This is a genomic window from Ruegeria sp. AD2(2025) (assembly GCF_056542385.1).
In genome coordinates this window covers 1-57671 of the sequence record NZ_JBQFZS010000014.1, presented here as the reverse complement: position 1 = coordinate 57671, position 57671 = coordinate 1, and the positions used below count along the sequence as shown (strand labels likewise).

Below are 57671 nucleotides of genomic sequence, written 5' to 3'. Positions count from 1 at the left end.
ACACGGGTCGACCGCGGGCTAACGGAACCAATAGTCCCAGCCGTCTAGATAATACCCGATCAGAGCATGTGATTGCAGCGTGTTCGGGTCCGCCGAGACCCGATCCGTATCCGCGCCGAACACTTGCACGGCCCGCCAGACCTCCGGGCTCAGATATTGCAGCCCATCGGGCAGCGCGATGTCCCGGTTCCTGAGTGGCTCGACCGAGGCCAGAACAAACCCCCACTCGCCAAAGCTGGGCACATAGCTGTGATAGGGCCGCGCATGAAGCCCCTGCCCCGGCTGCTGCGGATTGCGGCTGGCCTCGATCGTTTCAACCACTGACCAGAAGGCCTGTCGTGCAAAGAACGGTGATCCGGCTTGAGTCACGAACACCCCCTGCCCGCTTAGCCGTTCCGCCAGCAAACCGTAGAACTGCCGCGTATAGAGCCGCGACAGCGCAACCGATTTCGGATCTGGCAGGTCGATGATCGCAACGTCGTAGATTTGGCGGTTCCGTTCGAGGAATTTCCACGCATCCTCGTTGACAATCGTCACCTTTGGGTCCCGCAGCGCCCCATCGTTCAAAGCAGCCAGGTCGGCGCGATCGCGAAACAGCTGGGTCACGCGCGGGTCCAGATCAACCAACGTCACGGTTTCGACCTCGGGGTATTTCAGCACCTCGCGTGCGGCCATACCATCGCCGCCGCCGAGGATCAGGATAGTGGCGCGACGCGGGGCCAGCGCCATTGCCGGATGCACCAGAGGTTCGTGATAGCGGTGTTCATCCAGCGTGTCGAACTGGATGGAATGGTCCAGAAACAGGCGCACCCGGTCGCGATAGCGGGTCACGGTGATCTGCTGATAAGGCGTTGCCTCGGTCAGGATGATGTCATCTTCGAATAGCTCTGCCTCGGCGACCGAGACCAGACGCTCGGACTGCCACAACGCGCCAAGGGTCAGAACAAAGGCCAGCGCCCAGACCGCCACCTGCACCCGGGTCGCCCATTCGCGAAACACCACCAGCGAGAACCCGGCCACCGCAAGGTTCAACGCCCCGAAGGTAAGGCTGGCCGACATCAGGCCCAGATGCGGGATCACCAGCAGCGGAAAGGCCAGCGAGGCGACCAGAGCGCCCACATAATCGACGCTCAGCACGTTTTCGAACCGGAATTTCAGCGCACCGATCTGTTCCAGAACGCGGGCGATCAGCGGAATTTCCATGCCCGACAGAATGCCGATGGCAATCAGCGCCGCATAAAGCGGCAAGGCCACCTGCCCCATCCACGCATAGTTCAGAAACAACACCGGGGCCATGAACCCACCGACGATCCCCAGCAGGATCTGCGCCCAGACAAAGCCGGAAAACGCATCGCCCACAAAACGCGACAGCCAGGCCCCTACCCCCATCGCCGACAGGAAGATCCCGATCACCAGCGAGAACTGACGCACGGAATCCCCCAGCAGATAGCTGGACAGCGTGGCGGCGATCAACTCATAGATCAGACCTGCAACAGCGACCAGAAACGTCGCGGTCAGCAGCCACGCAGCGCGGGCTTCGACCGCACGGGCTTGGGTCATGACAGGATGACAGCCGCGATGATGATCGACACCGCCACAAACAGCAGCCCGATCAGGATCGCCAGGGCGACGTTCTGGTCCTTCTCGATCTCGCGCACGACCGAGAACGGTGTCATCCAGTCGATCACCTTCCAGACCACCCACATCAGGGTGACGCCCAGAAAGGTGTAGAAGATGGTGCTTATGATCTCTGCAATTTGAATTGCTGCTATGTAATCCATTGATTTCTCTTTATTTTACTCGATTTGACTGATAGTATCCGCCGCCGCCGCTGCCGACCCGGACAGAGGTATCCAGATCGCGGCTTTCAGCCCCATATCCCTGCCACGAGACATAGCCGGTTGCCGCGATCGCTGCGGTCGAGATGACAATGAAAACAACCCTGAACAGCGTCATGTCAGTCCTCGTCCACCCAATCCGTGCCCGACCACCGGGCCTTGTGATGCAGCCACTTACGCCCGAATTGATACAGGAACAACAACCCGAACAGCCCGCCCAACATCAAGGCCCAGATCCCGCTGGACAGATGCGAACGGACATTGACCGTCAGCCTGTTGAACGGTCGGTTCGGGACATGCCCGACCCCTGCTCCTCTCCAGAGGCCCTGTTCCGGGATCTCCAGCGCCAGCGTATAGTCTCCGGTCTTCTCGGGTCGGAAGCGCAGGCTTGCGCGGCCGTTTCCCTCGCGCCACGTCCCGTCGGCATCGCGGCCCGAATACGCCTCGATCGTGCGACCTGCCAGAAAAACCGGTTCACCTTCGGGATCAAGCAGTTCGAGGTCCAGATAGGCCCAGCTGTTTGTAACATCCCCATCGAAGGATATCTGTGTCAGCTGGCTGTCCGCCACCAAGGGTATGGTCATCTCGACCGGCAGGTCATCTGCCCGGATGATTTCGCCGTAAATGACGGAATGACCGGATCGCAGGCTCAGCGCAGACGCCATCAGCAGACAGGCAATCGAAAAGACCAGCGACGCAAACAGCAGGAAGTTGAAATTGGGACCGGCTACAAATGGCTGCAGCGGATGGACACGATAGGGTTTCAAACTCAGCGAGACACCAAAGGCCGCCTCCGCCTGCTCTGTCGGGACATAGACCGAGCGATAGGTTTCACGCTCGGACCCGTTGGTGGAAAACCCGAGCATCGCCGTATCCGACATCGCCGAAACCGTGGTGGTTCGCGCGCCAAGCTCCGGGTGCCAGGGGAACTCACCCTCGACATAGGTGATCGAACCGGTTGTGGTCTCGTAGTATTTAAATCTGCCATCCTCGGTGGTGACGGACGGAGGGGTCTCGGCGGTTTCGACCCAGAGCTCGGATATCCAACCCCTGCCGCGATAGCGCCGCGAGAACGTCAGATGCCCCGCCTCGAGCGTCAGCCAGGCATAACCATGGGTCGGAGAATAAAGCTGATGATCGATCCAGGTGTAAAACCGCCCACCCCAACGCTCGGAATGCTCGATCAGACCAATGACGGTGAACCGAACATCAAACAAAGAGCCGGTCATCCCGATCGAGAACGGTGTATGCGGGCGCTTTTGATCCTTGAACTGACGCAGCATTCGGTAATTGTCCTGCGCATCCAGCTCGGCCCCGCAATAGGGGCAGATCTGCACAACCACCCTGCCCCCGCCCAGCACATCAAGGCCCGCACCGCAGCTGGCGCAATTGATCGACAGAAGTTCAGGATTTCGGGTCATGTCCGGTGTGCGACCTTCACGTTAAACGGGTCGTACCAGCGGCCAAAGAACCAAAGTGCATTTCCGTCCCAGAATTCGCCGGACAACAGGGCGTCGTCTCCTGCCGACGCGTTCATGAAGGTATGCGTCTCGCCAACCTGCAGCACTTCGTCGAACTGACCGCGCAACGCGACACATTGGGCGGTTTCAACCTCGGTGACCGTAAAGTCCGACGCGTCGAATGGCAGGGTCTGGCCTATTTCGAACGGGGGTGCAAACCCGGGCACCGTATCGCCCCGCAACCGCACCTGCCGCACAACATCGCCCTCATCCACGGAGATCCAGCAGGTCTGACCGGCATCATCCATGCCGCAGAACTCGTCCCAAAATCCACGCCCATAGGAATAGCGCGCGTGACCCAGAATGGTGGTCGAAGTTCGGCCAAGCACGACCTGATCGCCCAGCCCGAACAAAAGCGGCGCGTCGTGCATTTCGCCCTGCTGGCCCGCCGATTCAAGCCGGGCATCACGCAGCATCAGCGTTGTCCCGCAAGATCGGCAGGTCGCCACCTTGATGTGCTTGGACAAAAGCGGGCATTTGGTACCGCAATTCGGGCAGTTCATGTCTGTCATGCGGCCAACTTGCCAAACGGTTCGGAAAGCACAAGCCGCGATTGCCACGGGCGATGTTGACAGCTGTCAACTGTGCTGTGGGCGCACTGGGCTCGGCTGATGTTGACAGCTGTCAACTCAGGCAGCCGCACGGTTGGCCCCGTTCAGCAGCGCCATCACCATCGGCCCCGGAGAGAACGCACCCATAGCCGCCTTGCCCGCAAGCGTCCGAAGATAGCCACCGGGGCTGTTGATCTCGGTGAACCGTTGCAAGATGCAGGCCACCGTTACCGCAGCAACTTCCGGCCCCATCAAATCTCTGGCTTCCTGCCAGGCTGGCAGGCTAATCCCCATCATTCCGCGCACATAACCTGCAGCAACGATCAGATCGTGCCAGTCTTCGGGTTCCCGCTCGCAGTAAGGCAGGATATCGGGACATGCCTTCAGGATCAGCGCCAATGGCACCCGAGGCAGGGGCCGATCAGGATCGGGTTCGACAGAGCCCTCGGTTTCGCCCTTGTCCATTCTTGGGCAAAGTTCAGATTCAAGTGTATCTGGTTTTGAATTCTGAAACTGCCGCTCGGAATCGCTGTCATTGCCGCTCATTTCTTCTGTATCCAACGACAACAGAGACTGGATATCCCCAAGGATATGCACTGTCTCAGATTCAAGAACCGACAGATCCTCTAGGGTCAGCTTGCGGCGCATCCGCTTGTGAACGGTCATCAACGCGGCCAGAAGGGCATCCCAGTCGCCGGGCAGGGCGGTTTCCTGACCATAGAGCGCCAGTTTCAACGCATCGCGCTTAAGCAGCGACAGCCGCTCGCGCGCGGCGGCCAGAAGGGCCTGATCGGCGCGGGCTTGCTTTGCGGCTTCCGCGATCTGTGCAGCGTTGTGCAGCAACGGGCGCAGGTCAAAGCCGAACGCCCGAGCAATCTCTCCGTCGGTGCCACGGCGGGCATAACGCTTGCCATTGGGGCTGTCATGGCGCGCGATCAGCCCCGCATGTACCAGGGCCGCCAGATGCCGGCGCAAGGTGCTTTCCGCCATACCATGGGCACGCTCAGACAGCGCCACGTTCGAGGGGAAGACGATCAGGTTGTCATTGTCCGAAAGCGCCGCGTTGGGATGGAAAGAGGCCAGCGCATTCAGCACCGCCAGATCCCGGTCCGTCACCTCGAAGGCGCGCCGTGCGGTGCACAGATCGCGCAACAGCTCCCATTTGTCGATATGCGTGACCTCGGGTGCGGTCTGCATCGCCACAACCTGTTCAATCAGGCCAGCCGTCACCGGCCGCCGCCCGAAAGGCGTCGTTGTAATGTGTTCCATATGCTGTCACGAGACAAAACTTTTTCACCCGCCGGACTCGACGCCAGTTGACAACCGTCAACTCAAAGCCATAGAATCGGAGGTGCTAAATCACCAATTCAGGCCTCTTGGAACTTCGGTTCTGAGGGGTCTTTTCTTTCCGTCCTGCCTGTTTCGTGCCTCCTTGTCGCTGCTCCACGATTATCCCGCCTGCGCGGGGTTACTCATCCCGACCGGTTTTCCAGCGGTGATGAAGATCTGCGATATTTTCGGCCAGCCAGTCCTCGAACCCTTTGGCCGTTTTGGTGTTCAGCGTCAGCACGGCCTTGGTGCCGCTGCGCCGCATCTGACCCAGCGCCGTCCCATCCGCACCCCGCAGCGGCACATCAGCGCGCGGGGCAGGGGGTTTGCGGGGGGTGAGTGCGATCAGAACTGCCTCGAACCTTGCATCTGACGTTTCACCCTGCGCCGCTTCGATCGCGCGCTGCACCTGACTTTTAGGCAGCAAATCGGCCAGTTTCAGCCAGCGGTCACGCCCAACCGATGGCGCGGCCCCGATGGCCTGTATCAGCGCCTCGGGTATGCGGTCGGATACGGAAATCATGCGCGATATCAAAGTCTTATCTACATGCAGTGCATCGCCGATCACCTTGCGGTCATAGCCCATATCCTGCATCTGGCGGGCGAAATTAACCTTCTCGATAAAGCTCAGGTCGCGCCGGGCCGAGTTCTCCTGCCCCTGCGCCAGGATCACCGCGCGGTCATCCAGCACCCGGATCAAGGCCTTGACCGGCAGGCCAAGCTCGCGCAGCGCAGCCACCCGGCGACGGCCATAGACCACCTGAAAACGTTCGGCGTCATTGGGGTTCGGGCGCAGCAAGACCGGCACCTGTTGGCCGTATTCACGGATCGATGTGACCAGCTCTGCCAGCCCAGCATTTTCCTCTAGCCGGTCCTGCAAGCCACCCTGATCGATCATACGCGGATCAATCTCTTGCACCGCCCGCGATTTCAGATCGGAAATCGACTGGCTGACCGCCCCGATCGCACCCGACCCATAGCGCGGCTTGGCCACGTCAACGCGGGCGGGGGCCTCATCAGCCGGCGGGGCAGGGGGGGCGTCCATCAACCCCTTGAGCAGGTTCTTACGCGCCATTCGTCCGCCCCCAAGCTGCTTGCACCAGTCCTTCAATCTCGCCATTCACCGCGTTCAGGCTTTCCATCGCGCGCTCGTAGGTGGCGCGGGTGAACTGGCCCTTTTCCACCTCGTATAGAGTCTGTTTGGTGATGCCGGCATCGGAAATCGCCGTGGATTTCAGCACCGGATGGTTCAGCACGTGATCGCCGAACATCGAGCGCATGAAGCTGACCATCTGGTTCTGCGGCCCATCGCCGGGTTCATACCGCGTCACCACATAGCGCAGCCAGTCATAGGACATATTGCCCCCGGCTTCGCTGACCACGCCCAGCAGGTTCGAGGTCATCAGCAGGAACTGACACATCGACATCACATCCAGCATCTGCGGATGAACCGTCACCAGCACGGCGGTGGCCGCAGACAGGGCCGACATGGTCAGAAACCCCAGCTGCGGCGGGCAATCGACGACAACCACATCATACTCCTGTTCGACCGAGGCCAGCGCGTCGCCGATCCTTGTGAAAAACAGGTTACCGTCTCGTTGCGTGAGCGCACGGGGGGTGTCGTGTTCGAATTCCATCAGGTCCAGATTGCCGGGAATCAGGTCCAGATTGGTGAAATAAGTCTGCTGAATCACCTCGCGCAGTGGCACCGGATCATCATAGCGGATCGCGTCATAGAGCGTGCCGCCATCCAGCAGGTCGAATTCCGGCTGAAATCCGTGCAGCGCCGACAAGCTGGCCTGCGGGTCCAGATCGATGGCCAGCACCTTATAGCCATCCAGCGCCATCTTCTGCGCCAAATGCGCGGCCGTGGTGGTCTTGCCCGAGCCGCCCTTGAAGTTGATGACGGTGATCACCTGCAGATGGTCCCCGTCGCGCCGCCCCGGCAGATAGGTTCCGGGCGCTTTGGCCCCGGCCTCGAGCAGTTCCCGCAGGGCCTGAATATCTTCGGGCGAGTAATAGCGGCGGCCTCCGGCACGAGTCTCGGGCGAGGGGCCCCGCCCATCCAGATGCAGTTTGCGCAAATAGGCATCCTTGACGCCCAGCAGATCTGCGGCCTCTCCTGAGGTGAACTTGCGCAGCGACCGTTTCGCGTCGGGCGGAAACAGCTGCGCGCGATGCGCCTGCAGCCGTTCGGACAGCCGCCGGGCGTGATCACCCACCAGCAAGTCAATCCGTTCCTGCCTATGGCCTGCCTGTTGCGCCCCTGATAGGGTGGCGCTGGCGGTTGCATGGTCCATGTCTGCCCTCATTCGGCGCCGCATTGTTACGCTTGCTGCCGTTTTATTCACTACTTTCCGTAATTAATGGGCCAATAACCCCGATTCTTGCAAGTGTTTTTTCCATATCCTGTGGCAGGGGCGGGCTGTACCACAAGGCTCAAGGGCTTGACTTGGCCTGTCAGTATGACCAAGTATGACCAAGGAGGCCCGCTATGACCATCAAGACAACACTCAGCTTTACCGACAGGCACCACCGGTTCCTCAAGGAAAAGGTAGGCGAGGGCGTTTATGCTTCGGCATCTGCCGCCGTCGCCGCAGCGGTCGAGCGGATGATCGAAGACGAGCAGGCCCGTGAGGTCGCTCTGGACGCCATGGCCGAGGAGCTGCGCCGCCGCGCGGCCACACCGCGTTCGGAATTTGTCGACCATGAGGATGTCTTCCGGCCCGCCTTGCGCCGATTGGACCGCGAGGGGTGAGCTATCGCCTGCGCTACCACCCTTCGGTGGCTGACGACCTGCTGACCATTGCCGAACTGATCGAGGACTATGCCGGTCCGCAGGTTGCCCGCCGCAAGCTGGCCGAAATCGCCGAAGCCGCACAAAGCCTGCGCGCGCTGCCTCATCGCGGCACCAAGCGCGATCACATTCTGCCCGGCCTGCGCGCGATTCCCGCCGCCCGCCGCGCCGTCATCGCCTTTACCGTGGATGACACCGCGCAAGAGGTCTACGTCATGGCGATCACCTATGGCGGGGCTGATTGGATCGGCCGCGCGAGCCTGCGGCAGAGTTGATACATCACCCGAGCAGGTCTGCCGCCGGGTTTTCGGCGATATCGACGTCGTCGTAATACTTCTGCGCCTGTGCGAGAGAGCGATGCAGCGACAGGCGCATGGCGGCCTGAATCGGAGCACCGTCCAGCGCGGCCTGGGTCAGAAAGCCCGAGCGCAGCCCGTGGGGCGAGGCAAAATCTGGCGGCAACCCGGCCAGTTTCAGGCGGTGTTTGACGATCTGCGCAATCGCATCCGGGGAGAGGGAGCGTTTCAATACGCGATCCGCCTTGGAGATCGGACGGAATAGCGCACCGTCGGTGATCTTCGCCACCTCGATCCAATGCACCAGCGCCTGCGCCGCGCGGCCCTTGAGCACCAAACGAGGCGTCTCGCCCTTGCTCGTGGTCTTGGTCTCCAGCAGCGACAGCCAGACGACGCCGCTTTTGTCGAACTCTTTCAGCGAGACATCTTCGCGCCGCAGCCCGGTGATCTCGGACCGGCGGCGGCCCCCGCTGGCCCAGCCCAGCATCAGGATAGCCCGGTCGCGGCAATCCCGGTGCGAGCCACGACATGTCGCCAGCAGCTGCTCGAGAATGTCGCGCGTGATCGGATGGGCGGATTTCGGGGCAGGGGTCCGGGCCGCGGCCCGACGGGCCTTGGATCGGGCCTGTTTCACCTGAGGCGCATCAAACGGGCTGGGCAGGTTTTTCATCCGATGAAACGCCAGCCAGGACGCAATACGCCGGTCGAGTGTCGAGGGCGCAGGGCAAGCCAGCGACTTGCGCAGCCCCTTGACGATCAGTCTCTCCGCCGCCTTTCGGGCCACGTCCTCGGGTGGCGCACCACCCAGATCGCGGGTATGATCGAGAATGAACGCCAGCGCTGTGGTTTCCGTCTCGGGCCAGTCCAGCACCGCGCCAAAGCGCGCTGTTTTCCAGGCCGAAATATAGAGCAGGTCCCGCTCATAGGCGCGCAGCGTATTCGCCGGGGTTCCGCGGATGTAGAGATCGGTCAGCGCCTCCTGATCCTCGGCGGAGAGGGCAGGGAAGGGACCGGGAAGATATGGCGCAGGAGGCTTCATAGGGGTCATTCTGACCGCATTTTGTGGTGAAATCAATCATACATGATAAGGGATACTTATCGAGAATAAAGGGAAAAACAAGATCTCGACTCAATAGTGCGCAAAATGAATATATTGTGCGCAATATTATGACTACACCCCCGAATACATTTAAAAGATACATGCCAGACTGCATGACAAGCCTTCGCGAACCAGACTCGCCCTAGCCGCACTAATGCAAATCGTCAAAACTCTACGACAGATCCCATCGCTTCAACTTGGCGCGCCGCCGAAAAGAACCGACCGCTATTGGCCGCGATGACACCTGCACCCCTGAATGTTATCATCGGCAATCAGTATAGTGCGTCGATGACTCTCGCCAATGCGCGGTTGATGGCTCCGCGTTAGATGTGCGAGCGCGCCACGCATTGTATCTGGATTTGATCTTGTGTGCTGTTGGCTTCAGCCATCTTATTCAGACAGAGTGCCGTCCCCTCGGCCAGCGGAGCATTCAGAAGCCCAATGCTGTCCTTGCAGGGGATACCTATTTGCGGATGGGTAAAGGTGTCCGTGAATCCAGCGACCTCGTCTACTTTCGGAAGCAAATTGGCGACGCGGATATAGAGTGAGTTGGTGCCTAGCTTAAAGCTCACGCATAAAAATCCAAAACCTCAAAGAAATTAGGCGAATGAAATAGCGTCGCGTTTTCTATGGTCAGGATATCCATACCGAGGTGGGAAAATTCAGCTATGTGCCTTGATTTTGACAAAGTAAGTCGATGACAAAGATACCGCGTTGGTTGAAAACCAAGTCAAAACACTACTGTAGAATGCAGATTTTATGAGGGAATAATGGCTAAGAAGAGCGAGTCTAAGGCTTCAGAGAAGACAACTAATCCCAATGGAGAAAACCCAGAAATAATGAAGCAGATCGCCGAGGTTAGAACACGAATCCGCGAGACCTTTGGCAAAGTGGTCATGGCTATGATGGGCCTGCCTCGATATCGAAACCAAACGATCGCTGATCTACAGCACCTTGTGCTGGAACCTCTCATTCGTGACCGTGTTTCGATTGCGTATCCAGCTGAACAAAAAGAAAACCCCCTGACAGATGTCGCTGGCATGGCAATCTGGGCGAGTGTTTCTGAAGAAGTTGACGCCAAAATTCGCGAACAGATCAAAGCGGGAGTATTCCCGGTTCGTCTGAGTGCAGATGAATGGAACAGCGGTGACATCAACTGGTTGCTCGACGTGATTGCTCCGGATCAAATGACCACAGCGAAAGTCATCGCCAACTTCAAGCAAGTGGTTAAAGATGGAGATCTTCGCCTGCATCCGATCGTTGCACGTCTCTTAGACAAGGAGACCCTTGCCAAACTGGGTGCATCGCCGCAGACAACAGAAGAAGCGGCGGCGGAAAACGTCGAGTGAAACTGCTCACCCTCATTCTGGCGATCGTGGCTTTTGCCCTGAGCGGTTGCGCCAAAAAGGCGGACTGGCATCAGAAAATGGTGCTGTACTTTGACACGCCCGACGGCCCAATGACCGCGTCGAGCGTCATCCGAGTGGATTTCACCGGCGCGATTGAGTGGGCCGGCGATCTTGACCATGATCATACAGAGTTGACAGGTGAAGCGGTAGTTGCCGATCTCGGTGGCAGGTTTTTGTTCGCGTTGCTCGACGAAGGCGCAGGCAGGATGATTGTACGCATTCTGCCTCCTGACCAAAAGGGACGGTCATTCAAAAGCTCTATTCGCTGGATCAAAAGACAGACCGAGCCCTTGGAGGTGCCAAAGAAGCTTTGGCCGCGAATGGTTACGTTTAAAGACATCAATGATCCGACATCTATACAATTGGTGAATCCTGAAAACCTCAATGAGAGTTTCGGCCCAGGGTATCGACTTCGCCAAGTTACAATTCAGACCACGAAAGAACCGATCACCAGCGGACGAATTGAGGCCGTATTTAGTTGGTGGAACGACTTAGAGACGCCGATCGGGGGGCCGCGTAGGCCATTTGCAGATCCTCTGTATGCGATTGGGAAATGGGATTTTATTAAAGGTTAAGTTATGGCGATTTCAGACGATCTCTTTCTCTCAATACTAGCAATGGATGCCTATAACCAAGGTTACGATGAAGGAATTCAGCATGGAAAAGACCAGATTGGCAGCGCTAGCGTTGACTTCGATTCGCTCGCACTGAACACCGATCCCAACAACCCTGACCGCGTTGATGAAGCTTCGAGTTTCTATGCGATCAAGTACGATATAGATTCAGGAGGTTCTTCTGAACTTGCTGGCGAAATGGTTATTTCGTACAGGGGAACCGATAGACTTGCCGTTGATGCATTCAACGGATGGTGGTTTGGAACGGGAGCTACGCTCGATACACAAGTTACTCTTGGTCAACAGTTTTACCGACTGGTTACGGGCAACGATCCGTTTCTAGTACGAGATAACAAGCAAAACGCAGCAGCGCCAGATGTTCCGAGCTATCCCATCCTGACAGGGCATTCTCTAGGAGGGGGCTTGGCCGGCCATCTTTCGGCGCTGACCGGTGATGAAGCCGTCGTTTTTGACAACGAACCATTCGGCGCATCTGCTCTTTTAGAAGTGATCAGACAGATCGGTGAACGCGGCTATTCCCTGGCTGATGCGGAAAAAATGATCAGTGGTGAATTGGCGCTACCGGATGGCTTGACTCTTCCTGACGCTGACAACGTAAAGAACATTTGGGTTGATGGAGAACTTCTCGAAGTAGTTCGAGACATTGCCGTTGCTGGGCCCTATGCTTTTGCCGGTTCAATTGTCGAGACTCTCAAGGCGAGTTTTGCGGATTGGGGTTTTGCGGATGATCCGCTTGCTTCTGATAAGATCATCTTGGCTCTAAGCCGAGAAGCGGCGGAAGTAGATTCCTCACTTCCAGCTGAGAATTCAGTGGAGTTGCCGGGCTTTGAAACTGGTACCCTGTTGCACCGCATTAGCCTGCACACGGGGCGCTTGCCTCCGATTTTTTTGTTCGCAAGAGACAACTACGGTCTTGATGGCGAATGGACGCTTGTATTCGATTCTTTTTCCCGGGCTTTGTTCGATGATGCAATAGGCGGCGCTGTTGGGTTCACAAATTCGGAGTCTGGCGGTACATCATCTGAAAGCGGGAAAATGGCGACTGCCATCGCATATTCTGCGCTTGACGGAAGCGACGGTCTTGTATTCGGAAATACTGGTATACGCGCGCTGTTTGATGATGCCGATGAGCTGGGCAGGATAGTTGATTCGACGGGGTTGACCCGGTTTCAAGAGTTCCTTGATCCAGGGACAGACGATCTGATCCCGCATTTGGCCGAGGCAATTGTCCAGTTTGCCGGTCAGATGGCTTTGCAAGAGGTCGACTATACTCAGATTGCATTTCAATACCCTGAGCAGGGAATCTTGTCATTCTCTGGGGGTGGCGAGCTAAACTCTCATCTTAGAATGGACGATGAAACGGCGGGCGCCGATCTTATGATCGTCGATTTGTCTTCGGCCCTTTGGGACATCAACAACGAGAAAGACCCTGACACAAACGAACCCCGTGGTTCTGGGCCTGAAGGTTTGACCAATTGGATCGAAGCGGCAATTCAGGCAACACGCGAAGCCGATCAACCCCAAACGCCGATTGCTCCAGGTGATGGATTGTTTATTGCATCCGGGCTTCCCGAGCTTTTCCAGTCAGTTTACGGAGATGGGGATAGTGATCGCCTATGGGGCAATCTTGGCTTCGCTGAAAAGTACATTCGGGATCTGCATCTCGCACTCGATAACACGCAATCTGAATACAAACTCTCTGAGGCGGAGCGCGCTGACGGAACTGCGCAGCGCGATACGAATTTGCGTTTTGACCAGACCGCCAGTCTTTTTGTATCTGCGGCGGTGGCGCAGACGGTCTATGGGAACAACGCGAATACCGTCTTTTTGCTGAGTGATGAAGCCGACGAAGTCCATCTCACTATGCGCGACGGAGCGGATGGGCCGGTATTCGAAGGCGGTGGTCAGGACATCGTATTCGGGCGCGAAGGCGAAGACACTGTCTACGATTACTTTGTCGGCGACACCAATCGAAACACTGAAAGTCAAGGAGGCTTTGACGATGTGTTTCTTGGCGGTGATCGGGAGCTGACCCCCATTGATTGGTTTCTTTCGCTGTTTTCAGAGCAAGAGCAGGAAATCGATACGATAAAGTACTCAGCTCTGCTTGATCCGGAGAATGAGAATAGCCTAGCTGAAAAAGGTCTGACGCTGCGTGAAGTAGGAACTGAGGAAATTGGTGGCAGAAATTACGTCGTCATTGGCCTCTCGGATCAAAACTCTGATAACACGCCAGTCCTTCGTGACCTGCTTAACAATGTCGAAAGGGTCGTCCTGTCACGTCGCAGTGACACGGCTCTCGTTTCTGATGAATGGCTAGCCACTCCTCAGTTGATTGACTTCGGCGGGTTTGCACCTGGAGCGATTTCGAAAGACGACTATGACGAATTGTCATTCCGCAGTCTCACAACGGGCATTGATCTTGTAAATGGCAGCGTCAGACCAAATGACGACACGCCTGAGGTCTATAGACCCGGTGACTTCGAGTCCGTGTTGCAACTGTTCTTTGGTACTGAAATTGCTGGCATGCTGCCTGATTTCAAGCCTTTGGATCAGGAAACACCGATCACTTTTACCAATGCTGAAAAGATCGAAGGCACAGATTTTGGAGATACGATCATCCAAAGTCCAGTTGGCATACTTGAACGTAATTTTGGGGAATGGATTGAAGAAAACACGCCCAGCCAGCTCGCCGAGATTCTTGGCCTTGGTGGAGATGATAACCTTGGGATATACGAGCCGATCTTTATTGAGCAAGGGGCTGCAATTCCGCGTGAGTTTGGCGGTAGTGAAAGTGGTCTAAGCATTGCAAAGACAGACTTGTTCTCGACGGTTGATGGTGGTGCTGGAAATGATTGGGTTATGGCGCGGGGTGGCGAACGTGCCGTTACAATCGGCGGTAACGGTCGAGACTGGATATTCAATACTTCTTATGATGGTGTGATCCATGGCGATACGTCCGACGGTCGCAGCCCGGATGGAAGTGACCTAGAAGGCTCAAAAAACAGCGACAATATTTGGTTCTGGCCGAACACTACCATGAAGGACCCGGCACCAAATGATGTGCTGAAGTTCTTTGGATTTCCGCTTGTGGGTGGGACAAATGACCTGGCGCTTGTAAGCGGGCCGGCCGCAATACTGGATGCCGTAACGGGTGCAAGCGGATTGGCGAACTTCCAAAGTTCCATATATTTTGACTACTTTCTTCCCTTTATTACTTACAGGTTCGAACGCAGCGAACGCGGCGATGGCACGTTATACGTGATCAATGAGCTAAGTGCGCTGAATTCATTGTTTTCTGACAAGGAACCGGTTCATTCCTTGTCAGATGGCACGCCGCTTCCGGGCGCCATGAAGTTCGAGAACTATCAAGATCGAGCGACGTTTTGGAGCGCGGGCTTTCGGAAAGGTGCGGAAGAGGACTTTCAGAACGCAGATAGCTTGGTTGATCTCGTTTTTGCCGGGGAAGGTTTTAATCCTGATGCGGCAGGCGACTTGGGCATGTTGTTTAAGAATGCCAACCCGCATCTTTCGAAAAACGCCCTGATTCCAGGTTTCCCCGGTGGCATCAATCGCTTCCTGCCGATGATCGACAACCTACTAACCTACGTGGGGGCTCTGAACCTCGCTGTCAAAGCCGCACGTTGGTCGACAGGCGAGGACCCGTTGATTCTCGACCTTGACGGTGATGGAAGCGAAACCATCGCACGCGAAGAATCCGGGGTATTCTTTGACACTGACGGCGACTTCTTCGCAGAGCAAGTCGGTTGGGTCGCGCCCGATGACGGGTTCCTGGTGCTGGATCTGAACGGCAACGGTCAGATCGACGACATATCGGAAATGTTCGGCGGCGTTGGTTTGTCGGGCTTTGAAGAGCTCTCCCAACACGACGAAAACAATGATGGCGTCATTGATGCGAATGACGGCGTCTATTCGGAACTTCAGGTCTGGCAGGATCTGAACCAGGATGCACAAACTACCGCAGATGAGCTTTCCAGCCTGGATGATCTGGGCATCCAGTCGATCTCGCTGGCAACGACCGAACTGGGTATCACCACGCCGCAAAACAACGAGTTGCTGCGTGAAGGCACTTTCACGCGCACGGATGGCAGCACAGGAAATCTTTTCGATGCGGCACTGGCTGCCGATCAGGTGAACACGATTTTCCGCGGTGAGCGTGGCGCTGCATCCTGGATACAGGATGATGCGATCTATTCAAGAGGCTTTGGACAAGTTGTCAATTTCGACATCGTCATGTCGAACGACTTCCGTGTTGGAGAACTGGCGCTTGCCGCCAGCGCGGCCATGGATACGCCCAACCTGAACGCGTTGGTTGAAGCCGCAGGCGAAACCTTGGGCCAATGGGCGCTCTCTCAGCCTCTGACGCGCGAACTCACGCCAGTGCTCGTCGACGATATGGGCGCGCTTGTTGATCGCGCCGTTTGGAATGAAGATGTGGATGGCGGCTTTTGGCAACTGGCCAGCGGCACTCCTGTGCAGGCAGCTGACGGCTCGACGATTGACCGTCCACAATTGTCCGACATCATGGCGCAGACCGTGAGCGCCGGAACACACTGGCAAATCGAACAGGTCTTCTCGCCCTCGGATCGATCAGAGCCGCTGAGACACCGTGATGAGACCGCCTATCTGGTCGAGGTTGTCGATGGGCGTGCGGTTGTTCTGGATTATGCCGTCAAAGAAAACGACATTTGGTCACTTGCGAGCGGCGCCGATGTAACCGCGCCGGATGGGTCGATCATCGCAGAACCAAGTATCGACGACATTGTGGCGATGTCTCCCGGCTCTGGCCGTGAATGGCGCATGGAAGAATTCGGGCATCAACCGCTTGCCGACCTGCCGGTTCCAACCATTGGGATCAATTTCATTGGTGGTGAAGCAGTCGACTACACCATTCTCGTGACTGACGAAGACGGCAGCTTCTATGTCTGGGCCCGCAACCTGGACCGGGCGCTGGAACTGCAATCGAAATACGGATCGGCGCAGGACTTTAACCTGCGCAATTATGAGATCGATTTCGACACGCTGGACGAGGTTGGCTCGGATGATAACAGCCAGTTCCGTGTAGAACTGCTAACGCCCGCGCAATTCCATTTGGCCATGCTTCTGGCCGGGTTGGAATTCCAGCCAGAGATGCTGACGGCTTCAATCGATGATGCTTCGGGTGTTCTGAGCTATACTGTCAGCCCGGAATTCGACACCGGCGTTGCGGGCCCGGACGGCTATGTCTCCGGCATTGAAATGATGTTGGACCTGCTGGGACCGGTTGCGGATCAATATGTATCTTTCAGCCGCGCCTTTGCGGTGCGTATGGCGTTCCAGGGTGGTCTGTCCGAGTTCGCGCAAGGGATCGAATATCAGCCGGATATCGACCGCTACACGGCAACAACAGATCACGAGTTGCAGCCGGTATTCGAGGCGATCTTCCAGAGTATCCCAAGCGGGTATGACGCGGCGCGGGATTATCTGAGTGATTGGAACGAGATTCTGCTGCAGGTCTATCCCGACTATGTGCCGTCGGGCGAGGGCAATGTCGCGGGCAGTTCTATCAGCGTGGACCAGGCCTTCATCATGCAGATGATGCTGCCTGCATTTGAGACGATCCCGACTGATCTGGATTTGCGGAGCGTGATGTACGCGTTGTCGCTGAACGAAAACCGCCTGCGTGATCATGATGCTGATGCTACGGAGGTTCTGGGCACGACGGGTGTCGACTACTTCCACATGACGGAAGGAGATCAAGTTTACAAAGGGGGTCGCGGCGCAGACTTCTACTTCCTCGGTCAGAACTCTGGGTCGGATGTCATTGATGACGTGGATACCGGGCAGCAGGATAGCCTGCGCTTGGCGGGTGTACTGTCCTCGGATGTGATAGCTGTGCGCGATGGAGAAGATCTGGTTCTGACCATTGCCGGACGCGATGATGTCATTCGGATCAAGGATCAGTTCCTGGGCGAGTTGAACCCGCTTCTGTCCAACGGATCCCGGTTGGATTCTGGCGTGGATACGATTGCTTTTGGTGACGGTGTGCTTTGGAATCGTTTCCAGATGGCCATTGAAGTCAGCAATCCGCAGGACAGCAACGATGTTGTGGTTGGGTCTGGCTCAGGAGATGTCCTGCGCGGAGGCAAAGGTAATGACGTTCTGCGCGGTGGTGCGGGGGGTGACTATTATTTCTACAATATCGGCGATGGTCAGGATGTCATTGGTGAACAACTGGCGGGTGTATCGGCCCTTTCTCAAGCAAGCTTTGGACCGATTCAAGCGGGGCTCGATTTCCTGTTCTTTGGAGAGGGTATCACGTCAGATTCCATCCGATTGCAAAGAGACGGGGATTCCGACGATCTTCAAATCTATCTGCTCGATGCGGACGGGATTGAAACTGGCGATAGCCTGTTTGTCGAGGATCAGTTCAATGGTGTATCGCTGAACCTTGGCGCAATCGGCGCAGCGGCTGGCTTTGACGGAGAATACATCTCTCCATATTTGATCGAACGGTTCGTGTTCGACAATGGCGAAACACTTGATTTCGAACAGATTGCGGCGCGGGTCATTGATGAAGCTGGCACATCGGGTGACGATGCAATCTATGGCCTGGTCAATGACAACACGCTCGATGGTCGCGGCGGTGATGACTACCTAACCGGTCTTGAAGGCTCTGACACTTATGTGTTTGGCCGGGGATATGGCCACGATGTAGTTCAAGACAATGATCTGAGCGTCAAAATCTTTGGAGAACCGACAGACCGCCTGCAGTTCAAGGACGATCTGCGGTGGAGTGATTTTGACTTTGAACGTGATGGTGGCGGCGACACGCTGACCTTCCGGATTTCAGGCACGCAGGAGAGAATTACTCTAACGGACTTTCTCGAGATCGTAGGTCCATTTGTCGGTTTCATAAACAAAATTGAGGAGATTGAGTTTGGGGACGGAACCATCTGGTCCTGGACTAAACTCCTCCAACATTACGTCGATATCGCCAAGACAGACGGTGACGATGTCATCTATGGCTTCAGCATATCAGACCGTATCGATGGCGGAGCCGGGAACGACACCCTGATGGGGCAGGGTGGCAACGACACTTATGTGTTTGAAAGAGGCTACGGGGAAGACACCATTGTTTCGCAGGGAGGTTTTGACCGGGTTGAGTTCAATGGTGTGAATGTTGCTGATGTGACATTTAGCCGAACCGATCTGGATTTGATCATTACCATCAACGATACGGGCGATCGTCTGATCCTACGCGATCAATATGTGCGCGATGAGCAACAGATTCATGCGGTAGAAGAATTCCACTTCGATGATCGGATCATGGTGTTCACGGATGTGAACGCGGAAGACATTGATCTGGTTGGAACCTCTGCCGATGAAACCATCACCGGGTCAAATCTGACGGAAACGCTGGACGGTCGCGGGGGGGACGATATTCTCATCGGCCGCGATGGTGGGGATACCTACAAGTTCGACGCAGGTTACGGCCAGGATGTGATCGTCGATGCGCAGGAGCGCGCATCGTGGCAAGATCGGCGTTTTGTGCCGAATATCACCCCAGATACCGTCGAGTTTGGTGGAGATATCACGCGCGACAATGTGATCTTTACAAAAGATGGCGATGATCTCGTCGTCTCTATCGAAAACCGCCCGGATACATTGCGTATTCGTGACCAGTTTGCTTCGCTGACCAAAGGCGTCGAGCTGTTCAGGTTCTATGACCGGACCGTGATGTCGATTTCCGATATCGAAGAACTGCTGCAGATTGCTGGTGGCAATCAGGGCGACAATATCATCGAGGGACTTCCCGATCAGGTCAACGAGTTGGATGGACGACAGGGTGACGATATCCTGCGGGGCGGGGATCTGGGCGATCTTTATGCCTTTGGTGCTGGATACGATCTGGACCAGATTGAAGAGTATGAGGATAAAGCGGGCTCTGTTGATCGCGTCATTTTTGGCGAGACAGTGCGCGCAGACAGTCTGGTTGTTCGGCGCAACGGGGACGATCTGCTCATCGATTTGGGCAATGGTGAGGATGTTCTGACCATCGTTGGCGGTTTGACGACTACGACGATTGAAGAATTTCTTTTTGCTGACAATACCACACTGACAACGGATGATTTCCGGGATCGTCTTCTTGTGGGAGATGACAGTGATAATCTGCTGGTCGGGTTTGACGGCCGAGATGATACTCTGGCGGGTGGTGCTGGTTCCGATGCTCTGGAAGGCGGGACCGGCGGTGACACCTATCGCTTCGGCTATGGCGATGGCGCGGATTCTGCACGCGATACCGGCGGAACCGACCGTATTGAGTTTGGCATTGGTATCGGGCAAAACGACGTGTCGTTCGCTCAGGTAGGTGAGGATTTTCTGATCACCCTGGAGCGGACCGGTGAAACTCTGGTCATCCTGAAAGGCGCATCTTCCAACAGCTCTGACTGGATCGAGTCGTTTGGTTTTGCCGATGGCAGCGAATTGACCTTGCAAGACGCCCGGGTGCTGGCGCTGCAAGCGCGCCAGAACAGCGGCATGGACAATATTGATGCACGTGATCTGCCAAGCGATATAGCGATCACGCCGGGTACCGGATTTGATAGCGTGATCATGGACGCGGATACGCAGTTGGTCTTTCGCCCCGGCGATGGCATCGACCGGGTGGTTGTGCCGACCAGTGCAGGTGACGCACGTATTGCGTTGGATGATTTGACAGTCGCTGACATCGAAGTGCGGGTAACCCGCATTGGCGGAGACGACCTGACGTTGTCTTTCCCGCAAACCGGAGATCAGATCGTTCTTGTTGGTGCCCGGAGCGCGGCCGTCGTGCCGGTGATTGCCTTTGCGGACGGAACTCAATGGAGCAAAGCTGATCTTCTGCGTGCTTTGATTGAGGGACAGCAGACTGACGGCGACGATGTTATCTTCGGGACTGGTCAAGCTGATTTGATCGAAGGTGGTTCCGGCAATGATGACATCCGCGGCGAGGCGTCGGATGATCGGTTTATTTTCAAGCGTGGGGATGGCCAGGACGTTATTGCCGACCTGTCCGGCACGGATACGTTGGAAATTCGCGGTTATGACCCTGATCTCTTGCGGGTCAGTTTGCCTGTCAACGGCTCATCAGCGTACGGCGTCGATAACCGTTTGGAGCTTGTACTGCGATTTGACGGTACCGGGGACGAAATTGTCCTGCGCTACGACTCGGATCTGAACGGGGTCGACGTTGTTAGATTTGACGATGGCACCGAATTCACGCGCGATACACTGATCAATATGGTGATCGGGCAGGGGAGTGAATTTGACGACGTCATAACCGGGACAGATGCAGACGATACTATCGAAGCCGGAGGCGGAGACGACTTTATCGAAGGAGAAGGTGGAGACGATACCTATATTTTCCGCGCCGGGGACGGGCGTGATGTCATCCTCGAAGGCGGTTCACGCTACGATATAAATACCTTGCGGCTTCCGGATCATTCTGTTGCTGATCTTACTGCGATCGCGATTGAAGGTGGTACCGATGTGATTCTGCGCCTGCCGGAGGGTGACGAGGTCTATTTGCCATCTGCGCTTAGTACCTATGGCCGGAAGGTGAATCGGATCGAGTTCGGCGATGGTACGGTATGGCAAACCAGTGACATTCAACTCGCGACCGAAAGGTCGATCGTGCCGGGACTCCCGCGCACGATAGTCGGGTCTAGCGGTTCGGAAACTTTGGAAAGCACCGCGCTGTCCGAAACGCTGAAAGGGCTGGGCGGCAGTGATACCTATGTTTTCAGCCGGGGCGGTGGAATAGATGTCATCGAGTCACAGCCTGCGACCGGAACAGTGAACACTCTGAATTTACAAGGTTATGACTATTCCGATGCAATTTTTGAGCGTTCTCCGACAAGGCCGATTGATCTGGTTATCCGGTTCGAAGGATCGGAGGATAGGGTGGTCATCCGCGATGCGTGGTATGATGGCAGTTCCTCCTCTTCTTATGTGGGCGGAGTTTGGATCACGACGTATTGGCGTCCCATCCAGACATTCACATTCGACGACGAAACAATTTCTCTTGAAGATCTTGGGGAACGGCTGCTTACGCCGCAGCTTACGGTCGGCGATGATGTCGTAGAAGCGACCGGGCTGAAAGAGACGATCGAAGCCGGAGCCGGTGATGACGTCATCGGGGGCGACATCGCGGGTGACACGATCATATTTAGCCGAGGCGATGGGCAGGATACGATACAACCAAGCGCCACCGGCGGTCGCGCAACATTGGAAATCCGAGGCTATCTGGCATCGGAAGTAACGGTTAGCCGTGATCTATATGCCCAAAAGGGATATGTTCTGACATTCGACGGGACAGACGACCAGATTGCGCTTCTTGGCGATGGTCGAACTACGCTGGGTGGGGTGTTCGCCGTCGAGTTCGAAGACGGAACCTATTGGACGTCGAGCATCCTGGACAATCAAGTGGCTTCTACACCGCCGCCCCAGGGAACCGAAGCGGCCGATCACTTGATTGGAAGCAACTCTGATGACCGTTTTGAAGGTTTCGGAGGTGACGACTATATCGAAGCTGATGCCGGTGAGGATGTGATTGTCTTCCGGCGTGGAGATGGTGTCGACACCATTCACGGCGATAGCTATCCGGGAATTCGGCTGGAACTTCCGGATCTGCTTCCGGCCGAAATCAAGCTGATGAGAGTCCCGGTGAACTCGGATGCCGCAGGCGCCTATGAGCCATCTATCGAACTTCGCGTCATCGATAGCGATGACCGCATTTATATGTTTGATGTCGAATCCGGGCTGGAACAGATCACTTTTTCAGATGGCACTGTCTGGAACGCATCTGACATTCGCAATGCGTATGAGGATTTCCCAGCGCCCGAAGGCCAGACGCAGGAGGTTGTATTCGATTTTCGGGAAGACGTTCATCTCTCGACCGCGGCGGATGAGTTTTTTAGTATTGAGCCTGAGTTCTATGAGACCGATGGGCAGGTTGAGTTTCGCTACAGTAGAGGAGATGGGCACGATCTGATCTCCTCTCCGGTGATACTCGGAGATGCAGCAAACCGCGTGCGGTTTGGCGATATTGCATCTGATGAAGTCGATTTGAGGGTTTTGCCATTTCATTCACCCCTTTCGTATGGTGGCGGTCGGGACCTTCTGATCACCTTTGGATCACTGAATGATAGTTTGCGTATTGTTGGTGCAAGTGGTGGGTTTGACCCCAGCGGCGTGATCGAGGTCGAGTTCTCTGATGGCGTCATCATGACGATGAGCCAGTTGCTGGCGCAGGCGGAAGCGACGGAGTTGGCCGATCCGCGTGTCGTCTCGGGAGATTTCACGTTCGTTCGAGGAACGCATAGTGGGTCCTATTGGGCCGAATTTGCCAGTGCTGACGGTCCGATCCTGGAAGAGGATGGCCCGTTGCCACCTCCGGGTGATGACATTGTGATATTGCCGCCGCCGGGAGGTGGATACCTCGAGCTCACGTTGGAGGATGTGCTGCAAAGCGAGCTTTCGGTCGAGATTCGCGCCGAAGAGGCCATACTCCACATCGCGGCGAGATTGCCTGATGGGAGCGACGCGTCGTCGATCTGGTTGGGTGAAACCGACAATCTGGCTTCATTGGACGTGGTTCTGGATGATGGGACGGTCCTCTATGAACCGCAATTGCGGGCTTTGATCCCAGTTCCACAGCCTACGGATGGCGACGACGTGATCGCGGCGACGGGCTTCGATCCGGTAACGCTTGAAGGACAGGAAGGTGATGACCTACTGACTTCCGAGTCCCTGGAAACCATCTTTGTATACACTCGAGGTGATGGTTCTGACCTTATCTCCGCCCCTCAAAATCGCTCTGGCACGCAGCAATACAACGTTCTTGAGTTGAAAGAGATCGACGCAAATGATGTGCAAGTGCTGCAGCATGGTGTTGATCTGATCATACGTATTGCTGAAAGTACTGACGGCGCAGGTGATGGAGGTGTGATCCGTTACATCAACGGGTATTGGGTCAATCCCTACAGCGGCTCGGCACCCGACTTTTTCCCACGCCTCGGCACCATTCGTTTCGATGATGGCACCGAATGGGACGGGGCGGAAATTGCCAGCCGGGCTGCATTCGATCTTGGAACGGATGGCGACGATATCGTCGAAAACCTTGTGGGCGACCAGATCTATGAAATGAAGGGCGGGGATGATGTCGTTGTCTCCAGCGATGCCAACAACACCTATATTTATCGCAACGGCGACGGGTTTGATGTCTACTCCGAAGCGGGCCAGGATCCGGATACGCAATCCGGTGAAGCAGGCGAAGATGTTCTGCGCTTGCCGGACTTCCTGCGCAGTGACATAAACATCCGCCGTGATGGTGATGATCTGGTGATCGAGATTATTGCCGACCCGGCACGTGGCATTCAGGCGGGGTCGATCACACTCAAAGATGGGTATCTGAATTCCCCAACTCAGAATCGACTGATTGAGCGGATTGTTTTCTCTGATGATTCAGAGGCGCTGATCGCAGATGAAATTCAGGCGCTTCTGACGGCCTCGGCAACGTCGGGTAATGATGTGCTGCGGTCGTCTGGCCTTCCAGGCCTCCTGGAGGGAGGCGCAGGAGGGGATGTGCTGATTGGTGGCGCCGCCGCCGATACCTATCGCTATTCAAGGGGCGACGGGCACGATGAAATCCTGGAGGCACGCCAAATTGGAACAGGGGTTGTTGACCGGCTCGAGTTCAACGGGATCAATGCCGACGCGGTAGACTATGAGGTTACGCCGCTTGGATTGCGGATTCTGATCGCTGAAAGTTCTGTAGGCGCGGGAGATCATGGGTCAATTCTGGTGCATGGCATGTTCGCCGGAAGTGATCCAGATTATCAGTCCGCGTATTTCGGGACTGGCCTGGAATTGATCGTGTTTGGGGATGGAGCAGAGCTTACGCTCGGAGAACTGTCATCCAGACTTCTCGCTGCTCAAACGACGCCGTTTGATGATCGCCTCGCGGGTTCGGCCGGCGACGACACGTTGGAAGGCAAGGGCGGGAATGATCTGTTGATCGGACGCGGCGGTGACGATTCCTATGTCTATAATCGTGGTGATGGCATTGACAGGATTCTGGATGACGGAAACTCATCGTCAGACACGTTGTATCTTCATGGCATAGATCCGGCAGCGGTCACGTTAAAAAGTGGCTATGATGACAGCCTGGAGATTGTCATCGCAGAATCCGTGCCCGGTGCGGATGATGCCGGACATATCACGTCTGTCGGATCGGCCCGCTCCTATGGCAACACGGGCGTCGACCGAATTGTCTTTGACGACGGAACCAGTTGGTATCGTTCAGATTTCGCGAACCTGATCAGTAGCCGCGGGGCAACGGCTGGCGATGATCGCGTGACCGGAACAGGTGGTGCAGATACCATCGAAGGCTTGGGTGGCAACGACCTGCTCCAGGGTGGTTATGGGGCAGATCTCTACCGGTTCAGCGCAGGTGACGGCTCCGACATCATCGATGATCACCAGGGGGCTGCGAACCGCATTGAAATCTCTGGCTACGCTGCCGATGAAATCAGCTTCGTACGGCGCGGCATAGACGGACGGGATTTGATCATTCAGCTCGGGACTGCTGGTGACGAAATATTTGTCATCAATGGTGTTGATGACGGTTTGTCCGGCTCTTCGATCTCAGAAGTGACGCTTACAGACAGCGGAACGCGCTTCACGGCTGCACAAATTCGGGCCGCCCTTGTGGAAGGTCAAACGACATCGGGCGATGATGTTATTGTTGGAACGCATGAAGCAGATGTCCTGTCCGGTGGGATTGGGACGGATCTGATTGATGGTCGGGACGGTGATGACAGCTATACCTATCGGTCCGGCGATGGTGATGACCGTATCGCTGATACAGGTAACACTTGGGATGATGTTCTGCACTTGCCGGATCTTCTGCCTGAAGATCTAGCTTATGTTCTGCGGGCCGGGGCGGACAGTCTCGATCTGGTTTTGCTGTTCAGGGACAGCCGCGATCGCATCATTTTGGAGAATGCTCTCGCAGCCGATGCCCAAGGCGTCGAGCGGATTGAATTTGCGGATGGCACGATCTGGACCCGCAATGATATGCGTGCCGAAGCTATCAAACACGCTCAGACGGAGTATGCAGAGCCCGTCGAGGGATTTGCTGGAAGCGACACGTTTGATGGCAGTGCGGGAAATGACACGCTATCCGGTGGTGCGGGAAGTGATACCTACTATTTCCGCCGGGGGCACGGCGAAGACACGATTGTGGAAACCGACCACCAGGGTTTGAGTCTCGACAGGATTGAGTTCCCGGACTTTGTCTCTTCTGAAGTATCGGTCGCCCGGTTGTTCAAAGGCAGCGACACAATTGTTCTGACCTTCGCAAGCTCCCCTGACGACAGCCTGACCATTACGGATGCCCTCGCAGGTGGCCGGGCAGGGATTGAGCAATATGCCTTTTCGGATGGCATTGTGTGGACCCCGGCGACTTTGGAAACCCTATTAAGCAACAATGCGCCGGTCGTGACGGATGACGGCTACTTCTCGGCAACCAGTGGTGAGGCGTTGTTACTGGATTCCAATGCGCTTCTGAGGAACGACTTCGATGCCGACGGCGATACACTGACAATCATTGCAGTGGACGGAGGCGAGGCAGGATTTGCAGAGCTTGATGCAGACGGCAACGTGATGTTTACGCCGGACGCGGACTTCTATGGTCCAACGCGGTTCTCTTATACTGTGTCTGACGGACGCAATGGAATCAGTGTCGGTTATGTTGATCTGAGGGTCCGTCCGGTTGCGGAAGCGCGAAACGATGATGGTTTTGAAGTCGATGAAGACGGTTTCCTGACTATTGATTCAGTGCGTCTGTTGTCGAACGATCTTGATGGCGATCGGATGATTGTCAGCCAAGTCTTTGGTGCTGAAAACGGCAATGTGAGTCTGGCGAGTGACGGGCAGATCACTTACACGCCCAACGCCGATTTCAATGGTATCGACAGTTTCACCTATGTCGCCAACACGCCGGAAGGTGGGCGTGCCGAGGCAGTTGTCACGATCAATGTGAGATCTGTAAATGATGCGCCGGTGGCACAGGACAATACTGGGTTTGAGACGGCTGAGGATGTGTCGTTCCAGATTCTTGCAGCCGCTTTGGCCGTGAATGATACGGATCCGGATGGTGATCCGTTGATGGTTACGTCGGTTACCAGCAGCGCTGATCTGAATGTCACGCTCACGGATGATGGTCAGATTCTTGTGACACCTCGGGCATATTTCTTTGGCGATACTTACTTTGAGTATACGGTCGCTGATCCCGAAGGTTTGACATCGTCGGCGCGGGCTTATGTCACAGTCACGCCGGTCAATAATGCACCCGAGCTCAATCCGGATACGTTCAACACGGCTGAGGATAATCCCCTGATTGTCAACACGGTTGATCTGTTGGCGAATGATATCGACCGCGATGGTGATGCGTTGACAGTCATAGAAGTGCGCGGGTTCAACAGTTACGGAGGGCGCGCGGATCTGCTCGACAACGGAACGGTCCTGTTTACGCCATGGGCGAACTTCAACGGGACCGGTCGCTTTGAATATGTTGTCAGTGACGGGCAGGGTGGCACAGCCATCGGTATTGCCAATATCGAGGTGGAAGCCGTCAATGACCGCCCCGTAGCTCGTGCGGATCATTATACGAGCTCTGCTTTTGAGAACATTTTGCTAGGCACTGAAGACGTTCCACTGGAGATTGCGGTCTCTGAACTGATGAAGAATGACTACGACGTCGAAGGCTTGGCTTTGACGTTCGAGAATGTTTCCGAACCCGCGAACGGCTCAATTGAGATCACCGATCGCGGCACGATTATCTTCACGCCGGATGCGGATTTCTGGGGCGAGGCGACGTTCAACTATCTGGTATCGGATCCGGAAGGTGCGGTCAGCGATGCGACGGTCACGCTGTTCTTTGAGAATGTTGGGGACGCACCACCGGTTGCGGGTTCTGACAGCATTACGGTTTATGAAGACGTCCCGATTATCATCCCGGCTGATGTCCTGCTCGCAAATGACACCGATATCGACCGCGATCCTCTGCAAATTGTCGGCTGGCGTCCGCTCAACCTGCAGGAACAACTTCAGATCGGGCCGTTCACAGGCTCACTGGAACGGCTTGCGAATGGTGACTTCCAATACACGCCTGCATTGAACGAAACGCAGGAATCCGGGTTTGTGTATTTCGTGAGCGACAATGCCGACGGTGTATCGGAGGGTTTTGTCAACATTAACATCATACCGGTCAACGACCAGCCGAGCGCTGTTGCCGATGATGCCGGGTCCACACCACTGGATGTTCCGCTTGTGGTGCGGATTTCAGATCTCATGGCGAATGACTTCGATGTCGATGACGGCGGAGTTGTCTCGATCGCAGAGCGGTCCTTCCAGTTTGATGCGGTTGGGACTGCGACGGTTGGCACCATCGAGCGGCGTGGCGACTTCCTCGTATTACGGGTGCCTGAAGGGTATTCCGGCTCGGTCGAGTTTACCTATACCATCGTGGACGATGAAGGTATTCAGGATACGACAACCGTCACGGCGGTCGTGGAAGATAGCTATAACCGCATCCTTACCGGTTCCAACGAGATTGATCTCCTGATCGGCACGGACCTCGCCGAAACTATTGAAGGTCTGGATGGCGACGACATCATCGAAGCTCATGACGGAGGCGATGTCATCCGCGCGGGTGCCGGGGACGACGATATCCTTGCCGGTGATGGGGATGACCTGATCGATGGTGGCGATGATGCAGATACGATTGATGGTGGCCAAGGTTTCGATACCGTCACCTATGCTGCATCTGATGTTGCTGTGCGCGCAGATCTGGCCTCACGTCTGGGGCAGGGCGGTCATGCCGCTGGCGATATCCTGACCAGTATCGAAGGGCTGATCGGGTCGGACTGGAACGATAGCCTGTCAGGCGGACTTGCGGACAATCGTCTGGAAGGCGGCCGTGGTCACGATCTTTTGGAAGGGCGCGGCGGTACTGACACACTGCTTGGTGGCGCAGGAGATGACACCCTCGTTGGTGGCGAGGGAGCAGATGCGCTTGACGGCGGTGAAGGGTCCGATACGGCGGATTATCGCGGTTCCAGTTCGGGAGTGGCTGTTTCTCTGGTCGATGGCTCGGCTTCCGGAGGAGACGCAGAAGGCGATACCCTGACCGACATCGAGAACCTCTTTGGATCTGATCAGGACGACGTGCTTGCGGGTTCTGATGAAGAAAACAGACTGTCGGGCGGTCGCGGGAATGACGTGCTGCGCGGTCTCGGCGGGAACGACCTGCTGTCTGGTGGCCGGGGCGCGGATCAGCTGTTCGGCGGCGAGGGCATTGATACTGCTGACTATACTTTGTCAGCCGAAGGTGTGACCGTTGATATGCAGGACGGCAGCGCTGGTGGCGGCGATGCAGAAGGCGATGTCTTTGATAGTGTCGAAATCATCCAGGGGTCGTTCCATGATGACACGATCCGCGGTAATGCATCCAACAACACACTGCGTGGCGGGCGCGGCGCGGACGTCATTGATGGGCGAGGCGGCTTTGACACTGCGGATTTCTCGACCGCCGATGAGGGCGTCGGTGTCAATCTGGCAACCGGTCAGGGAACCGACGGCGAAGCTCTGGGCGATACCTACGCCAATATCGAGGCCCTGCGTGGTTCGGTCTGGGATGATACCTTTGTCGGAAGTGCGGCGGACGAGCAATTCGATGGCAACTGGGGAGATGATCAAATCTCGGGTGGGGCCGGGTCCGACAGCTATGTCTTTGGCTATGACAGCGGCACTGATCTGGTGATTGAAGCCGGGGATGCGGCTGACACCGACCGCGTCCTGTTGGCCCCGGACATCGCGCCAAAAGACCTCTCGGTCATTCGCGAGGGTGACGATCTCCTCTTGGAGCTGGAGCGCGACGAGGGTTTCCTGATTGATACACTCCGCGTCCGCGATCACTTCCTCGACACCGAAGCCGGAATAGAGGAAGTCGTGTTTGCCGATGGGACGATCTGGGATCGCGATCAGATTGAGGCGCTGCAACGGGTCGGCCGCTTCAATGCGGCGGATGATATCTATCGGCTGGCGCTGGAAGATGTCGAAGCGATTATCGATCCAAGCTTGCTTATCGCAAACGACGTCAGCGAAAATGCGGATGGCATCGCACTGATTGCTGTTTCCAACGCTGTCAACGGTACTGTCAGCATCACACCTGAAGGTCAGATCTCTTTCCTGGGCGACCAGGACTTCAACGGAGATGCGTTCTTCGACTACACGCTGCGCGATCAATTCGGGCGCGAAACCACGGCCCGGGTCGAAGTTAACGTTGCACCTGTCAATGATGCGCCGGTGGGTGTGAATGACGGCATCTTCACCGGAACGGAAGACACCGTTCTCCGTATTTCCTATGCTGATCTTCTGGGGAATGATTATGATGTAGACGGTGATCCGATAACCATTCTCGACTTGACGCCGATCTATGACGATAACGGGGATGCGCTTTATAAAACGCGGCCCGGCCTGGGGTCTGGCCCGTTCACGTCTTCGGGTTCCAACGGTATCCTTTACGCTGACGGAACCTATGTGTATTTCCTGCCAAAAGGCGATCACTTTGGATTTGCAGGGTTCCGCTATGTGGTTGTGGATCCAGATGGCGCGACATCAAGCGCGGATGTAGAGCTCTATATCGAGCCGGTCAATGATGCGCCCCGCAGTGGCCGGGACGAGTTCACTATCCGGCTTGAACGCACCCATGAAATCGCTGTCTCTGATCTGATGGAGAACGATTTTGACATCGAGGATGATGCGTTCTCTTTCGATGGTGTGCATTCTGCAGTCGGTGGTTCGATGACCTACGATGCAGACCGGGGTGTGATCGCGTTCACGCCTGACGCTTTGGGTGCGGCAGGATTCTCCTATGACCTTGTCGATGAACGGGGCGAACGGAATACGATCAATGTCGATCTGACGGTCATTCCGCTCAACGATGCACCGGTTGCACATGATGATGGACCATTTACGACGCTTGAAGATCAGCTTCTGATTATCGATCCCGCCGATCTTCTTGCCAATGACACTGACAACACCGATCCGCTGGATGAGGTGCTGTTCCTGTCCGGGCTCGACCGGTTCGCTGAGAACGGCAAGGTTGCTCTGAATAACGATGGGTTGATCGAATTTACACCACGTTCGAACTATAATGGCGATGCGGGGTTCATCTATCAGGTGGCCGATGGAAACGGTGGCTTCGATACGGCCTATGTGAGTGTCACCATCTTGCCGTCCAATGATGGCCCCGTGCTGCGTGATGACATTGCGCAGGGTCTGGAAGACCTACCCATCACGGTCATTCCGGGTGAGGTGTTTGGCAATGACCTGGATCCCGAAGGCGATGTGATCTTCTTTGAAAGCGTGTCCGTACTGGGTGTTATTCAAGAGGATTTCTCTCAGCGTGGCCTGGTCGAGATTTCCTATGGCTTCAATCCGAATCGACTGGATGATGCGGTTGTTGCAACGGTTACGCTGTCAGATGGTAACGCGCTGCCGGATGGCTTGGTGTTCGAGGCTGCGACCTTGATGCTCTCAGGAAACTGGCCCGCAGATCTAGTTGACCCTGTGGATCTGGCTTTGACGCTGACCAATCCCGCAGATGGAAGTTTCTATGAATACTCTGTCACTGTGGATCCGACTACAGACCTTACGAATGGCCTGTCGCTGGCACCCCAGATGGCTCTGTTCGATGTCAGTGCAGGGGTGTTCTCGCTGCAAGCTGCCGGGAACCAGCCGCTTCCATCCTGGCTGGACTTTGATGCGGACACATTGGAATTGAGCCGGGTTGGCGAAGTTCCGGCAGATGAAACGGATCCGGTCCGGTTGCAGTTGCGCTTTGATCCTGAGCCAGAGGTTTTGCCGGATGGCACCTATGCGCATGGCCGACAAGGTTTTGCCATTGAAGTTGTCGTTGATCCGCAATCCGATATCGATCCTGCACTGAATGAGCTGTTCGGTAATGATGCCTTTTTTGCTGGTCAGGGTCTTTATGCTCTGCCCATTGATCCGGTGGAGACCCTTGAAGCCCAGACCGAAAACGGTGCACCGCTGGCAAACTGGCTTGGGTTTGATGCAGCATCCTTCACCTTCGATGGTACTCCGCCCTCAGTCTTTGTTGGCACGCCGCCAGTTCGCGTCAATGTAAGTGATGGCGCGATCAACTATTCGGTCCTAACTGAATTGCCGGTAGATGCGATCTATACTGTCGCACACACCAGTGGTTTCTCGACCATCGTGAATGGGGATCGCTTCGAGCTCATCACGCCGGAAGATTTCAACGGCCAGATTGTGCTGCGCTACCATGCTGCCGACGAAAAGGGAGGCGCGTCTGAAACACCTGCCGAAATCGTTGTTAATATCCTGCCGATGCCGGAACTTCCGACGGCGGTGCATGACCAGATTTCGGCGACAGAGGATGTGGTCCGCCTGTTCACTCTTTCGGATCTGCTTGCAAATGACTTTGACGAGGATGGCGACCCGATCCGTGTCATTGAAATCGAACAACCACAGAACGGGACATTGGACGTTCTGTTGTCTGAGCTGACACTTGTGACACCGGTGGACCCGGCCCTGGCATCAGGGGATACGGTTGCGGCGGCCCTGTCGAATGGTGATCCACTGCCGTCCTGGCTGTCGTTGGACACTAACACAGGCATCATCAGTGGTCTGGTGCCGCTGGATGCAGCGGGCCCGCTTGAAATCGAAGTGACCGTCAGCCGCGCGGATGGTACCGTTGAGGCTCCAGTTTCCGTTCAGACGAGTCTTGATGGCAATCTGGGTGTTCAACTCAGATACACGCCCAATACAGGCTTCAATGGGCCGGATAGCTTTGCCTATACGATCACCGATGATCAGCAAGGAACCGACAGGGCAGTTGTGACGTTTGAAGTTGCACCCGTCAACGACCCGCCAACTGCGGTCGAGGATCGCGTCAGCGTACTTGAAGACAGCGTTCTGGTCATCGATCCTGCAACGCTTACGGCGAACGACACCGATCCCGACAATGACCCGCTGAGCGTTTTGTCCGTCAGCGACGCGGTCAATGGGACAGTGCAGTTTGACAATGGCGTCATCACCTTCACACCCACAGCCAACTACGATGGCAGTGCCAGCTTCACCTATGTCGTCTCCGATGGCACCGACGGAACGGATCAGGGGCTTGTCAGGGTCAATGTGATCTCGACCAATCAGCGTCCGGACGCGGGCACCGACAGGTTCGTGATCGACGAGGACACACCTTTGACAATCAGGGTCAGCGATTTGCTGGCAAATGACAGCGATGCCGATGGTGATCCGTTCTCCTTTGTCAGCATAGATCGCGATATCGAAGGCGGGCGCACGTTTATTCTGCCCAATGGCGATATCCAATTTGTGCCTGATGGGGACTTCAACGGCGAACTGACTTTCACCTATCGGATTTCCGATGGCCGCTTGACCGGTACCGGTTCCGTGGTTCTGGATGTCACCCCAGTCAATGATGGCCCGCGCCTGATTGATGATCCGATCATCAATGGAACGGAAGATACGCCGCTTATCATCAATATGGCAGATTTGCTTGCCAATGACACGGATGTTGAAGGTGATGCCTTCTCGGTGGCGCGAGTTTATGACGCGGATAACGGTACGGTGTCGCTCGACAACGGTATTGTCACCTTCACGCCGCGCGCGGATTATTTTGGCAACGCAGGCTTCCGTTATGTGGTGACTGACGCGCGTGGAGCGGAATCTGAGGGCTATGCAGAAATCTTGCTGGCACCGGCAAATGACCTGCCCTTTGCCGTCTCGGATAGTCTCAGCACCAATGAGGACACGCCGCTGGAAATCTCGGCAGTTGATCTCTTGGTCAATGACCTGGATGCGGACGGCGATACTTTGATGGTTGTGTCTGTCTACACCCGAACGACGATCTTCGGAGGCCCGACGTTTGATACACCGCTGACCCAGCTGGACAATGGGAACTGGTTGTTTGTTCCTTCCGCAAACGACTTTGGCGAGAGCCAGATCTTCTATCAGGTGACAGACGGAAATGGCGTTCCTGTTGAGGGCTCAATTACCATTGATCTGCTGCCAACACCGGATGATCCAATCGCTGCGGATGACAGTTTCTCAGGCGTGGAAGATCAGCCTCTTACCATTCTGGCATCGACGCTTCTGGCAAACGACAGGGACCCGGATCAGGAGGCGCTGACGATCACGTCTGTTTCTGCGGCACAAGGGATCAGTGTTGACTATCGCCCAACGGGCGAAATCGTAGTCACACCGGATGCAAATCTCAACGGAACCACAACATTCGATTATGTGGTCAGTGATAGCACCGGTCGAAGCGATACCGGGACGGTGACCATCACCTTCGCCGCACGGAATGATGCGCCCACGATTGCGGATGTGTCTCTGTCCGGCATCGAAGATACGGCGTTCTCGGCAACACTGGATCCGGCGATTTTCTCGGATGTGGACGGAGATGCTCTGGCGGTCGGGTTGCGCGGTGCAGGTGGTTTGGCCTTGCCTGCCTGGCTCAACTTTGATCTGTCGACTTTGACACTCTCTGGAACCCCGCCGCAGGACTTTAATGGAGACGTTTTGCTTGAGCTGACGGCGTTCGACGGCACAACTGAAACGGTGGAGCCGGTCACACTGACCATCGCATCAGTCAATGATGCGCCGACCATTGCAGATGTTCCGCTTCAGGGAGTTGAGGACCAACAGCTCGACATCAATCTGGACCCTGCACTCTTTGGGGATGTGGATGGCGATCTTGTATCGGTTGACCTGCAGTCTCGCGGCGGTACAGCCTTGCCGGCCTGGCTGATGTTTGATCCGCTTACCCTTCATATAACGGGACAACCACCTGCCAATTTCGACGGACTTGTCGAATTGCAACTGGTCGCAAGCGATGGAGAGCTAGAGACGGCTCGCAATATCGATCTGACGATTTCGTCGGTGAATGATGCGCCAGAGATCGGTGCGATATCGTTGACGGGCACAGAAGATCAACCGCTGAACATAACCCTTGATCCTACGGTCTTTAGTGATGCGGATGGGGATGTGCTGACAATTACGCTGCGCGGCGCTGGGGATACCTCACTGCCCGCTTGGATTAGTTTCAACCCTGCTAATCTGACGCTGATGGGTACGCCACCAGCGGACGTCAATGGCAACATCGCAATGGAACTTGTTGCTAGCGACGGCACAACCGAGACCGTGCGGGCTGTTACGCTGGTTCTGGCTCCGGTCAATGATGTGCCCGAGGCGTTCAATGACCTGATCGATATGGGCACCGACCTTACGACCACTCTGACCATCGCGGACCTGTTAGGCAACGATGTGGACGTTGATGGGGATGTGCTGTCTCTCGTCTCGATCACCGGAGGCGATGGGTTTGATGCTGTGATCTCAGATGACGGTACCATCACAATCACTCGTGATCCGCGTTTGGATGGGCAGGTTGTGTTTGACTATGTGGTCACGGACGGTCTGCTGCAAAGCAATGGTCAGTTGATTGTTGATCTGGCTGTTGCCAATCAGGCACCCTTGATTGGAGTGATTGACACGCTGCACAGTGACGAAGACGCTGAGATCGATATCCCGCTTCCGGCAGACGCTTTCACTGATCCGGACGGTGACGTGTTGTCCTTCACCCTCGCGCGGGCGGGGGGAACCGCATTGCCTGATTGGTTGGGCTTTGATGCCTCAACCATGCGGTTGATAGGTGTGCCACCCGTGAACTTCACAGGTACGCTGTCGCTGCAAGTGACCGCCAGCGATGGGCAGCTTTCGTCGACGCGGGCCTTTGATTTGGTCATCGACCCGGTCAACGATCGACCGATATTGACCGTGCCACTATCAGACAGGTCTGCGATCGAGGACACACCGTTTGAAATCCAGCTGCAGCAGGGGATTTATACCGATCCGGATGGGGATGCCCTCAGTTTTGCTCTTACCCAGAGCGATGGAAGCGACCTTCCAGACTGGATTAGCTTCGATGCCAATACCCTGACTCTGACTGGGCAGGCACCAGCTGACATGTTCGGAGATTTTGGTCTGCGTTTGGTCGTCTCGGACGGGGTGTCGTCTATTTCGGATGATTTCAATCTGATGATCGCCGGAACACAGGATGCACCCGTCCTGATTAACCCGTTGCCGGATCTCGACACCGATGACACCGGGGCGCAACTGCGCACCAATACACCGTTTGCGATCTCGCTACCTGACGATGTGTTCTCTGATCCAGATGGCGAGCCCTTGATGTTCGCGGCCCGACTGGCGAGCGGAGAGGAGCTTCCGGATTGGCTGGTGTTCAACGGATCCAGCTTCTCCGGGTTGGCACCAAGTTCTGCCGCAGGTGCGATCGCTATTGAACTGATCGCAAATGATGGTTCCGATACTGTATCGGATGTGTTCACCCTGACCTTCGAGAGTTTCAATACGGCTCCAATCGTGACGGATGACGCGTTCACGGTTGAGATTCCGTATGCCTTGAGGCTTGACCCTTCAGCACTGTTGCAGAACGACGTTGATCCGGACGGCGATGAACTAGAAATCGTCAGCGTTGGTTCGGCGGATCATGGGCAAGTAAGTTTCGAAAACGGTGTCGTCGAATATCTCGCAGATTTCGACTACGAAGGGACCGACCAGTTCACATACACTGTGTCCGATGGTGAAAACACCGCAACTGCTACCGTATCTGTAACAGTACAGAATGAGTTCGATGATGCACAGGTCGGTGGAGACGGAACCGATATTCTCTTTGGATCAAGGGGAGATGACTTGCTCATTGGAGGTGCTGGCGGGGATGTGCTGCTGGGACGCCGCGGAGACGACTATCTGGATGGAGGAGATGGAAATGATCTGCTCTTTGGTGGCCGGGGTTCTGACACTCTTGTCGGTGGTGCTGGAGAAGACGTGCTCTTTGGCCAGGGTGGCGACGATGAGTTGATCGGGGGCACGGGCAATGACAGCTTACTGGCCGGTCGTGGTCAGGACACGTTCCGGTTCGAAACTGGTGATGGCCGTGACACAATCTATGGCTTCCAGGGCTCTGTAACCCGCAGAGGCAGTTTCATCGCCGGCGATAATCTCAAGCTTCGTGTGGAAGGGATCGACAGTTTTGACGACCTGCTGAATGCAGCGAGCGAGACCGATGGCGGGGTGTTGTTTGATCTGGGCAACGGTGATGAGATTTTCCTCGCCGGAACCCGTCTTGCAGCTCTGGATAGTGACCAGTTCACGTTCTACTAAGCGATGGCTTTTGATACCGGAGATATCGCCCAATGAACGCAACATATGCGGGATTGAGCCCCTATGACACTGCCGTGCGTAAGCTGCGCGGCACCTTTCTGGCAGTGGCAGTGTTTTCGGCTGCGGTGAACATCCTGATGCTCACCGGTCCGATGTTCATGCTGCAAGTCTATGACCGGGTCTTGGCCAGCGGTTCGGTGCCTACGCTGCAAGCCTTATACCTGATCGTATTGGTGCTGTTCGTCTTTCTCGGTGTCTACGATTTCCTGCGCACGCGCCTGATGTCCCGCGCGTCATATCGTTTGGATCAGATGGTTGGTAAACCGGCTTATGATATCTGGGTGCGCTCTGCCTTGTCAGAAACACCGGCGTTGGGGCGTCCGCTGAACGATCTGGCCGTTGTCCGGGGTTTTCTGCCCAGCCCTTCCATGCTTGGCTTCTTTGATCTGCCTTGGATCCCGCTTTATTTGGCTGTCGTCTTTTACATCCATGTCTGGCTGGGATGGTTGACGGTTGCGGGGCTGAGCGTGGTTCTTGTTCTCGCTCTGGCGAACCAATGGTCGACAAATCGTCATCACGCCAAGGCGATGCAGATGGACGGCACCGAGAGTTTTTTTGTCGAGCAAAGTCGACGCAACGCTGAGGCGATTGTGCCTTTGGGCATGGCCAACCGTGTGGCTGGAAAATGGGCGGACATGCATCGTGATGGGCTTGCAACCGGGCAGGTTGGGGGCGACCGCGCCGAAGGCTTTGCTGCGGCCTCCAAAGCGTTTCGAATGCTGTTGCAATCAACCTTACTTGGTTTGGGTGGATATTTGGCGCTACAGCAGGAGATCTCTGCCGGGATGATTGTGGCCACTTCGATCATTGCCGGGCGCGCTTTGGCACCCGTTGATCAGGTTATTGGCCAGTGGCGCAATGTGGTACGCGCAAGAGAAGCGCATAGGCGTTTGAAGACAGCCTTTGCGAGTGTTCCCGCGATGAAACCCTTCATCGACTTACCGCCCGCAAAGGGCCATCTGACTCTTGCAGGGGTCACAAAGCTACCGAGTGATCGGCGCGCAGAGCGGCCGCCAATTCTGGAGAATGTGAGTTTCCGATTGGAGCCGGGAGATGCTGTCGGTGTCATTGGACCAAGCGCTTCGGGCAAGAGCACGTTAGCCCGAATTCTTGTTGGGGCCCTGCTGCCGGATCAGGGTGAGGTCCGGCTGGACGGAGCGACGCTTGATCAATGGTCGGAGGAAGCGCTAGGGCGCCAGATCGGTTACTTACCCCAAAAGCTGGAATTGCTGGCTGGCACAATTCGCGACAATATTGCCCGCTTTGATGCCGAAGCGCAGGACGAAGACGTCATTGAAGCTGCCCGCATCGCAGGTGTGCACGAGATGATCCTCCAGCTGCCTGACGGGTACGCGACCCAACTCGGATTCGGAGCCGCCCCGTTATCTGGTGGCCAGCTGCAACGCATCGGTTTGGCGCGCGCAATCTTCGGAATGCCGCGCTACGTGATCCTTGATGAACCCAACTCTAATCTGGATGCGGCCGGAGATGACGCGCTTTCACAGGCGATTGTAACACTTCGCGAAAGGGGAAGTACGGTTGTGGTTATGGCCCACCGGCCCAGTGCGATTTCTGCGGTCAACAAGGTGCTGGTGCTGCATTCCGGTCGCGTTGCCGAATTTGGCAACAAAGAAGAAATCCTGCAGAAATCGGTGCGACCGTCCCGGAGCAAACCGACACCAACGATCGAAGGTGTATGAGCGATGATTGCAATGCGAGGGCAGGGGCCTCAGTTAAAAACATCGACGCGCTGGCCTGGCGTGTTTGGGATGGTCGCAGCAGTGACACTTCTGGCGGGTGGAACCTGGTGGGCGAACACTACCGAAATTAGCGGGGCTGTCATCGCTCAAGGGTCGGTTGAAGTTCAGGGACGACCCAAGGCGGTTCAGCATCTGGATGGCGGCATTATTGATTCACTGCATGTCCGCGATGGAGATCAGATCGAAAAAGGTGATGTGCTCATCGAGTTGGACGACACGCTTCTCAAAGCCAACATGGCGATCTATCGAACGCGATTGTCAGAGGCCTTGGCGTTAAGAGATCGACTTCTCGCCGAGCAATCGGAACGGACCGAGATTTCCTTTGCAGAGGTTGATCCATTGCTGACCGAAGAAGCAGTTCAGGTACATCAGGCAGGGCAGCAGCAGATATTTCAGGCGCGTATTGATCTGGAGAATGGTCGAAGGGAACAGTTGGCCGAGAAAATCCGACAGTTTGAAAACCAGACAGTCGGTGTAAATGGATTGATTGAAGCCAAGGAACGCCAGCTCAGCTACATCAATGAAGAAATCGCCGCGCAGACAACGTTGACCGACAAAGGCCTCGCGCGGGTCAGCCAGCTTCGGTCGCTGCAGCGCAACGAGGCCGATCTTCTAGGCCAGATTGCCGAACACAGATCAGAGCTTGCGCGGATTCAGAACTCAATCCGGGACACGGAGCTTGAACTCTTACAAGGGCAGCGGCAGACCAAAGAAGAAGTGGTCACGCAACTTCGGGAAACCACAACTTCGATTCAGGAACTGCGGCAGCAAATCCTAACGACCAGCAAGCAACTTGATCGGGTCGATATCCGCGCGCCAAACGGCGGTCGGATTCATGAGATGCAGTTCAGTACGATTGGTGGTGTCGTCCCACCCGGTGGCTTGATCCTGCAAATCGTTCCTTTGAATGAGGGCTTCGTGTTGCGCACGCGGATCGACCCGAGTGCTGTGGATCAAGTGTATATCGGTCAACCCGCCAAGGTTCGCTTCCCGGCCTTCAACCAACGGACAACACCGGAGCTCGTGGGGTCGGTCGCAGATGTCTCGGCCTCGACATCGGTTGATGAGGCCACGGGTCTTTCGTTCTATTGGGTGACCGTGTCTGTCGAGCCAGAGGAGTTGGAGCGCCTCGGCAATCAAGAACTTATTCCCGGTATGCCTGTGGAAGCTTACCTGACCACAACGGACCGTACTGTTTTGAGCTATTTATCCAAGCCTCTGCTGGATCAAGTCAATCAGGCGTTTCGGGAAGAATAACCAGAGATCTTTCGTAGTATGATAGCTTAGAGCCCCCTAGAATACTACTCTTAGGGCACAGTGGCATATGCGAGAGGCGTCTAATAAGAACATTATCGTATTGTGAGGATCATAAATCGAATACTCCCGGGAGGTCGTTCCGAGGGTCGGGCAACTGTAGGGCTTGCGGCATATTTGACATATTCTAGTGAGATGTAGAAGCTGCGCCTTAAATGGATACCGCTTAGTTTTGGTGAATGTGATTGACTCTCGAGCTTTACGGATACGCAGCGTCGGATTGTTAAAGTGCATCTAAATTCAAACATTCCAATTTCTGCACTAAATTGTATTTGTCTTGTGCCACTATCGATTGTGCATCTGACCCTCCGAAAACAAAATAACATCGCCAATGGAACACTCCTGGATCGAAAAGTTCAAAGGTCTCAGCCAGTTGCCGGATTCTGTCCGCACTGATCTGATCGCGGGCAGCCAGATCGTATCCGTGCCCGCCGGAACGCAGGTCTTTGCGCCGGGCCAGACCGCGGACAATCTGTTGCTCCTTCTGAACGGCACCGTCCGCGTGCAGCAGAAATCGGAAACCGGGCGCGAGGTGTTTCTCTACCGTGTTCATGCCGGTGAAAGCTGTGTGCTGACCACCGCCTGCATGCTGGCGTTTGAGGATTACTCTGCCGACGGTGTCGCTGAAACCGATGTGACCGCCGTGGCGATCCCACGCAAGACCTTTGACGATCTTGTCGCGAAGTCTTCGGTGTTTCGCGAGTTCGTCTTTACAGCCTATTCCCGTCGCATCACTGATCTGTTCACGCTGATCGATGATATCGTTTTTCAGCGTATGGATGTCCGGCTGGCTTCGCGTTTGCTGGAGTTGGCCGGGCCGGACCATGTGGTCCGTGCCACACATGCGGTTCTGGGCACGGAACTGGGAACTGCGCGCGAGGTGATCTCGCGCATTCTGTCGGAATTTCAGCGGCGGGGCTGGGTGGAACAGGCGCGTGGCGAGGTACGTCTGACCGGCCGCGACGGCTTGCAGCGGATGGTCAAATCAGCCGGGTCCGAGCTTTAGCCGTCGCTGCAAGCACTTTGGTGACCATGTCACCAAGGCTGTAGCGAGGGGTATGCAAAAGTCGCTCCATCGATTCTGGATGGAGTGTGACATGACCACCAATATGGGAAAATTCGACCGTGCGGCGCGCATTCTGATTGCTGCGGCGCTTGTCTATGCGGCTTTGGGCGCCGGGCTGCTGGGGACCGGGGGTCTGTTTTGGCTGGGGCTCATCGTCGCTGGCGTTTTTGCCCTGACGGCCTTTGTGGGCAACTGCCCGATCTACAGCATCATCGGCCTGAAAACCTGTCGGAATTGCTGATGATCGAAACGGCTTTTACTCCGTGGGCGTCGCTAACCGGCGGCATTCTGATTGGTGTGGCATCGGTTCTACTGATGCTGCTGATGGGGCGCGTGATGGGCGCGACAGGCATTCTTGCCGGGCTACTGCAGCCTGCTTCGGGCAATGACTTTGCGTGGCGGGCGTCGCTGCTCGCGGGGATGACAACCGGACCGTTGGTGGTCTGGTTTACATCGGGGCAGATGCCTGCGGTTCAGGTGCCCGAACAGACCGCTGCCCTTGTTCTGGGCGGGATCATCGTTGGCATGGGCGTGACCTTTGGTGCGGGTTGCACCTCGGGGCATGGCGTGTGCGGCATTGCACGACTGAGCCTGCGCTCAGTTGCCGCGACAGCGACGTTTATGCTTTTCACTTTCGTCACGGTGTTCCTCATTCGCCATGTGATCGGGGGGTAGGGTATGAAGCTGATCGCAACCTATCTGGCAGGTCTGATCTTTGGTGTCGGCATAGCGCTTTCTGGGATGGCGAACCCGACCAAGGTTCTTAATTTCTTTGACGTTTTCGGCATATGGGACCCCTCTCTGATCTTTGTCATGGGGGGTGCATTGGTGACCACATTCATCGGCTACAAGCTGGTCTTTGGCCGCGCCGCACCGGTGTTTGATCCGGTGTTCCACTTGCCGTCTGCCACCAAGATCGACTCGAAACTCATCGGCGGCTCAGCCCTTTTCGGCATCGGTTGGGGTATCGCCGGGTTTTGCCCAGGCGGCGCGCTACCGGCGCTTGGGACCGGCCGATGGGAAGTCTTCGCTTTCGTCGGAGCCCTCATCGCCGGCATCGCCTGTGCGAAATTCCTGCAATCCGCGCTGGCATCCGATTTGCAGACCAACACCAGACGACCCTTCGGAGGAGACAAGATATGACCAACTACCCTGTGAACATGGCTTTAAAGCCCGAGGTTTTTGCGTTCTTTGACGACGCGACCAACACGATCAGCTACATCGTGAAAGACCCGAACTCCAACGCCTGCGCCATCGTCGACAGTGTTATGGATATCGACTACGCCGCCGGGCGTATCACCTTTGATCATGCTGACGAACTGATCCGCGTCGTTACTAAAAAGGGCTTGCGGTTGGAATGGATCATCGAGACCCATGTCCATGCCGATCACCTGTCGGCTGCGCCCTATATTCAAGACAAGCTGGGTGGCAAGATTGGCGTCGGGTCCAAGATCACGGTTGTGCAGGATACGTTCGGCAAGGTTTTTAACGAGGGCACCGCGTTTCAGCGCGACGGCTCGCAATTTGATGCGCTGTTTGAGGATGGCGATACTTACATGATCGGGACCATGCAGGCCTTTGCCATGTATACGCCCGGTCATACACCGGCCTGTATGGTGCATGTGATGGGCGATGCGGCGTTTGTGGGCGATACGCTGTTCATGCCTGATGGCGGCTCAGCGCGGGCTGACTTTCCGGGGGGCGATGCCGGAGTCCTCTATGACTCGATCCAGAAAGTGCTGGCTCTACCAGATGAGACGCGCCTGTTCATGTGCCACGATTATGGGCCGAACGGGCGCGACATCGCGTGGGAAACCAGTGTGGCCGAGGAAAAGACCCACAACATCCATGTAGGCGGCGGCAAGACCAAAGAAGAGTTCGTCCGCTTCCGCACCGAACGCGACGCGACGCTGGCCATGCCGAACCTGATCATCCCGTCCTTGCAGGTCAACATGCGGGCCGGAGAGGTCCCGACCGATCCGGACGGCAACCCGATGCTCAAGGTTCCGGTCAACACGCTGTAAGCGGGAAAGGGAGGAGAGAGGATGGAGTTTCGTACCATATCGCCCAAATTCACCGTCAGCCCTCAGATCATGGTCGACGATATGGCAGCTATTGCGGCGCAGGGTTTTCGCTCGATAGTCTGCAACCGACCTGATGGTGAGAGCGCGGATCAGCCCTCGTTCAAAGAGATCGCGACTGCGGCCGAGGCTGTGGGCATTGAAGCCCACTATGTTCCGGTACAGTCGGGCATGGTGAAGGATCAGGACGTCGAGGACTTTGGCGCGGCGCTGGAAGACGCGCAACGTCCGGTCTTTGCCTATTGCCGAACCGGAACACGTTCGGCGACGTTGTGGTCGTTTCACGAGGCGAAGAAACGCCCGATCTCCGAGATATTGATGGCCACCAAAACGGCGGGGTATGACATGAACGGTGTCGCACGTCGGATTGCAAACGGGGGCAAGACACCGACCGATGCCGGGGACGCTCATTTTCAGGTTGTGATCGTTGGCGCGGGGGCGGGCGGTATCTCGGTGGCAGCCAGCCTGAAGTCGCGGCAACCCGATCTGGATATTGCCGTTATCGATCCGGCGGATATCCATTACTATCAGCCCGGCTGGACCATGGTAGGTGGTGGCATCTTTGATGCGCAGACCACGGCCAAGACCATGGGCAGCCTGATCCCCAAAGGGGTTCACTGGATCAAGGCCGCTGTTGCCGCCTTTGAACCGCAAAACAATGCCATCGTGTTGGATGGGTGCCGGGTGGTGAAGTACGACCGGCTTGTCGTGTGCCCAGGACTGAAGCTGGATTGGGGTAAGGTCGACGGGTTGGAAGAGACACTGGGGCGCAACGGCGTGACCTCGAACTATCGCTATGATCTTGCACCCTACACATGGCAGCTGGTGCAGCAGATGCAAAAAGGCCGGGCGATCTTTACCCAACCGCCGATGCCGATCAAATGCGCAGGCGCGCCGCAAAAGGCGATGTATCTGTCTGGTGACGCCTGGTTCCGCTGGGGCGTGCTTAGGGATATTGATATCCAGTTCATGAACGCGGGCGGGGTGCTGTTTGGGGTCAAGGATTATGTCCCGGCGTTGGAGCGGTACGTCGAGAAATACGATGCCTCTCTCAACTTCTTCCACAATCTGATTGCAATCGACGGACCTGCTAAAAAGGCAGTGTTCGAAGTGGCCAAACCGGACAGCGACCCAAGCACGGTCGAGGTGGATTTTGACATGATCCATGTCTGCCCGCCCCAGACCGCGCCCGATTTCGTGCGGGTTTCACCGTTGGCGGATGCTGCGGGCTGGGTCGACGTTGATCAGTCAACGCTGCGCCACACGAGTTATGACAATATCTGGTCACTGGGCGATGTGATGAACGCTCCGAACGCCAAGACGGCAGCGGCGGCCCGCAAGCAGGCCCCGACTGTGGCCGATAATATCGTTGCCGATATCGCCGGGCGGTCTGCGGTGGCGCAATATGACGGTTATGGCTCGTGCCCTTTGACAGTGGAACGCGGCAAGATCGTTCTGGCCGAGTTCGGCTATGGCGGCGCGCTCAAACCCAGCTTTCCGAGGTTTTTGATCGACGGCACCAAACCCAGCCGCATGGCCTGGTTCCTGAAGGAAAGCTTGCTGCCGCCAATCTATTGGAAAGCCATGTTGCGCGGCAAAGAGTGGATGGCGCGACCCGAAAAGCTGAAGGTCACGGCGGAACAATAGCCAAGTCTGTGTGCGCAATTTCCTCCGTTTTATTGCGCAGCGACACGCGGGTGGCGCCATTGGCGCTGCCCGTTATCGAGATTGAAAGAGAAACATGAACGACCGACTTCGCCGATATGTCCCCGTTCTGGACTGGGGGCGCAGCTATACGCGCAGCGCTCTGTCCAACGACCTGATTGCGGCATTGATCGTGACGATCATGTTGATCCCGCAATCGCTGGCCTATGCTCTGCTGGCGGGGCTGCCGCCCGAGGCTGGCATCTATGCTTCAATCGCGCCAATCGTGCTGTATGCGATCTTCGGAACCAGTCGGGCGCTGGCGGTTGGACCCGTCGCGGTGGTGTCGCTGCTGACCGCCACAACGATCGGGCAGGTGGCCGAGCAGGGGACAGCGGGTTATGCCGTCGCAGCCTTGGCTCTGGCCTTTCTATCCGGGGCGTTTCTGGTGCTTATGGGCGTGTTGCGGCTGGGATTTCTGGCCAATTTCCTCAGCCATCCGGTGATTGCCGGGTTCATCACCGCCTCGGGCGTTTTGATAGCGACCAGTCAGGTGAAACACATTCTGGGCGTCAGCGCGCATGGGCACACGCTGCCTGAGATAGTGGGCTCGATCTTTGCGCATCTGCCGCAAATCAACTGGATCACGCTGGTGATCGGTGTGCTGGCAACCGGGTTTCTGTTCTGGGTGCGCAAGAACCTCAAACCGTTTCTGAAGCGGCTTGGGGCCGGGCCGGTTCTGGCCGATATCCTGACCAAAGCTGGCCCCGTGTTTGCCGTGGTCGCCACCACATTTGCCGTTTGGGCGTTCGACCTGAATGCGCAAGGCGTACAGATCGTGGGCGCGGTTCCGCAGGGCCTGCCGCCACTGACTTTGCCCGGATTTTCTATGGATCTGTTCGGAGCGTTGCTGGTTCCAGCGATCCTGATCTCGATTATCGGTTTTGTCGAAAGTGTCTCGGTCGCACAGACGCTGGCCGCGAAGAAACGGCAACGAATCGACCCGGATCAAGAGCTGATCGGGCTGGGGGCCGCCAATATTGGGGCTGCGTTCACGGGGGGATATCCCGTGACGGGTGGGTTTGCACGTTCTGTCGTCAATTTTGATGCCGGGGCCGAAACCCCGGCTGCCGGGGCCTTTACCGCCATCGGTCTGGCCATTGCCGCAGTCACGCTGACCCCGCTGGTCTACTACCTGCCTAAGGCCACACTGGCCGCGACGATCATCGTCGCCGTGCTCAGCCTCGTGGACCTGTCGATCTTGCGAAAAACATGGGGCTATTCGCGTGCGGATTTCACCGCCGTCGCCGCCACCATCGTGCTGACGCTGGCTCTGGGGGTCGAGGTCGGGGTGGCCTCTGGCGTGGCGATTTCGGTGCTATTGCACCTCTACAAAACATCGCGCCCGCATGTAGCTGAGGTGGGACTTGTCCCCGGCACGCAGCATTTTCGCAACATCCGGCGGCATGCGGTTGAAACCGACCCGTCCGTGGTGACACTGCGCGTGGATGAGAGTCTGTATTTCGTGAACGCTCGCTTCTTGGAAGACCTTATCCAGCGCCGAGTGACCGAAGGTTGTAGGGTGGATCATGTGATCCTGATGTTTTCGGCGGTGAACGAGGTGGATTATTCCGCGCTGGAAAGCCTTGAGGCGATCAATCGCCGTCTATCCGATATGGGTGTCGGCCTTCACCTGTCCGAGGTCAAAGGCCCGGTGATGGACCGCTTGGACCGCGCGCATTTCCCGGAACACCTGAATGGTCTAGTGTTCCTGTCGCAATACGACGCTTGGTTCAGCCTGCGCTCTCAGGGCGGGGTGACTTTGGTTGTCTAGGTCGTCGAAGGCATGGTGAATTTGCTTGCGTATGGCGAAGAGCCGGCGGTGCCGACTGCGGCTTAAGTCAAAGAAGTTGATACCAAGATCGGGAGACTAAGGTTGAATACAGAAAATGGAGGGGGTGCTTTCACCCCTCTCCGAGCGTGGGCGCTATTGCGGGATTACATCACCCGATGGGCGCGGCGTGGTTGCTGTTTCAGCCGGCAATACTGGATAAGTGACTTCCGGCAGGGTACCTGTGAGGCTATCAAGAAAGGCGACAATCTGCTCGGCGCTACTGTCGCTGATTTCCTCACCCAGCTGGGATTCTGCCATAATTTGAACGGCAACTTTCAGGTCCCAGACTTTACCGGAGTGGAAGTATGGCGCCGTTACAGCCGTGTTCCGCAAGGGGGCTGCGCGGAACACATACTCATCATCGACTGTTTCTGTTACCGCAAAGCGTCCTTTGTCATCAGGTGGCAGGATTTCCGCGCCCGGCTTTTCAATCAGGCCAAATGGATAGTAGCCGCTACCACCAAGATTGATACCGGAATGACATGACGAGCAACCCAAATCCATGAACTGCTCCAGCCCAGCCAATTGGGTTTCTGTCATTGCGTTGTCGTCCCCATTCAACCAGGCATCAAACGGAGCGGGCGTCAGCAATGTTGCCTCAAAGGCTTCGATGGCTTTGGCAAAGTTGTCAAAGGTCACCGGCTCCGCCTCATCTTTAAACGCATCCTTAAACCACTCGACGTATTGCGGCATGGAGTTCAGTGTGGCAATTACGTTTTCAGGCGTGTTTGCCATTTCGACGCCGGCCTGGACCGGACCCTTGGCTTGTTCCGCCAGATCCGCTGCACGCCCGTCCCAGAATTGCGCTTCATTGAAGACCGAGTTCAGCGCGGTTGGTGCGTTACGTGGACCACGCTGCCAACCATGACCAATAGAGGTTTCAAGGTTGTCATCGCCCCCAGTTGCAAGATTGTGACAGGAGTTACATGAAAACACTCCTGATGCTGACATTCGGGGGTCAAAGAAAAGCGCTTTGCCGAGCTCAATTTTTTCTGCGGTGATTGGATTATCAGACACCGCCGGGACGGTGGACGGTAGAGGCTTGAACGTTTCCAAAGCCAGATCCCTGAGTTCGTTGGCATAAGCGCTGCCCGCGAAACACAGGGTCAAAGTGGAAATCGCAAAGAGTTTGGCGTTCATCGTAGCTTCCTTCGCTATTTTCGCGCGCGATGACATTAAGCACAGATACTGGTCCATGAACTTTGATTTAAATCAATTCTAATTCGCAACTGGATTCCAATTTGTTTTAAATCAAATACATGGAACGCCATAGCCAGTAAGAACAGATGGCTTAGTTCAGAATACCTGCCCTACTTCCAGCTTGAGGATCGGAGCCCCAGTGTCGTCACAGGTCTCGGGATGCGATCCTCAAACGGCTCGGGTCCACCGGACAGATATCGGCCATGCCACCGATAGAAGGTGGTCCTAGGGATGCCCAGTTTGTCCAAAGTTCGTTTCGTCGGGGGGGGGTTTGACTCTTCGACGAGACGGATAATCGCCAGTTTCTCGGATGCGTGATGTCTGCCGCATGATCGCGGCGTGGCGCGTCGACTACAATCACAACCGACCTCATTCCGGCTCGTTGGCCTGACCCCACTCGAATATGCCAACCTGTCAAAGGGAGACCAAAACTTGAACAGAGCTAACCTATAAACGCGGACTCCATGGGTAATAGGTCATGAGGTTTCGGCGTCGTGCAAAAAGTATCGCTTGCGACAGGGGTTAGCCTATCGACGAAAACGCTGTGGACCAATTCAGTGAGAAAGGAACGCTACTTGTCATTGCCTGCGCGCCAGCTGTGACGATTTGAACGGGCTGATTGCACGAATTGAAACAACAAAAGACAGCCCAGACTTAGACGACATCACATCCGAAGCCATTGTTATTTCACTGACTTGACGTCAGCTCAAGATAAAGCGCAATCTATACGGGAAATTATCCAATTCATTTTCTCTTTTGCCGGGGAGTTCTGAATGAGAATCCTGGTTGTCGATGATGACCCTCTATTTTGTGACCTGATGTCTATGGAATTGGCGGCGTGCGGATACACCGATGTTCACATCGTAAACTCTGGGGCAGAAGCGATAGACCTGGTCCGAGAACCCTCTCGTCTGTTTAGCTGTGCTTTGTTGGATATTGATATGCCAGGTATGAATGGTATTGAGCTCTGCCGTGCCCTGCGGGCTGAAGCCAATACATCCGATATCCCGATTGTCATGGTCACGGCACGTTCCGAGATAGAAAGCGTAGACGAAGCATTTGCAGCCGGCGCGACCGATTATCTGACCAAGCCGCTCAACAGGCGAGAACTGCAGGGCCGGATGACAATGGCCTCGGGTATTGCGCGCGAACGTGCCGCGCGCCAAGCCGCCATGTTACAGAAGGGCGATACCCGGAGGTTGCATTTCGCGGACACCTTTAGACTTGAAATGGACTACTCCTGTTTAGATTATCTTGCCCTGCAAAACTATGTGCTGAAACTGGGTGCAATGAGCATGTTCAGCCAAGTCGCGATTGGGTTTCAGGTTGCAAACGCGCGGCAATTGTTCATGACGCTGGACAACTCAATGTTCCAAGACTCGATGTCTGACATCGCCGAGATCATTGCGGAGGCACTGATCGCCAATGATGCAATCCTTTCATATGCCGGGTCAGGAACCTTTGTGGCGCTGGCCAAGCGTGTTCCGGAAATTTCTGTCGAAGATCTCACGGATCAGCTCGAAGTAAAACTTCTGACACTGAACGAATGGTATGCCAACCTTGGTCAGATGCCGACGCTGATGAAAATCGGATCTCCGATCACGCGCGGGATTGTCAATCTATCGTCGGCGACGGAAGTTCTTGAGAAAGCACTGGAGAATGCAAATGCGTCGAAAGCAATTGTTGGAGCGGAGTCGGGGGTAAATCTGTCAGCGGCACTTGAAGCGCAGAACCAGACCGATGGAACGTAATTGCCAGCAAGAAAGGACAGCGCGTTGAGCACCAACAGCTTTGATGATGCTTTATTACGTTTGCGCTCTAGGTTTTTGAATTCTTGCCAGGAGCGTCTGGAGGTTATCTCGCTTGCGGCAACGGACCTCAAGGCCGAGCCAACTAACACTGCGGCACTCGAGAGTATTCGGCGCGAATGCCACAAGCTTGCGGGTTTGTCTGGATCTATTGGGTTTCCTGCTATCGGCGACCTGGCAGAGCATATCGACATCAGTCTGAAAGAAGGCGAGGTGGGCTGGGTGGATCTCGGCCCGAAACTCGAAGAACTCATGGCGAGCTTAAAAGACCTCAACGAATAGGTGAGTCTCTTTAGAGATTTCCCCCTTTGCTGTGTGCGAACAAAGGCGCATTTCGTAGACAAAGGACACAGGTTGATTTTGAACGATAGGAAGCTGGTTTGAAGGACCGAAGGGAAACACTGAAGGAGCGAAGACGGCGGCACCGGCGGACAGTTTCACTGATATATGCCTCGATCATCTTGCTCGGCGTATTGAGCGTCGCGTTCATGGATCATGTTATCGTCGCTCAAAAACTCGAGGTGGAGCGTTCGAATGTCCAAAGAACTCTCAATTCGGTCAAATTCCGTCTTGACCGTCTGATCGAGAGTTATAGCCATATGTCCCGCAGCCTTGCGGTGGCGCAAGCATTCGAGACAGAATCCGAATTCCAAACTCTGGCCCAGCTGCTTCGAAACAATAACCCCGGCGTCGTCAATATCGCTAGGTCGCAGAACTTCGTTATCACGGATGTGCACCCGATTGAGCCCAACCGCGCCGCGCTTGGCTACGATTATCGGGACGATGCCAAGCAACTAGAGTCAGTCCAGAAGGCAATTGACACACAAGAGACTGTCATCGTGGGACCGATTGAGTTGTTTCAGGGAGGCCGTGGGCTTTTGCTCAGAAATGCGCAACCCGGACCCGGAAACATTGTCGGAAACATTGTCTTGGATTTTGATTGGCTCCTTAAAGAAGCCGGGATGAACATTGAACCAAATGTGTTCATGTCTTCTGCGCGAATAAAGAATACCGAGGATGCTTCTCTGTTGGTTGGATCGCCATCTGTTTGGGCGACCGACCCCGTTGTAACGGAAGTTCTGCTGGGTGATGCTGCGCTGGAACTTGCAATGATGCCCACCAACGGCTGGAAAATCGACACGTCTCATCGCTTTGTTCTGATAATGACAACTACGTTAATTGTTGTGATCGCGCTATTTGGCGTCAACTATGCGCGGCGCCTGATCATAGAAAGGGCGCAGGCAAGGCGGCAGCTTATGAATGCCATCGACTCAATTCACGATGGTTTTGTCATTTTTGACCGAAATGACCGACTTGTCATGTGCAACGATAAGTTTCGCGAGCTCTTTAGAGCTTCGCGCGAGAAAATTGTGCCGGGCGTTTCATTCGAGGCCATTCTACGCGACGGCGTCGAGCGGGGCCAGTATCCTGAGGCAGACGGATGCGAAGAGGAGTGGATTGCGGAGCGGCTCGCGCTGCACGCTAACCCAACCGGTCAGACAGAAGTTGAACTTGCAAATGGAAGCTGGATCAAAGCGTCAGAGTCAAGAACCAGTGACGGTAGTACCGTCGGAATCCGAACGGACATCACCGAGCTAAAACGGGCGCTTCATGCTGCTGAACAGGCCATCACAGCAAAAACCGAATTCATTAACAACATGAACCACGAGTTACGTGCACCCCTGTCTGTGGTGCTTGGCTATATTGCATTTCTCAAGAACGTCGCGTTGTATCCTCAATACCAAACCTTGCGGAGGGAACTTGGTAACGACGCTGATCTTACAAAGCTACTAGATGACTTTACGGACGTGGTTGTTGGGCAAGCGGCCAAATCCGAAGCGTCGGGTAAACACTTGCTCGGCCTCATCAACTCGGTGCTTGACTGGGCCAAACTCAATTCAGAGAGCGTTGTACTGAATACGGAAACCGTTGAACTCGACAAATTGCTCAACAGTCTAGCTGATGAATTTGGCGTCGCGGCCAATGAAAAAGGTTTGCAACTGCGCGTCGAGGCGGATCCGGTTTCGATTCATGGCGATCCCATGCGCTTAAGACAAATTTTTGTGAATCTCCTCAACAACGCGATCAAGTTTACGGATAGCGGTTTCATCAATATCTCCGTTCTGAAGGACACAACGTCGGTCAAGGTCGTGGTCGAGGACAGCGGACAAGGTATCCCTGAGGATCAACTGGGTTTGGTTTTCGATCGCTTCAAACAGGTTGCGGGCAAACAGCAGCAAGGTCAATCCGGAACCGGGCTTGGCCTTGCCATAACAAAGAACCTGGTGGAGTTGCATGGCGGGCAGATATCGGTCTCCAGTACACTCGGCCAGGGCAGCAAATTTGAAGTAATCCTCATGGTTGACTTCACGCTTTCAAACGAGCGGGCTGCTGTTACTTCTGGAAATGACAATGCTGGTGAGCTAGGCTCGTGAGATATTGTGATGAAAGACTTTTGTTATGAGCCATCCAAAACGAGTGGTGCATGTAGACGATGATGAAGACATGCTCACAATTACGCGCATGTCGCTCGAACTCGTCGGAGATTTCCAAGTAACTCAGTTCAGCTCCGCACATGAGGCACTTGAGAACTTGAGTGGGCTTCAACCAGATCTGTTCTTGCTTGATGTGATGATGCCGGAAATGGATGGACCCCAGCTTCTGGTTGAACTGCGAAAACTCGATGAGTACAAAAACACCCCCGTTGTATTCATGACCGCAAAAGCCGAAAGCAGCTTTCAGGAATCACCTACATGCGGTGGTGCACTGGCTTGTTTAACAAAGCCTTTTGATCCTCTTACCCTTGCAGATCAACTAAATGAACTCCTCGCAAAAAACTCTACCCAAAGTAGATTTTCGATGTCATAAATTTCTTATTGATTGCTCATATTCGGGTAAGAACGGGGCGTAAGGACTTGAATGACCCATCAGACTTAGGGGTGGGTGAACTACCAACCAGACCAATGTCGCTTCTCATGCGACAAATGAAGGACTACGCTCAAGCCGGCTTGGACTTGACCTGGCAAAGGATATTCATATTTGCCGCAGCCCTCGCGTTGGCGGGTTACTACTATGACGCAAAATTCGCTGGCATCATGCTCGTGTTTCTTATGCTTTCTGAATTGTACGATTTCTGGTTCTTCAACCGGGTTATGGCGTGTATGGATCTCAGCGACGCGGCCGCGCGGAAGCTGCTTCCTTATCTGTATTTGAGCACGCTGTTTAGCACCTCATTGATCATTACCTACTCAGTTGGCATCGCAATAATCCAAGGGCCAACGACCCATTTTATGTCCTCCTTCTTCCTGTTTGCTGCCGCGCTATTTGCAGCTATGAATAGCCACTATGTCCTGCATGTCCTAGTAACACGGCTTGTTTGCTTCTGCGCGGCATTTTTGTTCATACCAATCCGAGATATCGTTATTACCGGTGCGCCACTTCATTCGGAGGCTTGGGCGCAACTGTTCACAAGCATCTTTGTTCTGACATTTATCATCGATAGTTCGCTCGGCTACCTTCGGAAATACCGTGATCAGGTCAAACAGTTCGACCTTTTGAAGGCAGAGCATGAGAAATCAAAAATGGCATATAAAGCCAAATCTGAATTCATCGCGACGATGAGCCACGAGTTGCGAACACCGCTTGCTTCAATACGGGGATCAGTCGATCTGGCTCGGACGGGTAAGCTTGGAGAACTCCCCACCAGAGTCTCGGAAGTGCTGGAGGTAGCACATCGAAACTGTATGAGGTTGCTAAAACTGATTGAAGAGATACTTGACCTACAGAGTATCGAGTCTGGCCGCATGGCCTATTCCCATGAAAACCTGGACCTGGTTGCATTGGTTGCCGAGACGCTCGACGACAACCGCCTGTTGGCGACCGATGCGGGGATTGTCCTAAGATCTGATCTCCCTGACTGCAAAGTCATTGTGCGAGGGGATCAACAAAGACTGCAACAGGTCTTCGTGAATGTACTGTCAAATGCGATCAAGTTCTCGCCAGCCAAGAGCGAAATACGTGTATCGCTTCAGGTTTCGGACACGCGAGCAAAGGTTCTGTTTCGGGATGAAGGAATTGGGCTGCCGGAAGAGCACGAGGCAAAAGTGTTTGACCGGTTTACGCAGGTGGATTCATCAGATACGCGCAAAACTGGTGGTACAGGCCTGGGCATGAACATTTCCAGACAAATCATGAATGCCCATCATGGCACCATAACTTATACCAAAAACGCTGGCCCGGGAACGACTTTCGCTGTCGAACTGAATCTCGTTACCTTGAGAGCATGAACGGCCACCCATCTACGACGCATAGCCAACCCTTCTTGAACAACAGACCACAAGAAATCACAAATAGGAATGAAGCGCTCGTGTCCGCATAACGGACAATGTCTGACGTCAGCGCCAATGGGACATTTTAAGTCGATTTGATAAGAGAGGGTTTCTGGCTCATCGTAACTGCCAAGGAGTGGAGATGAGAAAGAAACCCGGAACCAAGCAGAGCCACGGTGAGAAGGTCTGTCCGTCGTCAGGGGTTTTGGGACAGATGGCCGCCTGATCTAAGAGAGAGTGTGGCTCATCTGGTTGGATTGATTATGCGGCGGATTTGCGGTGAAGCAAGCGCCGGGTTTCGAAGGTCTTTCGTTTGATCCTTTCTCGCTGTTTTAGAATGGCCTGCCCGCGTCCGAAGTAGACATCAGCGGGCGTGAGGTTTTGCAGGCTCTCGTGATAGCGCCGGTGGTTGTAGTGATCGACAAAGGCGTCGATCTGTTGCCAGAGATCACCGGGCAGATAGTAGTTCTCCAGCAAGATGCGGTTCTTCAAGGTCTGGTGCCAACGTTCGATCTTGCCTTGGGTCTGCGGGTGGTACGGTGCGCCTCGGACATGATCCATTTTCTGATCTTCCAGCCATTCCGCCAACTCGCCAGAGATGTAGCTGGATCCGTTGTCGCTGAGCAGCCGAGGCTTATGAACGACGGTCGCCTGATCACAGCCCGACGCCTGTAGTGCCAGATCCAGCGTGTCGGTCACGTCGCCTGTTTTCATCGTCGTGCAGAGCTTCCAGGCGATGATGTAGCGGCTGTAATCGTCGAGGATCGTGCTGAGATAGAACCAACCCCAGCCGATCACTTTCAGGTACGTGAAGTCGGTTTGCCAAAGCTCGTTGGGGCGGCTGGTCTTGTTTCTAAACTCGTCCGCGGCTGCCAGAACCACATAGGCTGGGCTGGTGATCAGGTCGTAGGACTTGAGGATGCGATAAACCGAAGCCTCTGATACAAAATACCTTTCCGTATCAGTGAATTGTACGGCCAACTCGCGTGGCGACAGATCGCTTTCCTTCAGGGCCAGGTCTTTGATCTTCTCGCGCACCGGCTCGGGAATGCGGTTCCAGACCCGTGACGGTTTGGGGCTACGGTCTTCAAGTGCTTCAGGGCCACCGGAAAGATACCGGTCATACCAGCGGTAGAAGGTGGTTCTGGGAATCCCCAGCTTGTCCAGCGTGCGTTTGGTCGGGAGATGCGAGCCTTCGACCAACCGAATAATCTCCAGCTTCTCAGATGCGGGGTACCTCATTCGTCGTCCTCCCCATCCCCGATCATGCTTTTTTTGAGCAGCCGCAGCTCCAGGGCCTGTTCAGCGACGACCTCTTTCAAATCACGGGATTCCCGACGAAGGGCTTTGACTTCGGTCGACGTCGCAGCACGGGCCGTATCACCCGCAAGCCGCTTCTTACCAGCTTCAAGGAATTCCTTGGACCAATTGTAATACAGGCTCTGGGCAATACCCTCGCGGCGGCACAGCTCCGCAATACTGTCCTCGCCCTTCAGACCGTCCAGCACGATCCGGATCTTCTCTTCTGCCGAATACTGCTTGCGCGTCGCACGGCGGATGTCTTTGACCACCTTCTCGCCGTGGCTCGTTCGTGTTCCGGGTTTCTGTCTCATCTCCACTCCTTGGCGGTTACGATGGGCCAGAAACCCTCCCTTATCAAATCACCCTAAACTGTCCCATTGGCGCTGACGTCAGACACTTCCCCCGGGCGATACATAAGCTAAACTATGTACAACATAAACTTCCGCGATATTTCTAAACGACGCGGTGCATATTAGCCTTTTTTATGTTTATTTGCTTCAAACGAGTAGATTCTGATTACATCCAACCCCCTCAAGAAATCGTTTCAGTATCCAACCTGAATTCCTTGACGAGTTCCTGGGTATGAAGAGCGTGGAAGCGTAAGACACCGTGCGATTGCCGAACGGCAGGCGTGTAGTAAAATCGCAAACTCCATCATGCTTACATGGTCTGTATGTGCAAGGTCATCCTCTGAGAAGCACACTTGAATGGATACTAAGCCAATCAAATGCTGCACCATGCAACAGAGCTGCAAAGGACGTCAGTTCTGGTAGATGAAACTCATCAAGCAAAATTCCACCAGCGTCACTGCCGCGATCGGCTATCGAGACAAGCGCAGTGCCCCGAGTCTCATCATAGACTGGCACCGTAACGCCGCAGTCTATCACCTTTAGGTTGATTTCAGCCAGTGCTGCGTTTGGCTCGGACAGTCTCCAGCGAGGGCGGATAGACCAGGGTTGCGGCAGCAATGTTCGGAACCCGCTGATGATCCGGGTATCAACTTCATCATATATGAGAATGGCTTCTTGGGCGTTACAATCATCGATAAACGTCGAAATCAGAAGACCGCCGCAGCGCCAACGCGGCTCATTGCCCAGAAAGAAATAGGTAATCCCCTCGAGCTCAAAACGATTTGTGAGTTCCTTCAGTATTAGGGTTTCCTGTCCCTCTTTCGTAAACCGTTCCTTATTGGTTGCCATAGCTTCATAGAGTCCGGCTGTTCTCATTGTTACACCTGTGTTCGCCTATAAGGAGAATCGATGCAACGGCGGTAACATTTCGAACCACGGAAATCGACGCTAACCAGCATCACATTTTCAGGCGCACCCAAATCTTAATATCTCAAATTAACAAGTTTGTACGTGTACACTTCGTAGACAGGTTTTTGTCTGTGCCAAACAATTTTGTCAGTAATTGACTACCTCATATCCATGATTGCCTTGATAGTCTGTCCATTCGATACCAACCGCGCGCGTGTAGCTTGCCGGTTCGCACGAGCGGGATGGGATCACCCAGGCAGGAACAGGCGCAGGTGACACGCGCCGCCAATGGAAGTCTCCCTGTGTACCATAGGTGCCCAAGGTGATGTTTGATCGAACGCGGCACTCCTCGTCGCGGCCATATTTGCGATGACTGTAGGACATCACGTTCCAAACTTTGATTGAACGCACATAGTCAAATTCCGGCCCGGATATATCGATGTCCGCGGTTCCGTTTGCGTTCGAGATGTCCTGCGCCAGATGCAGCAAAGCTGAGGGTGTATCAGGGTTGATTTCTGTAAATAGGGCCGGGAAAAGGGTAGGGGGCTCCTCACCGGTTTTGTCAGATTCCGATACGTAGTCGAACATCGGCCCGGCTTGATTTTCAAGTGTCAATCGCCGCAAGGTCTCCATGAAGGGGGAGGGCACCTGCGTGTTTGATGCAGCTTCCATCGGGCAGTTCCAGACCTGCAATGGCGGCTCGATGGGCCAGGGTGTGATGCGACGGATGAACACGGCCCGCGCATGCGCGCATTCGGCTGAGGCTGGCCATCCACCTGACAAGCACAGAAGGATTGCGCAGTCCACCGGATAGGCTTCAGCTCTTGGAGCGGGCAGGGCAAAAGCCAGACCCGTGGCCAAAGCCAGGCCGGACATCAGTTTGAGTGGGAATTTCATGGGGCCCCTTTTCAGACAACGCATTCAGAATCTCGCGTTAGATATGGTTATCTGATACATTATTTATTTGCTTGACTGCAAGTATGGTGATTTGTAGTAGCACAACCACAAACGGAACAACGCGATATGCATGATTCCGTATATGGGTTAATGCTGCGGGATATGATGGTGTGATGACACCTTACTGCCGGAGCTGAGACATGATCGAAATTCAACCAGTCCTTTTGTTGG

General features: G+C 55.4%; 33 protein-coding genes and 2 pseudogenes (1 of these 35 running past the window's edge). 21 read left to right on the top strand and 14 right to left on the bottom strand.

The features are described 5' to 3' along the window. Nucleotides 1-48: the 3' end of an adenosylmethionine decarboxylase gene (gene speD, locus ACR1XV_RS19825; protein WP_480534540.1), read on the top strand. Its footprint begins 327 nt before the window's first position; only the last 48 of its 375 coding nucleotides appear in the window; the start codon falls outside the window, past its left edge; its stop codon occupies nt 46-48. Here speD and ACR1XV_RS19820 read toward each other — a convergent pair. From ACR1XV_RS19820 to repA, 8 genes are all read right to left on the bottom strand, one after another. Continuing rightward, nucleotides 19-1560 (bottom strand): polyamine aminopropyltransferase, encoded by a 1542-nt coding sequence (locus tag ACR1XV_RS19820; RefSeq protein ID WP_480534538.1) that lies wholly within the window; start codon nt 1558-1560, stop codon nt 19-21. The genes speD and ACR1XV_RS19820 overlap by 30 nt on opposite strands. Beyond that, nucleotides 1557-1781: a DUF350 domain-containing protein gene (locus ACR1XV_RS19815; protein ID WP_480534536.1), complete on the bottom strand. Its 225-nt coding sequence runs from the start codon at nt 1779-1781 to the stop codon at nt 1557-1559. The genes ACR1XV_RS19820 and ACR1XV_RS19815 overlap by 4 nt, the downstream gene beginning before the upstream one ends. 10 nt (nt 1782-1791) lie before the next feature. After that, nucleotides 1792-1956, bottom strand: a complete 165-nt coding sequence (locus ACR1XV_RS19810; RefSeq protein WP_480534534.1) for a hypothetical protein — start codon at nt 1954-1956, stop codon at nt 1792-1794. A gap of 1 nt (nt 1957) precedes the next feature. Next, on the bottom strand, nt 1958-3259 hold the full coding sequence (locus ACR1XV_RS19805) for a DUF4178 domain-containing protein (protein ID WP_480534532.1): 1302 nt from the start codon (nt 3257-3259) through the stop codon (nt 1958-1960). Continuing rightward, the gene (locus ACR1XV_RS19800; protein ID WP_480534530.1) at nt 3256-3774 is read right to left on the bottom strand and encodes a DUF4178 domain-containing protein; all 519 of its coding nucleotides are present in this window, start codon (nt 3772-3774) and stop codon (nt 3256-3258) included. The genes ACR1XV_RS19805 and ACR1XV_RS19800 overlap by 4 nt, the downstream gene beginning before the upstream one ends. A gap of 213 nt (nt 3775-3987) precedes the next feature. Then, nucleotides 3988-5178: a plasmid replication protein RepC gene (gene repC, locus ACR1XV_RS19795; RefSeq protein WP_480534528.1), complete on the bottom strand. Its 1191-nt coding sequence runs from the start codon at nt 5176-5178 to the stop codon at nt 3988-3990. A gap of 199 nt (nt 5179-5377) precedes the next feature. Then, a complete protein-coding gene (gene repB, locus ACR1XV_RS19790; RefSeq protein ID WP_480534526.1) occupies nt 5378-6313 on the bottom strand; it encodes a plasmid partitioning protein RepB in 936 nt (311 codons plus the stop codon). Continuing rightward, nucleotides 6303-7538 (bottom strand): plasmid partitioning protein RepA, encoded by a 1236-nt coding sequence (gene repA / locus ACR1XV_RS19785; protein WP_480534524.1) that lies wholly within the window; start codon nt 7536-7538, stop codon nt 6303-6305. The genes repB and repA overlap by 11 nt, the downstream gene beginning before the upstream one ends. A gap of 194 nt (nt 7539-7732) precedes the next feature. Between repA and ACR1XV_RS19780 the strand changes: the two genes are divergently transcribed. After that, nucleotides 7733-7996, top strand: a complete 264-nt coding sequence (locus ACR1XV_RS19780; protein ID WP_480534522.1) for a hypothetical protein — start codon at nt 7733-7735, stop codon at nt 7994-7996. Continuing rightward, nucleotides 7993-8310: a type II toxin-antitoxin system RelE/ParE family toxin gene (locus ACR1XV_RS19775; protein ID WP_480534520.1), complete on the top strand. Its 318-nt coding sequence runs from the start codon at nt 7993-7995 to the stop codon at nt 8308-8310. Before ACR1XV_RS19780 ends, ACR1XV_RS19775 begins: the two co-directional genes overlap by 4 nt. A gap of 4 nt (nt 8311-8314) precedes the next feature. Here the strand turns inward: ACR1XV_RS19775 and ACR1XV_RS19770 are convergent, their stop codons facing one another. Then, on the bottom strand, nt 8315-9370 hold the full coding sequence (locus ACR1XV_RS19770; protein WP_480534518.1) for a tyrosine-type recombinase/integrase: 1056 nt from the start codon (nt 9368-9370) through the stop codon (nt 8315-8317). A gap of 830 nt (nt 9371-10200) precedes the next feature. Between ACR1XV_RS19770 and ACR1XV_RS19765 the strand changes: the two genes are divergently transcribed. The 12 genes from ACR1XV_RS19765 (at nt 10201) to ACR1XV_RS19710 (ending at nt 46586) form a co-directional block, all read left to right on the top strand. Beyond that, nucleotides 10201-10779 (top strand): toxin-activating lysine-acyltransferase, encoded by a 579-nt coding sequence (locus ACR1XV_RS19765; RefSeq protein ID WP_480534516.1) that lies wholly within the window; start codon nt 10201-10203, stop codon nt 10777-10779. Further along, entirely contained in the window at nt 10776-11414 is a 639-nt protein-coding gene (locus ACR1XV_RS19760) for a hypothetical protein (protein WP_480534514.1), read from the top strand. Before ACR1XV_RS19765 ends, ACR1XV_RS19760 begins: the two co-directional genes overlap by 4 nt. 3 nt (nt 11415-11417) lie before the next feature. Further along, on the top strand, nt 11418-36827 hold the full coding sequence (locus ACR1XV_RS19755; RefSeq protein ID WP_480534512.1) for a tandem-95 repeat protein: 25410 nt from the start codon (nt 11418-11420) through the stop codon (nt 36825-36827). Nucleotides 36828-36859: 32 nt separating this feature from the next. Beyond that, nucleotides 36860-38587 carry a type I secretion system permease/ATPase gene (locus tag ACR1XV_RS19750; protein WP_480534510.1) on the top strand — a complete coding sequence of 576 codons (1728 nt, stop codon included), beginning with the start codon at nt 36860-36862 and terminating at the stop codon, nt 38585-38587. A 3-nt stretch (nt 38588-38590) separates the two neighbouring features. Beyond that, entirely contained in the window at nt 38591-39904 is a 1314-nt protein-coding gene (locus ACR1XV_RS19745) for an HlyD family type I secretion periplasmic adaptor subunit (protein ID WP_480534508.1), read from the top strand. A gap of 388 nt (nt 39905-40292) precedes the next feature. Next, nucleotides 40293-40967: a Crp/Fnr family transcriptional regulator gene (locus ACR1XV_RS19740; protein WP_480534506.1), complete on the top strand. Its 675-nt coding sequence runs from the start codon at nt 40293-40295 to the stop codon at nt 40965-40967. A 91-nt stretch (nt 40968-41058) separates the two neighbouring features. Then, nucleotides 41059-41268, top strand: a complete 210-nt coding sequence (locus ACR1XV_RS19735; protein ID WP_480534505.1) for a YgaP family membrane protein — start codon at nt 41059-41061, stop codon at nt 41266-41268. After that, nucleotides 41268-41702: a YeeE/YedE family protein gene (locus ACR1XV_RS19730; RefSeq protein ID WP_480534503.1), complete on the top strand. Its 435-nt coding sequence runs from the start codon at nt 41268-41270 to the stop codon at nt 41700-41702. The genes ACR1XV_RS19735 and ACR1XV_RS19730 overlap by 1 nt, the downstream gene beginning before the upstream one ends. Before the next feature lie 3 nt (nt 41703-41705). Further along, nucleotides 41706-42170 carry a DUF6691 family protein gene (locus tag ACR1XV_RS19725; RefSeq protein WP_480534501.1) on the top strand — a complete coding sequence of 155 codons (465 nt, stop codon included), beginning with the start codon at nt 41706-41708 and terminating at the stop codon, nt 42168-42170. After that, the gene (locus ACR1XV_RS19720; protein ID WP_480534499.1) at nt 42167-43051 is read left to right on the top strand and encodes an MBL fold metallo-hydrolase; all 885 of its coding nucleotides are present in this window, start codon (nt 42167-42169) and stop codon (nt 43049-43051) included. The genes ACR1XV_RS19725 and ACR1XV_RS19720 overlap by 4 nt, the downstream gene beginning before the upstream one ends. Before the next feature lie 21 nt (nt 43052-43072). Further along, nucleotides 43073-44755 (top strand): bifunctional protein tyrosine phosphatase family protein/NAD(P)/FAD-dependent oxidoreductase, encoded by a 1683-nt coding sequence (locus ACR1XV_RS19715; protein WP_480534497.1) that lies wholly within the window; start codon nt 43073-43075, stop codon nt 44753-44755. 94 nt (nt 44756-44849) lie between these two features. Continuing rightward, nucleotides 44850-46586 (top strand): SulP family inorganic anion transporter, encoded by a 1737-nt coding sequence (locus ACR1XV_RS19710; RefSeq protein WP_480534495.1) that lies wholly within the window; start codon nt 44850-44852, stop codon nt 46584-46586. 153 nt (nt 46587-46739) lie between these two features. On the opposite strand, the gene ACR1XV_RS19705 is transcribed toward ACR1XV_RS19710, so the two are convergent. After that, nucleotides 46740-47786 (bottom strand): cytochrome-c peroxidase, encoded by a 1047-nt coding sequence (locus ACR1XV_RS19705; protein WP_480534493.1) that lies wholly within the window; start codon nt 47784-47786, stop codon nt 46740-46742. Nucleotides 47787-47995: 209 nt separating this feature from the next. Next, nucleotides 47996-48169: pseudogene (locus ACR1XV_RS19700) on the bottom strand (helix-turn-helix domain-containing protein); the annotation flags it as partial. On the opposite strand from ACR1XV_RS19700, the pseudogene ACR1XV_RS19695 reads away from it, so the two are divergent. From ACR1XV_RS19695 to ACR1XV_RS19670, 6 genes and pseudogenes are all read left to right on the top strand, one after another. Further along, nucleotides 48157-48299, top strand: a pseudogene (locus tag ACR1XV_RS19695) (integrase core domain-containing protein); the annotation flags it as partial. The pseudogenes ACR1XV_RS19700 and ACR1XV_RS19695 sit on opposite strands and share 13 nt — an antisense overlap. A gap of 320 nt (nt 48300-48619) precedes the next feature. Then, nucleotides 48620-49597: a response regulator gene (locus tag ACR1XV_RS19690; RefSeq protein ID WP_480534491.1), complete on the top strand. Its 978-nt coding sequence runs from the start codon at nt 48620-48622 to the stop codon at nt 49595-49597. A 24-nt stretch (nt 49598-49621) separates the two neighbouring features. Further along, nucleotides 49622-49936: an Hpt domain-containing protein gene (locus ACR1XV_RS19685; RefSeq protein WP_480534489.1), complete on the top strand. Its 315-nt coding sequence runs from the start codon at nt 49622-49624 to the stop codon at nt 49934-49936. Nucleotides 49937-50142: 206 nt separating this feature from the next. Next, complete coding sequence (locus tag ACR1XV_RS19680; protein ID WP_480534487.1) at nt 50143-52089, top strand: sensor histidine kinase; 1947 nt, start codon at nt 50143-50145, stop codon at nt 52087-52089. A gap of 25 nt (nt 52090-52114) precedes the next feature. After that, on the top strand, nt 52115-52522 hold the full coding sequence (locus ACR1XV_RS19675; RefSeq protein ID WP_480534485.1) for a response regulator: 408 nt from the start codon (nt 52115-52117) through the stop codon (nt 52520-52522). Between the two features lie 116 nt (nt 52523-52638). After that, nucleotides 52639-53940 (top strand): sensor histidine kinase, encoded by a 1302-nt coding sequence (locus ACR1XV_RS19670; RefSeq protein WP_480534483.1) that lies wholly within the window; start codon nt 52639-52641, stop codon nt 53938-53940. Between the two features lie 303 nt (nt 53941-54243). On the opposite strand, the gene ACR1XV_RS19665 is transcribed toward ACR1XV_RS19670, so the two are convergent. The 3 genes from ACR1XV_RS19665 to ACR1XV_RS19655 form a co-directional block, all read right to left on the bottom strand. Next, a protein-coding gene (locus ACR1XV_RS19665) for an IS3 family transposase (protein WP_480534481.1) occupies nt 54244-55595 on the bottom strand; the annotation gives its coding sequence in 2 pieces (ribosomal slippage) (nt 54244-55259 and nt 55259-55595; 1353 coding nt in all). A gap of 372 nt (nt 55596-55967) precedes the next feature. After that, nucleotides 55968-56510 carry a hypothetical protein gene (locus ACR1XV_RS19660; protein ID WP_480534479.1) on the bottom strand — a complete coding sequence of 181 codons (543 nt, stop codon included), beginning with the start codon at nt 56508-56510 and terminating at the stop codon, nt 55968-55970. A gap of 180 nt (nt 56511-56690) precedes the next feature. Continuing rightward, nucleotides 56691-57440: a hypothetical protein gene (locus tag ACR1XV_RS19655; RefSeq protein ID WP_480534477.1), complete on the bottom strand. Its 750-nt coding sequence runs from the start codon at nt 57438-57440 to the stop codon at nt 56691-56693. Between the last annotated feature and the right edge of the window lie 231 nt (nt 57441-57671).

Coding starts and splice junctions, on each gene's coding strand:
- ACR1XV_RS19820 (WP_480534538.1), bottom strand. CDS start 1,560: ATGACCCAAGCCCGTGCGGTCGAAGCCCGCGCTGCGTGGCTGCTGACC.
- ACR1XV_RS19815 (WP_480534536.1), bottom strand. CDS start 1,781: ATGGATTACATAGCAGCAATTCAAATTGCAGAGATCATAAGCACCATC.
- ACR1XV_RS19810 (WP_480534534.1), bottom strand. CDS start 1,956: ATGACGCTGTTCAGGGTTGTTTTCATTGTCATCTCGACCGCAGCGATC.
- ACR1XV_RS19805 (WP_480534532.1), bottom strand. CDS start 3,259: ATGACCCGAAATCCTGAACTTCTGTCGATCAATTGCGCCAGCTGCGGT.
- ACR1XV_RS19800 (WP_480534530.1), bottom strand. CDS start 3,774: ATGCTGCGTGATGCCCGGCTTGAATCGGCGGGCCAGCAGGGCGAAATG.
- repC (WP_480534528.1), bottom strand. CDS start 5,178: ATGGAACACATTACAACGACGCCTTTCGGGCGGCGGCCGGTGACGGCT.
- repB (WP_480534526.1), bottom strand. CDS start 6,313: ATGGCGCGTAAGAACCTGCTCAAGGGGTTGATGGACGCCCCCCCTGCC.
- repA (WP_480534524.1), bottom strand. CDS start 7,538: ATGGACCATGCAACCGCCAGCGCCACCCTATCAGGGGCGCAACAGGCA.
- ACR1XV_RS19780 (WP_480534522.1), top strand. CDS start 7,733: ATGACCATCAAGACAACACTCAGCTTTACCGACAGGCACCACCGGTTC.
- ACR1XV_RS19770 (WP_480534518.1), bottom strand. CDS start 9,370: ATGAAGCCTCCTGCGCCATATCTTCCCGGTCCCTTCCCTGCCCTCTCC.
- ACR1XV_RS19765 (WP_480534516.1), top strand. CDS start 10,201: ATGGCTAAGAAGAGCGAGTCTAAGGCTTCAGAGAAGACAACTAATCCC.
- ACR1XV_RS19755 (WP_480534512.1), top strand. CDS start 11,418: ATGGCGATTTCAGACGATCTCTTTCTCTCAATACTAGCAATGGATGCC.
- ACR1XV_RS19750 (WP_480534510.1), top strand. CDS start 36,860: ATGAACGCAACATATGCGGGATTGAGCCCCTATGACACTGCCGTGCGT.
- ACR1XV_RS19745 (WP_480534508.1), top strand. CDS start 38,591: ATGATTGCAATGCGAGGGCAGGGGCCTCAGTTAAAAACATCGACGCGC.
- ACR1XV_RS19740 (WP_480534506.1), top strand. CDS start 40,293: ATGGAACACTCCTGGATCGAAAAGTTCAAAGGTCTCAGCCAGTTGCCG.
- ACR1XV_RS19735 (WP_480534505.1), top strand. CDS start 41,059: ATGACCACCAATATGGGAAAATTCGACCGTGCGGCGCGCATTCTGATT.
- ACR1XV_RS19730 (WP_480534503.1), top strand. CDS start 41,268: ATGATCGAAACGGCTTTTACTCCGTGGGCGTCGCTAACCGGCGGCATT.
- ACR1XV_RS19725 (WP_480534501.1), top strand. CDS start 41,706: ATGAAGCTGATCGCAACCTATCTGGCAGGTCTGATCTTTGGTGTCGGC.
- ACR1XV_RS19720 (WP_480534499.1), top strand. CDS start 42,167: ATGACCAACTACCCTGTGAACATGGCTTTAAAGCCCGAGGTTTTTGCG.
- ACR1XV_RS19715 (WP_480534497.1), top strand. CDS start 43,073: ATGGAGTTTCGTACCATATCGCCCAAATTCACCGTCAGCCCTCAGATC.
- ACR1XV_RS19710 (WP_480534495.1), top strand. CDS start 44,850: ATGAACGACCGACTTCGCCGATATGTCCCCGTTCTGGACTGGGGGCGC.
- ACR1XV_RS19705 (WP_480534493.1), bottom strand. CDS start 47,786: ATGAACGCCAAACTCTTTGCGATTTCCACTTTGACCCTGTGTTTCGCG.
- ACR1XV_RS19690 (WP_480534491.1), top strand. CDS start 48,620: ATGAGAATCCTGGTTGTCGATGATGACCCTCTATTTTGTGACCTGATG.
- ACR1XV_RS19680 (WP_480534487.1), top strand. CDS start 50,143: ATGGATCATGTTATCGTCGCTCAAAAACTCGAGGTGGAGCGTTCGAAT.
- ACR1XV_RS19675 (WP_480534485.1), top strand. CDS start 52,115: ATGAGCCATCCAAAACGAGTGGTGCATGTAGACGATGATGAAGACATG.
- ACR1XV_RS19670 (WP_480534483.1), top strand. CDS start 52,639: ATGAAGGACTACGCTCAAGCCGGCTTGGACTTGACCTGGCAAAGGATA.
- ACR1XV_RS19660 (WP_480534479.1), bottom strand. CDS start 56,510: ATGAGAACAGCCGGACTCTATGAAGCTATGGCAACCAATAAGGAACGG.
- ACR1XV_RS19655 (WP_480534477.1), bottom strand. CDS start 57,440: ATGAAATTCCCACTCAAACTGATGTCCGGCCTGGCTTTGGCCACGGGT.